Below are 57,671 nucleotides of genomic sequence, written 5' to 3' on the forward strand. Positions count from 1 at the left end.
GCGCCGGCGAACATGCTGAGGATCGAGACCATCCGGCGCCCCGAACGCCCGCCCGGTCCGCCGGCCCAGCGGCTTTCGGCCGCGATCGCGGTCAACGTCCTCGTCAGCACGGTCGTCGTCAGATCCGGTACGCCCAACGCCCGCACGGCGGCGTTCTGGAAGCCCAGCGCCGCAGCGAGCACGCCGATCAGCACGGCGGCGGGGACTCCGGTGTACGGGTGCGCCGCGGCGAGCCCGACGATCGCGGCGGCGACCGTCACCGGCACCTGAACCAGCATGGCGAGCAACGCCATGCGACCGCGATGCGGGGCGAATCGGCGCATCGTACGCGCGCTGAGTACCGCGCCGGCGGTGAACGCGGCCAACCCGAGCAATGACCGCCACACGTCGAACTCGCCGACGCCGGCCAGGGCGAAGCCGAGGAACAGGACATTGCCGGTCATGTTGGCCACGAAGACGTGCCCGAGGGCGAGATAGCTGAACGCGTCGACCAGTCCGGTGCCCACGGTCAGCAGCACCAGCATCGGGGGCAGCGGACCGTGGTCGCTGTCAGGCGGCGGCGAGATCGTGTGCCACGCCTCACGAAGGCTCATACCGCCATCGTCGGTCATTCTCGGGACGATGTACGGCATATCGGGCCGACGGCCGGGATCAGCCGGGCGTGAAGCTCTCGGCGATATCGTCGCGGACGGCGGCGACGGCATGTTTGAGGAACGCGTCGACCCGCTCGTGGTCACACTCGCCGAGCACCCCGACGTCCACCCGGCTCCGAGCGTCCGGCAGCGGCGTGATCACCAGGTTGGCGTACCAGGCGTCGCCGGACTCGGTGGCGACCGGCAGCACCCGCTGGTGCCGCAGTCCCGGGTCGCCGGTGCCGTCCACGTCCGGCGTGTGCAGGCGTACGCGCAGCAGGCCCGGCCCGTCCTCGTCGAGGCGCAACGGCTCGGGCAGCCAGCGGGCGACCCGGCCGGGATCGGTCAACGACTCGAAGACCAACTCGGGGACCACCCCGAACTCGACGACGGCGTGCGGACGCGTTTGGACAGCCAGATCCACGGGTGCGGGCATACCCTCAGGCTAAACCGGCTAAACCGGACCGAGCAGGCGTTCGATCAACCGCGGCTCGCCCGGCCAGGCCGCCAGCAGCACGTCACGGGGGACTTGGCGGCCGGCGTACCGCAGGCACAAGGCCACCACGATGATGTCGTCCAGCGGGCCGATGACCGGGATGAACTCGGGGATGAGATCGATCGGGCTGGCCACCCAGATCCCGGCGAACACGATCGCGATCTTCGCCTTGCGCGGCACCCGCGGGTCCTTGCGCAACCTGCGGACGGTCGTCACACAGTCGGGGATGAACGCCGCGAGATCGCGCAGCACGCCCGGCGGCAGCCGCTTGGCCAGCAAGATCAGGACGCCCCACGAAGCGATGACGACGGCGATCGCGACGCCGAGCCCGATCAGCCAGTCCCGCATGTGATCACATCCCTCCCAGGAAGAGTAATCCCGACACGATGAGACCAGCCTCGACGAGCAGCACGAACACCCGGTCGCTGACCCGGGTCAGGATCTTCTTGCCCGTCCACGCCCCGGCGAGCACCGCCGGAGTCAGCGCCAGCCCGTAGAGCAGCACGGTCCGGGTCAACAGGTCACCCGTCCCGTACGCGGTGAGCTTGGCCAGGTGCATGGTCAGCGCGCTGGCCGCCTCTGTCCCGATGTACGCCGCCCGAGCCAGCCCATAAGCGAGGAAGAACGGCGCGGTCAACGGGCCGACCGAGCCGAGCAGAGCGGAGCCGAACCCGGACGCGGCTCCGACCGCGGCGAAGACGGGGTCCTTCGGCTTGCCCGGCCGGGGGCGTACGCGCCGCCACCCGACCAGTCCGATGAGGAAACCGCCGAGGACCCGTTTGAGCGGGCTGAGCGGGGCGTGCGCGAGCAGGATGCCGCCCGCCACGGCGAACGGGACCGCCCCGAGGGCGAACCAGCCGATGAGCCGCCACCGAAGGTCGTGGCGGTTGAGCCAGACCCGGGCGCCGTTGCTCGACAGCTGCGTCAGGGTGAGCATCGGCACCGCCGTCCGCAGCCCGAACAAGGCGGTGAACACCGGAAGCAGCAATACGCCGCCGCCGAACCCGGCCACCGCAGAGAGCAGCGCGAGCGCGTACGCGGCGGCGGACGCGCCGAGCAGCACCGGCCAGTCGATCGGCATCCGGCCACAGTGCCACAGCGGCCGGATGCCGATCGACCCCTTTAGCTGGTGAAGCCGCCGTCGACGCTGATCGACGTGCCGGTGACGTAGCGGCTGTCGGCGCGGGCGAGGAACGCCACCGCCGCCGCGATGTCGGCCGGGTCGGCGTAGTGCCCCGTGGCGGTGAACCCGTTGACGACCGTCGCGTTCGGACCGTCCGCCGGGTTCAGCTCGGTGTCGGTCGCGCCCGGGTGCACCAGGTTCACCGTGATGCCGCGCGGGCCGAGTTCCCGGCCGAGCGCCTTGGTGAGACCGGTGAGCGCCGTCTTGCTCAGCGAGTACAGCGAGAAGCCGGGGAACACCACCCGCTCGGCCGCGTTGCTGCCGATCATGATGATGCGGCCCCCGCTGGTCAGGTGCCGCAGCGCCGCCTGGCTGGCGACGAACGGGGCCCGGACGTTGACGGCCACGGTCTGCTCGAAGTCGGCGAGGGTCAGCTCCTCGATCGGGCCGAGCCGGAACTCGCCCGCGTTGTTGACCAGGATGTCGAGCCGCCCGAACTCGGCTGCGGCGGCGTCGACCGCCGCGACGACCTCGGCCGGGTCCGCGCTGTCCGCGCGATGCGCGGCCGCGCGCCGGCCCAGCGCCACGATCTGCTTCACGACATTCTCGGCGGCCTGCGCGTCCCGCTGATAGGTGATCACCACGTCGGCGCCGTCCTGCGCCAGGCGCAGGGCCACGGCCGCGCCGATGCCCCGTCCGCCGCCGGTCACGAGGGCTACCTTGCTGTTCAGTGCGTTCATGATCACTAGACTGGTACGCCTGAAGCCGAGCGTCTGGCGAGGATCGGACGCGGCAGTTCAGCCGAGCCGCACCGGGAGCGACTCGACCCCGTACACAATGGACGCGGGACGGAAGCGCAGCTCGGCGGGCTCGACGGCCAGCCGCATGCCGGGGAAGCGCCGGACCAGCGCCGGGTACGCCGCCCGCAGCTCCATCTTCGCCAGCTCGGCGCCGATGCAGCGGTGCAGTCCGTGCCCGAAGGCCAGATGCGAGGTCGGCGTACGGGTGGGATCGGGGTGCTCCAGGTTCGGGCCGAGCACCGGATCGCGGTTGGCCCCCGACAACGAGACGATCACCACGTCGCCGCGGCTGATCTGCGTACCGGCGATCGTGAGGTCGTCGCGAGCGAAGCGGGGGAAGGCCACCTGGACGACGGCCAGATGCCGCAGCACCTCCTCGACGAAGGGCGCGGCGGCCTCGTCCGTTGTGCGTACCAGCTGAAAAGCCGCAGGATCCGAGAGCAGGACCAGGGCCCCCAGCGCGAGCATGCTCGCGGTCGTCTCGAAGCCCCCGGTCAGCACGCCGTCCGCGAGGCCCGCGAGCTCGTCGTCGGTGACCTCGTCGCCGTGCTCGCGGATGATCATGCCGATGAGCCCGTCGCCGGGTGCGCGGCGCTGAACCTCGACCACGGTACGCAGATAGTCGAGCGACTCGCTGATGGCCCCGAGGGACGCGCCCGCGCCCGCGAAGACGTCGAAGCGGGCCATGGCCAGGCGCTGGAAGTCGGCCCGGTCGGCGTAGGGCACGCCGAGCAGCTCGCAGATGACCAGCGACGGGATCGGCAGGGCGAACTCCGCGACCAGGTCCACCGGTCCGGGCGCGGCGGCCATCGCGTCGAGGCGATCCTCGACGATCTCGTGGATGCGCGGCGTCAGGCGAGCCAGCCGCCGCATGGTGAACTCCGGCGTGAGCAGCTTGCGCAACCGCGTGTGCTCAGGCGGATCGGCGAAGCCCAGCCCGCCCGGCCCGGCGACGCCCGGCGCGAGATTGGCGAAGTCGGTGGAGAATCCGTCGCCGTCGGCGAGCACCTGCTTGGCCGCGTCGTAGCCGGTGACCAGCCAGACCTTCAGCCCGAACGGCACCGGCAGCCGCGACACGGGAGCCTGGTCACGGATCGCGGCCAGCTCGGGCACCGGATCGATCCCGGCCCGCCGCAACGGCACCAGCGTGCGGTCGGGCAGCATGCCTACCTTGGCCAGGTCGAAGCCGCCCTTGCGGCCCAGATAGCGCCGGGCCGCCGCGGCGAGGATGCGCGACGTCAGCTGCCTCACCCGCGCGACGCTACTGGACATTCGCCCTGACGGGGAACCTGATCGTTGGATTGGCAATAGCCGGGAACTTTCCCACCGGACGGGACGACCGTCGTGGTCAAAGCCAATCGCGGCGACGGAACAGCAGGTAGAGGCTCACCGACAAGACGGCGATGATCGAGCTCGACAGGATGAAACCCCACAGGCTCCCGAAGCCGGGGTAGGGGACGTTCTGGCCGTAGAAGCCCGTCACCGCGGTCGGCACCGCGATGATGGCCGCCCAGCTCGTCACCTGCTTCATGATCACGTTGAGCCGGTTGCCCCGCAGGGTCAGCTGCGTCTCCAGAATCGTGCTGACCAGCTCCCGCAACGTGTCCGCCCGCTCGACCGCGCGCCGGGCATGGTCGTAGACGTCCTCGTAGTACGGCTCCATGGCGTCGTCGAAGGCACGGCCCTCCCGACGCAACCCGTCGACCAGCTCCTGCGTCGGCACCACCACGTGACGCAGCCGCACGAGGCTCTTACGCAGCTCATACGTACGCCGCTGCATGTCGCGGGACTGCGTCGGCCGGTCGTCGAACAGGGCGTCCTCGAGATCCTCGATCTGCTCGTCCAGCGCCTCGCTCGCGTCGCTGAGCGTGTCCACCACGTAGTCGATCAGCCCGTGCAGCAGGTACGCCACCCCGTGCTTGGCCAACGCCGGCAGCAGATCCCACCGGCTGGTGACCTCGTTGATGTCGAACGACTCGTCCGGCCGGATGGTCACCAGCGCGTTCGGCGTGACGAACGCGTTCACCGTCGTCTTCGTCAGCTCCCCGGTCTCCACGTCCAGCCTCACCGCGTACGCCGTGACGAACAGGTGGGAGGCGTACCGGTCGATCTTGGGCCGTTGATGCTCCGTGAGCGCGTCCTCCACCGCCAGCGGGTGCAGGCCCAACTCCTCGCTGACCGAGTGCAGGTCGTCGGGGGTGGGCCGCAGCAGATCGAACCACACCGTGCACGCCGGATCGGCCAGATGGTCGGAGACCTCGGCGATGGGGAAGCCCTGGGCGGCGATCTTGCCGTCGCGGTAGAGACGGGTCAGCGGCATGCCCTCACCTTCCCACAGGTTCAGACCTTCCGCTGCGCCCGTATTGTCCGTTTCTCGTCGTGTCAGGGCGATGACAGGGCCGTGACAGCCGCAGCCGACAAGGTTGCTCGCATACCGCCCGATGAACACAAGGAGCTTGGACGATGGAACAGAACAACCGAGGCTTCTCGGCAGCAGGACTGCGCCGGCTGAACGAGGTGCTGACCGGGCACGTCGAGTCCGGGCGGATCCCCGGCCTGGTCGCGCTGGTCAGCCGAGGCGGCCAGACCCATGTCGAGGCGCTCGGGACGATGCGGCACGACGGCGGTACGCCGATGCGCCGCGACACGATCTTCCGGATGGCGTCGACGTCGAAGCCGGTCACCGTCGCGGCCGCGATGATCCTGCTCGACGAGTGCCGGCTGCGGCTGGACGACCTCGTCCAGCAATGGCTGCCGGAGCTGGCCGACCGCCAGGTCCTCAAGCGGATCGACAGCCCGCTGGACGACACGGTGCCAGCGCGGCGGCCGATCACCGTGCGAGACGTGCTGACCTCCACCGTCGGCCTCGGCATGGACATGACGTCGCTGGGCACCCCCGTCATGAACGCCGTCTTCGAGCAAGGGCTCACGCCCGACCTCCCGACGCCGATGCCCGAGCCGGACGAGTGGATGCGCCGCCTCGGCACGCTTCCGCTGATGCACCAGCCCGGCGAGCGCTGGCAGTACCACATCGCCAGCGACCTGCTCGGCGTACTCGTCGCCCGGGTCACCGGCCAGTCGTTCGAGGAGTTCCTGCAGGAACGCCTCTTCGAGCCGTTGGGCATGAAGGACACCGGGTTCGACCTGTCCGCCGACAAGATCGACCGGCTCCCGCCGCTGTACGCGCCGGACCCGCAGTCCGGCGAGTTCCACGTGTGGGACCCGGCCGAAGGCGGCCGCCACAGCAAGCCGCCCGCGTTCCAGGGCGGCGGCGGTGGCCTCGTCTCCACGGCCGACGACTACCACGCGTACTTCCAGATGCTGCTGAACGACGGCATGCACCGGGGGCAGCGGATCCTGTCGCGACCGGCGGTCGAGTTGATGACGACCAACCGGCTGACGGCGGAGCAACTCGCGGCCCGCGAGGCGATGGGTCGCGACAACGTCCACATCTCGTTCGGCCAAGGGCAGCACGGCGGATGGGGCTTCGGCATGGCCGTCCGCACCTACCGGGGCGACTACGCGCCCGTCGGCCAGTTCGGCTGGGACGGCGGCAGCGGCGTCTCGACGTACGCCGACCCGGCCAACCAGCTCACCGGAATCCTGCTCACCCAGGTCGGGATGACCGTGCCGGACGCGGCGCGCGCCATCCACGACTTCTGGACGACGGTGTACCAAGCCCTCGCAGACTGATCCTCTTGTCGCCGGTCGCTCCGCGATCCTGCTGGTCGCCGGCGGCTTCGTGATCTTGGCGAGTTTCGGTTGCCATGACAGCCGAAACTCGCCAAGGTCGACTCTGCGCGCCCCGCGTGTCAGCCGGTGACGGACAGGCGCATCGCCGAGTAGTCGAAGGTCAGTGCGAACTGCTTGAGGGACTCGTGGGTGAAGTTCGCCTTGATGTCGTACCCGAGCAGATCCGCCAGCCCCGGTCCGGGCAGGCCGGGCCACACCGCGGAGACGGCGACGCCGCGGATGTCGCGCGCGACCGCGTGGCCCAGGCTCATCCGCCCGGCGACCGCCGGATACACCGGTACGCCGTTCTGCTGCTCCGGGTTCGAGTAATCGACGGTGAGCCCGGTCTGTTCGGCGTACTCGACGGTGGTCTCGAAGCCGTGGGCGATCCCACCGCTGTCGAGCGTGACGATGTGGGGATCGCCGCTGCCCAACCGGCCGACGGTGCACGCGAAGTGGTCGCCGGCCAGCCACAGCGGCAGATCGTTGCGCCCGGCCGGGTTCCGGCTGCCCTTGCGCCGCAGGACGAGCTCGCCGTTCGCATAGTCCATCGTGGACAAGAAGTGGTAGAGCAGCGTCGTTCCCAGCACCCCCGCCGGGGTGGAGCCGTCCGGCAGATCCAGCTGCTGCCCGTCCACCCAGGCCACCGGGATGTTCCGGATCTCGATGTCGCCCAACCGGAACGAGTCCAGTACGCCGAGGTAGAGCGTCACGGGCCGGTTGTTCGCCACGGCGACGACCGTCGAGACCGCCGTCAGCCCAGCGTCGGCGGCCGTCTCCGGCGTCAGCGTCAGCGTCCCGTAAGTGTCGACGATGAACGGCTTCGCCGGCCCGCCATTGATCGACGCCTCCAGATGCGGAAGCGGATCAAGCGCCAGGAACGGTACGCGAGTCCGCCGCGCTCCGGTGATCTGCCACGGCTTCGGGCCGAGGTGGACGTACTGGGTGGCGGTGGCGGCGTCGCCCGGCCGTCCGGTCGACTGAAGCACCGGAATCGCGCGGGCATGCTGATCCTGGCGCACGTAACAGTCGGCCAGGCGCTGCGCCGAACGGATGTCGGTGGCCGCCACGGGAGTCAGGAACCGTTCCGCGTCCGCGTACTTGTTGGACAGCAGCGCGAGGTAACCACGTTGGGCCAGCGCGTGGGCGTTGCCCGGATCGGCTCGCAACAGTCGTGCGTACGCGTGGTCGGCGGCGGCGAACCGGCCCGCCCGGAATAGCTGATCGGGGTCCGCTGCTGCTGCGGCGGTCGCCGGTTCCGTCCAGGCGGCTCCGGCGACCGCTGCCCCGGCGACCAGGCCGGCGCCCTTCAGGATCGAGCGGCGGTGGTATGTCATGGAAACGCTCCTCGGATGGGGGGATCTTGCGCCAGATCCAACCCGCGCGGGCGTTTCGTGAGCGTTTGCTGCGCCGATGTCGGGTGCTACCGGGTCGTCGGTCGTTTGGTCCGACCGGCGACTCGGTGCGGCTGGTCAGTCGGCTGCGGGAGCCGGTGCGGCCGGTTCGTCGGCTGCGGGCTCCGGCGTGGGCCCGGGCTCCGGGCCGCCCAGCGAAGCCAGGGCGCCGAAGCAGAGGAGGGCCACGATCGGACTCACCAGCACCAACCACCACGGCACCAGGCCGAAGAACGTCTCCGGGCGGACCTTGCCGTCACCGTCCGCGTACGCCGTGCCGTCCAGCAGGTGAGCAGGAAGCGTCCGGCCCGCGTGGGCGTCCTCGATGTTCTGGAGGCGAACCATCAACGGGCCCGTCTGGGTCGTGCCGTCGACTTGCCAGGTCACTTTCTCGCAGGTGATGTCGCTGTCCTCGGTCCGCAAGCTCTTGAAATAGCTGCAGTCGGCGTCGTCGTGGATGGTGGCCTGAACCGGCTGCCCATAAGCCTTGCCGTAGTCGTACTCGTTGAGGAAGTGCACACCCGAGCTGACCAATCCGGCCACGGTTCCGGCCGCGGCCGCACCGAGCAGCAGGGCCAGCGGTACGCCCACCGCGACGGCGAAAGCACGGCCCCGGTCGCGGGCCACTGTTCCCGCCCCGGTCAGTCCGAAGAGGAAACCAAGGACTCCGATCGCGACAGTCACGACGACGAGACCTTTTCCTGCCAAGCCATCCGTGCAACAGAACAGGGTCAGCCCCACCAGGACGGCCCCGGCCGCGAGCACTCCCGGAGCGGTGGCGAGCCCGCTGAAAAGGTTGCCCGCCTGGGGTTTGCCTTGCGTCGCAGTCATGGTCTTCTCCCCGTGGTCTGCGGAACTCTTGTTCGACCGCGGGAGTATTACATCGAAACGTTTTCGTGGATGACCGCTTTCCACCAGCTGGATGATCATCCCGGGTGAGGATCTGCCGCTGAGCGAGGGTGATCGGCGTCACGTGGGTCTGGTGGCGGAGCGGCCTGACAGTTCGGCGCGGTGGGTCGTCGGTGGAAATGACGATCCATAACGCAAGGGAGCACCACCATGGACATGCAGACCGTCGCCGACCGCGTCGAGATCGAGGCGCTGCGGGGCGAGTTCACCGACGCCGCGATGATGCGTGATCGGCCGCGGCTGGCGGCCCTGTTCACGCCGGACGGCGTACTGAGCATGCCGAACGTTCCGGTCGAGTTCATCGGGCCGGAGGCGATCCGGTCTGGGGGAGAGCGGCTGCAGGCGCAGTGGGACTTCTTCATCCAGAACTCCCACCCGGGCGGCATCCAGTTCGACAGCGCGGACGCGGACACCGCGACCGGCCGGACCTACATCCACGAGGTCGTGCGGACGCTCGACGGCCGCCACGAGGGCGTCAACTTCGCGATCTACCACGACCGCTACCAGCGCACCCCGGACGGCTGGAAGTTCGCGGAGCGGGTGTACGAGGTCCGCTACCTGGACACCTCGCCGCTGGCGGGCGGCGCGCCAGGTTCGGTCCGGGAGGCAGCGACGGCGGACGACGCGGCGAACGCCGGCGAGGTAGTGGGCGGCGGGTTCGCTGTCGCCGCGTCGGGTGAGGCACTGGAACGGGCAGCGGCCGCGCTGACGAAGAACGGGTTCACCGTCGAGATCCTCGACGACCTGGAAGCCGCGCGTACGCGGGTGGCGGAGTTGATCCCGGCCGGGGCCAGCGTCTACACCAGTGCCAGCGAGACCACGCGGCTGTCCGGCATCGCCGACGACATCAATGGCGGGGACAAGTACGACGCGCTCAAGCCGCGTCTGCTGGCGATGGACCGGGCCACGAGCGCGGACGAGATCCGGCGGCTGAGTGCCGCGCCTGACGTGGTCTTGGGCAGCGTCGCGGCGGTCACCGAGACGGGTTCGCTCGTCGTCGCCTCCGCGAGCGGCAGCCAGATCCCGGCGTACGCGGGTGGGGCGGGCAAGGCGATCTGGATCGTCGGGGCGCAGAAGGTGGTGCCCGACCTGGGCACCGCGCTGCGGCGGCTGGAGGAGCACGCGCTGCCGCTGGAGAGCGCCCGGGCACAGCAGGTCTACGGCCAGCCGAGCGCGATCAACCGGCTGCTGGTGCTCAACGCCGAGCTCCAGTCGGGCCGGGGCACCGTGCTGCTGATTCGCGGGGCGGTCGGCTTCTGAGCCCACCGATGGGCGGGCTCTCGGGCCGACGAATCGTCAGGCCGGCTGGACGAGGAGCCCGCCCATCGCCGGGGTCGAATCGGCGACGAGGTCCCACAGTTGCGGATCGTCGAGCGCGGCGAGCGCGACGACGGGATCGGTCTGCCGCAGGTACGCCAGATGCCGGCAGGCGTGCGCCGCCACGTCCGCCAGGTCGACGACCGCCGAGGCCGGGGCCAGCGGATCGGCGGCGTAGGGGAGTGGGCGCGACGGGTCGAGCGGCAGCGTATGGACCGGATCAGGATCGGGCAGGGCGGCGTACGTGAGGATGACGCGGCCGCCCTCGAAGCGCCAGGACGTCGAATGCAACAGCCCAGCGGCCAGACCGGTGAGGCTCCGGGCGAGGGCGTCGGGATGTGCGCCGTGCGGCAGGTCGGCTCGGCGCGTACGGAAGCGCAGCCGGCCGTCCAGGGCGCTGAACAGGACAGTCTCGACGACGGTCGAGGAGGTCATGGGGTTCCTTCGGGCGTGCGGCGGATCGAATGCGACGAGGGCGAAAGTCGATCAGCGACAACACAGGGCGGCGGCCACGCGCCCGAAGTCGACGTGGCCGCGCCGGGTCAACATGATCCGCACGGGCACGCCGAAACTCTATCCGACGAGCCGGGCGATCGGAAGCACCAGCGGTTGACAGCGCTCCCATAGCGCGGCATGATGCAAATCCGTCAATATCTGACGTGACGAATGCGTCAGATCCCGCGCGTTCCGGGTGCGCAGCGGATCCCTCAGCGCCGCGAAAGGAAGCCGCCCATGCCCGGAAGCCACCCTGTGCGCAACCGTGCGCTCATCGCCGCGTACGCCCTGATCCTGCTCGTCTTCGGCCTGCCGATGTCGGCCACCGCGCGTACCGCTCCGGAGAAGAGCTGTGACGCGGGCCTGCAAGCCGTCGTCACGACCCGGCACGTCGTGTGCACGCACGGACCGGACGCCACGCCGCCCGGCCTCGACATCCACCGCCCGGTGGCCCCGCTGGCCGCGTCCCTCACCGCCTCGGCCCTGCCGGTCTGCGAGGGCGACGGGGTCAGCGGCAAACGTGTCGAGGTCCTCTACATCCACGGCTCCACCAGCCGGTACGCGCAATACCTGGAGACGTTCCGCACGCTGGCCGAAGGCGTGGACGCGATCTACAACGCGAGCGCGGCCGAGACCGGCGGGGAACGCCACGTCCGCTAGGTCACCGAGACCGTCAACGGGCAGTGCCGCCCGGTGGTCCGCGACGTACAGATCGCCGACTCGGCGCTCAACGCCGACGACTGGGCCCCGCTGCTCAACGCCGTGCAGGCGGCCGGCTACACGCGTACGGACCGCAAGTATCTGCAGTTCGTCGACGCGACGATCTACTGCGGCATCGGCGGCTTCGCCGGGGACACCACCAAGAGCGACAGCAACCGGTCCAACGTCGGCCCCGAGTACGCCCGAGCCGACAGCGGCTGCTGGAACGCGGGTGTCGCCGCGCACGAACTCGGCCACACCCTCGGCGCGGTCAACAACAACGCCCCCAACGCGTCCGGCCACGCGCACTGCGTCGACGAGTACGACGTGATGTGCTACAAGGACGCCGACGACGTCACGCTGGTCTACCGCTGCACCGACCAGGCGCACGACAACCGGCTCGACTGCAACCACGACGACTACTACAACACCAACCCGCCGGCGGGCAGCTACCTGGCGAACAACTACAACGTCGCCGACAACCTGTTCCTGATCAAGGGCGGCGGTGGCACCACGCCGCCGCCCTCGACCACCTTCAAGCTGACGAACGGGGCGTCCGGCACCTGCCTCGACGACCCCAACGGCAGCACGACCAACGGCGTACAGCTGATCTTGTGGACGTGCAACGGCGGGACCAACCAGACCGTCACCCAGAGCGGGGCGGCGCTGCAGATCCTCGGCAAGTGCATCGACGCGTACGGCGCGGGGACGGCCAACGGCACGAAGATCATCCTGTGGACCTGCTCCGGCAGCACGAACCAGCAGTGGACGCTGCGTTCGGACGGCTCCATCGCCGGAGTGCAGTCCGGTCGGTGCGTCTCGCCGCTCAACGGCGCGACCGCCAACAACACCCAGCTCGTCCTGTTCGACTGCAACGGCCAGGCGTACCAGCGCTGGACCCGCAGCTGACGTGACCCGCAGCTGACGCAATCGGGAGCTGACGTGATCGGCCGCGCGCGGGGCTCACCGCGCGCGGCCACCTGCCGAGCCGACCGAGGACGTTCAGGCCTGGCCGGTGGCGATCGCGCCGATCTTGCCGTCGACGATCGTGAACCGCCACCGCGTACGCATCTCGCCCCAGGTGTCGTTGCGATACCGGGCGATCATCGACAGCCCGTCGTCGTCCTGCTCCTCGACGTCGAGGTGGCCGTTGACGGTGAAGATCTCGCGGTCGATCCACTCCTCGAGGTCCTGCTGGGTGTCGTCGTCGGACAGGATGGCGTCCGGCGTCAGCGCCGACAGGAACCGCGGCCGGTCGCCGGTGTTGATCGCCTCGACCAGCTCGCGGACGGCCGGGTGGACGACTGACTGGTTCACCACCGGATCGTATGCGGGCGGCCGTGGCCTGCGCCGGAGTATGCGCAGATCAGGCGGCGGGCGGCCGGTTGACGCGTACTTGGGCGGGACGGAAGACCCAGCCGCCGTAGTGGTATCCGCGCCGGAAATGCCCGGTGATCGCGCGATCGGGCTGGTCGGGGTCGGCACCGGTCTCGACCGCCTCGTGCCGGGCCGGATCGAAGCCGTCCGCGACTCCGATCTCCTGGACGCCCTGGGCCGAAAGGACGTCCAGCAGTTCGTCCCGAAGCGACTCGGCGAAGGCGGGATCGGGGCCGGCGTACTGGTCGAGCCGGTCGATGGCCCGTGCCACCTGCGTGACCATCGGCTGCAGCGCCTCCCGGAACAGGCCCGCCTCGGCGCGCCGCGCACGTTCGGTCAGCTCGGACAGCGCCTGCCGGGCCGTCTTGTCCTCCAGCAAACGGCGCTGGAACAGGTCGAGGAGGTGATCCAGCTTGGCCTGGATGGGGTCCGATGTCGGCTGGGTCACTGCAGGCCCAGCGTACGCAGGGCGGCGCGGCCGCGGTCCAGGTCGTCGGCGCTGAGGTTGTTCGGGCGGTCGAGTTCGATCTCGCCGAGCGAGCGGTTGTTGGTCACGTCGAACAGTTCGACGTGGACCACGCCGTCGACGTCGTAGGACATGACGGTGCGGATGGGCGCGCCCTTGGGCAGTCCGGGGGGCAAGGCCATGTGGGTGCTGTGCAGGACCGCGACGTACTCGGGATCCTCGTCCTCGCCTTCGGTGACCTGTATGTCGATGCGGCCCTGGTGGTGATAGATCGTGAAGGACAACGCCTCGTGCTGGCACGGGATGCGCGAATTGCGAGGGATGATCACCACGTTGACCCGGCGGCCCGTCTCCTCGTCGAGCAGGATCTCGCCGAGCGCCTGCGAGGTGACGTCCACGACGGTCACGGGGATGGCCGGCGCCTGCCCGGCCTGCTCCGCCTGGAGCTGACCGGCCAAGATCGCCGCGCCGATGGCGACCGCCTCGTCCGGGTTGACCCCCGGCTCGGGGTCCTTGCCGGACAGGTGTCGCACCAGCTGCCGGATCATCGGCATCCGGGTCGAGCCGCCGACAAGCAGTACCTTGTCGATCTCGGCCCAGGTGAGCCCGGCCTGGTCGAGCACGGATTCGGTCAGCATCTCGATCCGGTCCAGCAGGTCGGCCGTCATCGACTCGAAGCCGTCGCGGGTCACCGGGAACCGGTATGCCCGGCCGCCCGCGCTGAGGTGGATCGTCGACTCGGCGACGCTGGACATCCGAATCTTCGCTGCCTCGCACCGTTCCCGCAGGTCGACTGACAGCTGCGGGTCGTCGTCGAGGTCTGGGCCGCCCTGCTCGGTCAGCCGCCCTTGCACGTAGGCGATGAGTCGGTTGTCGAAGTCGAAGCCGCCCAGGTTGCGATCGCCGTCAGTGGCGACCACCTCGAACTCCGTGCCACCGGCGGCGCGCATGACGGTGACGTCGAACGTGCCGCCGCCGAGGTCGAAGACGAAACAGGTGCCGGTCGCGCCGGTCTTGAGCCCGTACGCCAGCGCGGCCGCGGTCGGTTCGTTGATCAGCCGCAGCACGTTCAGCCCAGCCAGCTCACCGGCGTCTCGGGTGGCTTTGCGGCGGGCGTCGTCGAAGTACGCCGGAACGGTGATGACCACGTCCCGGACCGGTGTTCCGAGCGTGGCTGCGGCGTCCTCAGCCAATCGGCGCAGGATGAGCGACGACACGTGCTCGGCCCGGTACTCCTTGCCTCGCTGATCGACGTAGACCGGGTTCGCCTCGCCCATCCGCCGCTTGACGAATTGGACGCAGTCCTCCGGCTGCATGGCCATCGAGTGCTGGGCGAGCTTGCCGACCAGGATCTGGTCCGGCGACTCGAACAGCACGATCGACGGCGTGAGCCGGTCGCCGTCGCGGTTGGTCAGCACCTCCGGCTGGGCGCCGCCGGGCACGGCTGCCGCGGCGGCGGAGAAGGTCGTGCCGAGGTCGATCCCGATCACCTGTGTCATCGCGTCACCTCCACGGTCCGAACTGGCCCTGCTCGAACTGCCAGGCCTTCAGGTTGGTCTTCCACTGTGGTTCCAGCGACACGGCGTACACCAACCCGAGCACGGCGAGATAGCCGACGAGGAGCAATCCGGCGATGACGGCCGGCCCCACCTCGTCCGTCGTGTTGCCGCACACACACAGCAGGGCCAGGGCCACGGCTATGACGCCGCTGACCTTGACGACGCCGAAGCTGCGGATCCAGGCGTCCGGCGGCAGCCGCCGCACCTCGCAGTCGCGCAGGTACTGCTCCATCTGGTCGATCTGCCCGTGCAGCTCCGGATCGGTCGAGACGTGGCGCGCCCGGGAGAGATATGCCCGCATCTGATGGATCTCGGCCGGGGCGGTGACGGTGTAGCCGTCGTGCTCGCGATAGGCCGGGACCATTTCGGCCGCGTTGGTCAGGGCGAATCCGAGGGCGTCGCCGACGAACTCGGGATCGGTGGCCGTGGCGTACAGCGTTTCGAGGAGTTGCAGTCCGGCCGCGCCGCGCCCGGAGCGCATGAGCACTTCGGCCGATTCGACGGTGGCGTATTCGGCCGTGGGATCGAGGCGGCGTACCGTCTCGAACGCCTGGAGGGCGGCGTCCCACTGTTCCAGCTCGGTGTGCGCCAACCCGACCAGGTAGTGGTGCTCGGGCTCGGCCGGATCGAGGGACACCGCGCGTCGCGCCTCGAACAACGCCTGGCGCGCGTTGCCGAGACTGCCGTTGGCCTGCGCCATCAGCCGCCACGCCGCGGCCACGCCGTCGCCGAGTACGCGACGAGCCTCGTTCGCGCAGTACAACGCGCCGTGGTAGTCGCCGGCCTCCATGCGTTGCGCGGCCTCAGCCAGCCAGTCGTTTGTGGACACCATGGCGGGACCAACGGTCGGCGCGGCGGACAGCCGCAGGTCGTGTGCCTGCCGCTGGGCCGGATCGAGCAGGACGCGTTTGGCTTCCATCAACTGCTCGGCGCGACGCTCGGCCGCTTGGCGCTTGGCCTGGTCGGCATGGTTCATCCGGCGCTGGTTCTTGCGGTACTCCTCTTTGATCTTCTGCTCGATCTCGGCAGGGGTGGCCGACGACGGCATGCCGAGCAGGTCGTAGTAGTTCATCGAGTCTGGAGCCCCGTCCTCGAGTCAGGTGTCTCGCGGGTGATGTCTCACGGAGGTACGGCGTAGCTCAATATAGACGACGACCGCACGCTGCCTCAGGCTCGAAAATGGACGGTCAGGCGGCGTCCCGTCGACGGGCGCGCAGGGCACGGACCACCCCGTCGCGGCCGTCCATGATGATGCGGCGCAGCGCGCCCGGCCGGTCCGGGTCGGCCAGCCATGCGTCGGACGCGTCGATCGTGGCCTGCGAGATCTGCAGGGCGGGATAGGTCGCCCGGGCGAACCACAGGCCCATCTGCGCGTCGAACGTCGCGTACGCCTCCTGCACCTCGGCGAAGTAGTGCCCGGCGTACGGCGCGGTCAGCTCTTCCTGGCCGGTGTGCTGGAACCCGCTGCCGAGCGCCATGACCTCCCAGTTGGCCCGGCCGGACTGGGTCAGCCGCCGCCAGGTGTCGGCCTTCGCCGCCGCGGTGGGCAGCAGTGCTCCGGCCTTCGCCGCGCGCTGGCGGCCCCCGGCGGTGGCGTCGCGCTCCAGTTCGGCGGCGATCTCGGCCGAATCGATCGCGCCGACGGCGGCCAGCGCCTCGACGAGGTGCCAGCGCAGGTCGACGCCCAGTTCCAGCCCGTCCGGTACGCCGTCCCCGCGCAGCCAGCCGAGCAGCACCGCCGTCTCGTCGAGCGTACGGGCCGAGTCGGCGTACGTGCGGGCCCAGACCTGCTGCAGATCGCTGCCCGGCTCCGCCTGCTCCAGCGCTGTCCGGGTCGCCGCGTGCAGCGTCGCCCAGCCGGTCGGCGCCCAGCCCGGATCGATGAACTGGGCGAGCGCCCGCTGCGCCTTGGTGAGCACCGCCGAGACCAGGTTGGCGTCGGTCTCGGCGGGCAGGTTCGCGGCGACCTGACCCACGTACGCCCGCCCCGGCAGCTCGGCGTCGCAGACCATGTCCCAGGCGGCCGACCAGGCCAGCGCCCGCTGCATCGGCTGCGGGAACGCCGACAGGTGCCGCAGCAGCGTCTGCGTCGACCGCTCGTCCAGGCGCACCTTGGCGTACGTGAGGTCGTCGTCGTTGAGCAGCAGCACATCCGGCTGCCGCTGGCCCCGCAGTTCGGCGAGGTCGGTCCGGTCGCCGGTGACGTCGGCCTCGATCCGGCTGCGCCGCACGAGCCGGCCGTCGATCAGGTCGTAGAGGCCGATCGCGATGCGATGGTCGCGAAGGGTCGGATGGCCCTCCGGAGCCTCCTGGCCGATGACGACCGAGCGATACGTCCCGTCGGCGTCCACCTCGATCTGCGGCCGCAGCGTGTTGACCTCGGCCGTACGCAGCCAGCGGCGCGCGTACTCGCCGAGGTCCCGGCCGCTGGCCTGTTCGAGGGCGCGCAGCAGGTCGGCGAAGGTGGCGTTGCCCCAGGCGTGTTCGGTGAGGTGGGACTGCACGGCCGTGCGGAAGGTCTGTTCGCCCACGTACGCCACGAGCTGCTTGAGGACGCTGGCGCCCTTCGAGTACGTGATCGCGTCGAAGTTGCTCTCGGTGGCCAGCGTGTCCGGCACCTCGGTGTAGATGGGGTGCGTCGAGGACAGCTGGTCCTGCCGGTACGCCTCGGCCTTGGCGGTGGCAAGGAAGGTGGCCCACGCGCCGGTGTGCCGGGTGACGCTGGTGGTGGCCCAGTAGCCGGCCCAGTCGGCGAACGACTCGTTCAGCCACAGGTCGTCCCACCAGCGCAGGGTGACGAGGTCCCCGAACCACATGTGGGCCATCTCGTGCATGATGACCATCGCCCGCCACTCGTGCTCGACGGCGGTGGCCTTCGACCGGAACAGGCACAGTTCCTCGGAGAACGTGATGCAGCCGAAGTTCTCCATCGCGCCCATGTTGTACTCGGGCAGCAGGATCTGGTCGTACTTCGGCAGGGGATAGCGGACGCCGAAGGACGACTGGAAGTGGTCCAGGCCCCGCTTGGTGACGTCGAGGAACTCGTCCGCGTCGAGGTGCTCGGCGACCGAGGCCCGGCAGAACAGGCCCAGGTCGATGCCGTCGTGGGTGTCGCGTACCTCGTGGAAGGGCCCGGCGCAGACGGCTCCCACGTAGCTGCTCATCTTCGGGGACCGCTGGAAGTGGACGACCTTGGCCCCGTTGGCCAGCGGCTCGACCCGGTCGACCGGCATCGTCGAGGTGACCAGCCAGTGGCCCGGAACGGTGACGTGCCAGGTGAACTCGGCCTTCAGATCGGGCTGGTCGAAGCAGGCGTACGCCCGCTGGCTGTCGGCGGGGCAGAACGAGGAGTAGACGTAGACCTCGCCGTCGACCGGGTCGACCGCCCGGTGCAGGCCCTGCCCGCTCGACGAGTACGCGAACTCGGCCTCCACGACGAGGAAGTTGCCGCCGAACTCGGTCGCGAGCGCGTACCCCTTGACGGGGTCGAATTCGAGCGACTGCGGCTGCCCGTTCAGGGTGACCTCGGTCAGCCGCTCGGCGGCGACCTCGATGACCGCCTCGGTGTCCCGGCAGTGGAAGGTGACCTCGGTCCGGGAGCGGAACGTCCCCTCGCCGGGTCCGCCTGCGCCGTCGGTCAGGTCGAGCTGGATGTCGTAGTGCCCCACCTCGAGCGCGGCGGCCCGCTCGATCGCCTCGGTCTGCGTGATGTTGCGAATCGCGGCCACGTCGCCTCCCCGTCCGGTTCCTGCAAACGTAGTTGATGCGGCGCTATCGCGGGAGCCCCACGATCCGGCGGACCGTGGGGCTCCCGGCTACCTCAGGAGGTGAAGACCTTCACCTCCAGCAGGCCGAGCGACGATGTCCCGGTCGCGGTCAGCACGACCCGCAACCGGGTGGTCGAGGTCGCGGTGAAGGTGACCGTGTTGTACGCGTTCTTCGTCAGCGTGTACGCGCCGGCGCCGGGCACGTCGGCGTACGCCGTGCCGTTCCAGTACTGGAGCTTCCACGACGACGGCATGTCGATGCCTTGGTCGTCGTCGAAGAAGTAGACCTGGGCGCGGCTGATCGACTGGGCCGTCGACCATTGCAGCTCGGCGGTCTGCGTACCGGTCTCCGGCCAGGTGCCCCACCGGTTGCCCTGGTTGGTGCCGCCCCAGTTGGAGCTGGTCGGTTCGTCGCCGTTGTTGATTGCGGCACAGCTCTCCCACGACGAGGTGTAACTGCACACCGGCGACGCCGACAGGGCCAGGTTCGTCACCGGCGGCGGCTGCGTACCGCCGCGGTTGAAGATCTTGACCTCGGTCAGGCCGGTCTTGGCGCCGGACGCGTTGGTCGCCAGTACGCGTACCCGTTGGGCACTGATGGCCGGGAAGGTCACCAGGTTGTAGTTGGCGCGGGGCGCGCCCGGCGACTTGGCCTGGCTGGGCACGCTGACCCAGGCGGACCCGTTGTAGTACTGGATGTCGTACGCGGACGGCGCCCGGTACGTGGTGCTGGCGGGCCGGCTGTCCTTGAAGTAGAGCCGGACCTCGTTGAGCGTGCGGGCCGTGCCGAAGTTGACCTCGTACCAGTCCTGGCTGTTCGGCGAGCCGCCCGCGCCCCAGTAGGGCTCGTTGATCGGGAAGCCGTCGACGGCGGCCGCGGTGCTGGTGCCTGAGCCGCTGTAGGAGGCGCTGACCGTCGCGCCGGTGGCGAGGTTGGTCAGGGCCGGCAGGGTGGTGTCGACGCCGGCCTTGGCCAGCTCGTCGAGGACCCGCGCATCGGACTGGACGACCTGGTTGGGTGCCTGGAGCGACGAGTAGGACGTGTTGTAGGAGACGGTGCCGGTGGTGGTGACCGCGCCGGTCGCCGGGTCCCAGGTGAACGGGACCAGCGAGTTGACGGTGGCGACCCGGGTGCCGTTGATGAAGATGGAGTAGCCCTCGGGCACGCCGGGGTAGCGCACGACGCCGTCGGCCGGGTCGTCCCAGACGATGCTCAGGTCGGCGTTGCGGTAGCGGATGTTGTTGACGGTGAAGTGGGTCCAGTCGATGTTGATCGGCGACAGCTCGACCTTGGCGTCGTTGCGCGGGCGCAGGCCCGCGACGTCCTCGATCATCGTCCAGTTCCCGCTGCCGAGGATGTTGTGGTGGATCCAGGAGCGGTAGGTGATCGACGAGCCGTTCCAGTTGGCCCAGAACTCGTTGGCGTCCGGGTACGCCATGTTGCCGTTGACGTACTGGGCGTAGGCGTTCCAGTAGAGCAGCTTCTTGTACCAGTCGGCGGTGATCCACGAGTTGGGGTAGTTGCGGATGACCGAGCTGATCAGCCGGAACTGGACGGTCGAGTTGATGGTGGAGAAGTTGTTGCTGCCCGTCCCGGCCGCGGCCTTGTCGGCCTGGTTCGCGGTGTAGAACGGGAAGATCGGGTACTGCGCCGGGTCGTCGAACAGGCGCAGCGCCTGCTTGTAGGTGGTGGTGTTCGGGATCGCGTTGACCGCGAACGGGTAGTAGATGTTGATCTCCTTCCAGGGGTTGAACGCCCCGTCGGAGACCATCCGGTTCTCGAACAGGTTGCGGCTGGGGTTCCACAACACGTTCACGATGGCGTTGCCGATGTCGGTGGCGAGCTGGCGCATCTCGGCCGCCTTGGCCGTGTTGCCCGCCGCCTCGTACGCTGCCGCCGCGGCGAGCGCGCCGCTGTACTGGTACGCCGACTCGCCCCGGTCCATCTTGCCGGCCCGCCAGTCGAAGGAGACCGCGTCGGCGTCGTTGCCGGTCAGCGCGCCCCAGTCGTACTCGATGAGCTTGTTGTTGTTGGTGTCGTAGTAGGCGAGCTGGCCCTTGACGTCGCCTTCGGCGTACTTGGCGAGGTTGGCCGCGATCGCCGGCTGGCCGCCGTGGATCTGGTAGCTCTTCCAGGCCGCCTCGGCGATGTACTGCGTGTAGCTGTTGGACCAGTTCTCCGGGTCGCCCGGGTTGTCCACGAATCGCGCGCCCTTGCTCACCTGCCCGGCAGACAGCCAGTCGCCGTAGGCGTACAGCGGTGTGCGCAGGTACTTCAGATCGTCGATGTGCATCGGCTGGGTCAGCACGATCGCGTTGTTGTAGCCGAGCGCGCCCTCGACGGAGATCGGGAACTGATAGGTCTGCCCCGGGATGTCGGCGTCGAGGTTGTTGAACCGCATGAGCCACCAGCGGTAGTAGTAGTTCTTCTTCAACGCCGGCTCGGGGGAGTCGAAGTAGGGGATGTTGTCCGCCCACCACTTGTTGTACGCCCGGACGTGGGTGGCGAACGCGGTGGCGTTGGAGTACCCGGCGTAGGCGCTGTACTCGGTGGCCGAGTCCGGGATCTCGCTCGCGATGAAGCCCATGACGACCTTCGCCGTGGCGGTGGCCCCGGCCGCCACCGTGATGGAGCGGTTCAGCCCGCCGCTGGAGACGGCGAAAGCGTCCCCGGTCAGCCGGGTCGTCAGCGTCGTCAGGCTGTTCTTCACCCCGGTCGAACCGGTCAGCTCGCTGCCGCTGCCGCTGGTGGCGTACGGGGAGACCGCGCGCAGGGTCAGCGTCGTCGACGCCGATCCGCTGTTGGTGATCGACAGGTTCGTCACCGCGACGTTGTTGTTCGTGATGAACTTCTGCTGGGTGATCGTGATCGATCCGCTGGTGAAGACGTTCTTCGAGGAGGACGGTGCCTGCCACCGCTGTGACGGCTGCTCCGAGAACGTCCCCGGGCTGGCCGTGATCGTGTACGCGTTGTTGTCGCTGATGCTCTCCCAGTACGCGACATGGCCGGCGAAGCCCATCGTGCCCGGGGTGTGGGTCTTCATGAACAGGGCCCGGCCCCGCGTCATGAGGATGGCCCCGTCGGCGTCGGCGGGATCACTGCCGCCGCTGCGGGACAGCAGCCGGTCCATCCAGAAGTCGGTGCCGCCGCTTTCGGCGTTGTACATCGCCTGCATCATGTTGCCGGTGGTGTAGCCGACCGGGGCGGCCGGGATCGCCGGTCCGGTGAAGGTCGGCAGCCCGATGGTCTGGGCGGCATAGCCGGGCGTCGGCTGCGCGGTCAGCAGAGCGGCGCCTAGCGTCGCTACCGTGAAAGCCGCGACGCGGCGCCGGAAGGTGGTGCCGGTGGAGCCCATGCGCGTCACCTCCTGATGACGTCGTTTTTCGGGGGGTTGAGGGGCGTGGATGACCGACGGGCGGCGGCGGGATGCCGGGTACATCCCGCCGCCGCCCGCCGGGGCTCAGGTGCCCGACGTGTACAGCGCGGCGATCTCGCTCGCGCTCAGGGCACGGCTGTAGAGGCGCAGGCCGTCGACCGCGCCGTCGAGGTACGGGTCGGCGTACTGCGAGCGGCCGATCCGGTTGGCGGTGGTGCTGCCCAGGCTGGCCGGGGTCAGGGTCAGCCCGGTGCTGCGGGCGACCTCCGCGCCGTTGACGTAGAGGACGCCGACCGCGCCGTTGAGGGTCACCGCGACGTGCGTCCACGCGCCGGTGGGTAGCGCCGCCGGGGCGTTGATCCGCTGCTCGCCGCCGGAGCCGCTGGTGGTGATGGCGAACCGGGCGGTGCCCGAGCTGCTGCGCGGGGTCAAGAACATGTTGGCCGTCGTGCTGCTGCCGAAGTCGAACACCCGCGACCAGCTCGTCAGGGTGTCGATGCGGACCCAGGTCGCCACGGTCGCGGCGGCCGCTCCGGCGAGGATCCCGGCCGGCAGGGTGACGTAGCCGGTCGAGCCGTTGAGGTCGACGGCGTTGCCGCCGCGCCCGGCCACCCACGCGGTGCCGCCGGCCAGCGTCGCGGTCTTGCCGTTGCCGGTCGCGTCCGCGGCCGTCGTGCCGCTGGTCTCGTCGAACTTGTACCAGGCCACGAACTCCGGCAGCGGCTGCGCCGAGGTGACGTTCCAGTACACCGTGTACCGCTGGTGGTGCATCTTGTAGAACGGCAGCAGCGTCACCGTGCCGGTGCTGGCGGTCGCCGTGTACTGCAACGGGGTCGAGGTCGCGGTGAGGGTCGCCGGGTTCAGCGTCGGCAGCGCGGACAGGTTCGTCGTCCCGTAGGCGCCCGCGAGCACGATCGGGCCGATCTTCACCGCCTGGGTGGTCGCGCTGTCGGGCGTGGCCGACCGGGTCAGCGCCATCGGCATCGTCATCGCCACGACGTCGCCGGTGGTCCAGCTCCGCGTGATGGTGACGTGGGCTCCGGGGGTGGCCGCGACCGCGGTCCCGTTCAGCGTCACCGTCGCTCCAGCCGCCCAGGAGGGTACGCGCAGCTTCAGCGTGAACGCGGCGTTCCCGGTGACGGTCAGGGTGGTGCTGTTGGTCTCCGGGAAGCTGGTGTCCTGCCGGATCGTCACGCCCTTCGCCGCCCAGTTCACTGTGGACGCGATGAACAGGTTGACGAAGATGGTGTTCGCGTTGTCGTGGAAGTAGACGGTGTCGGCGAACTTCGTGTGCGTCTCCATGCCGCTGCCGTGATCGCAGGTGAAGTCGTTGTAGTCGTTGCTGTAGGTCTTGATCCCGCCCGCCCGCAGCGGCGTGTAGTAGGTGACGAAACCGTGCGCGGAGTCGGGGTCCTGCTCGCCGAGCATCTGGTTCCAGAGGGTCCGCTCGTAGTACTCCAGGTAGTCCAGCCGGGCCGGGTTGGTGAAGAACAGCTGCCGGGTCAGCTTGAGCATGTTGTAGGAGTTGCAGACCTCGCAGGTGCTGTCCGACAACTGGCTGGCGATCCGGTCCGGCGCCTTGAAGTACTCCCCGTCGGAGTTCCCGCCGATGACGTACGTGTGGTGGCCGACGACGATGTCCCAGAAGTTGACGGCGATGTCGCGGTAACGGGTCGTGCCGGTCGCGTGGTACTCGCGGATCGCGCCGATCGCCTTCGGGATCTGGGTGTTGGCGTGGTAGCCGTTGAGGGCGTCGGTGTTGCTCGCGAGCGGGTCGAAGATCTCGGCGTGGTCGAAGTACTGCGCCGTGGTCAGATGGTTGGCGTCGGCGGTGACCTGATAGAGGTTGGCCAGCACTTCGTTCATTCCGCCGAACTCGGTGTCGAGCATGTTCTGCCGCTGGGTCTGGGTCAGCCGATCCATCCGGAACCTCACCCAGGCCGCCATCGCCGTCAGCACCGTCAGCGCCTGGGCGTTGCCGGCGAGCAGGTGCATGTCGAGCAGGCCGGCCATGATCTTGTGCAGCGTGTAGTACGGCGCCCACACCGACTGCCGGGCCTCGACGCGGTCGATGAAACTCTCCGGGAACGCCGACAGGAAGCCGGTGTTGAAGCCGACCGTGGCGGCCCGCGCCTGGCATTGCGCGAGTACGCCGACGATGTAGTCGCCCTTCGTCTTGTACGCGGTGTCGCCGGTGTTCGCGTACGACTGGGCCAGAGCGGTCAGCAGATGGCCGGTGGAGTGCCCGCGCAGTTCGGTCGTCGGCGACTCCCAGCCGCCGCACGCGGTCGCCGACGAGGACAGGCCGTAGTTGAGCCGGAAGGTGTGCAGCAGCCGATCGGCGTCGACGAACTTCAGATACGCCTGCGTACGCCCCTGGTTGGCCAGGAACGGACCGGTCAGCAGGGTGACGGCCGACAGCGGGAAGGGGTAGACGGAGACGCCGGTGTCGGGTCTGGCCACACCCGCCGGTTCCCCGGTCAGCAGGGGTGCGACTGACTGCGCTCCTGGCGCTTCACGCGAGCGTTCAGCGCGGGCGGCGACACCGGCCGCGACGCCGGTGGCCAGCAGGGTGCGCCGGGTGACACGTTCGTGTCGCATGTACCTCACCTTTCGTGTTTGTACGAAGTGGAGGGTGTATCGCGTCGCACCCGGAACGCCGCGATACCGGTGGGCCTACCCCTTGAGCGCTCCAGAGGCGAACCCACGGACGTAGCTGCGTTGCATGAACGCGAACAGCAGCAGGCACGGGACGGCCATGAAGACCACCCCCGCTTCCAGCGCCGCGTAGTCGATGGAGCCGTGGCCGGCGGTACGCATGTTGACCACCGCCAGCGTGGTGGTGAACTTGTCGGTCGAGTTGAGCAGGATCAGCGGGGCGAAGAACTCGTTCCACGAGGCGAGGAAGGCGAACAGGCCGACCGTGATCAGCCCCGGGCGTACCGCCGGGAGCATGATGCGCAGCAGCGTGGAGAAGCTGTTGCAGCCGTCGACCTGCGCGGACTCCTCGAGTTCGCGGGGCACCGCCTCGAACGAGTTGCGCATCATGAACAGCGAGAACGGCAGCTGGAACATGGTCAGCACCAGGCTCAGCCCGATCAGGCTGTCCTGCAGGCCCAGCCAGCCGAGCAGCACGTACAGCGCGATCAGGATCGTCGCGTACGGCACCATCAGGATCGCCAGCGTGATCAGGAACAGCGCGTCGCGGCCGGGGAAGCGGAACCGGCCGAAGGCGTACCCGCCCAGCGTGGAGACGATCAGCGTGCCCCCGACGGTCAGTGCGCTGACCGTGAAGCTGTTGACCACATGGTGCAGGCGGATGCCGTTGTCCGAGGTGAACAGCCGGTCGTAGTTCTCCAGCCCGAAGCCGCTGCCGGTACGCACGGACGCGTAACCGCTCCACAGCAGGGGGAACAGGAAGAGGATCGCGAGCGCCCCGCCTGTCACGCCGTAGCCTGCCTTGCCCCAGATTTTCATCGCGATTCCTAGTGAGACCGGCGGCGCAGGACGCCGAGCTGGACGACGTTGACGACGACGAGGACGGCGAGCAGGACCACCGACAGCGCGGCGGCCGACCCGAGATCGAGCCGGATGAAGGCCTCCCGGTAGATCACCATCACCAGCGAGGTGGTGCTGTTGTCGGGGCCGCCGCGGGTGAGGATCCAGAACTGGTCGAAGGCGAGGATCGAGCCGGTGATCATCATCGTCAGGACCAACGCGATCGTCGGACGCATGAGCGGCAGGGTGATCCGCCGGAAGGTCTGCCAGCGGCTCGCGCCGTCGATCCGCGCGGCCTCGTAGACCTCCAGCGGGATCGCCTGCAGCCCGGTCAGCATGATGAGCATGTTGAAGCCGGCGAACCGCCACAGCACCAGCACCACGGTCGAGCCGAGCGCGGAGGTCCCGCTGCCCGAGGTCCACGAGACGTAGCCGTCGACCAGGCCGATCGCCCGCAGGCCGTCGCTGACCGGGCCGATCTCGTCCGAGAGCAGCCCGAGGAACAGCAGTGAGGCGCTGGCGAACCCGACCGCCATCGGCAGGAAGAACGCCGTACGCAGGAAGCCCACGCCCCGGCGGCGGTTCTGCACGAGCAGGGCCAGCCCGAGGGCGAGCGAGAAGAGCAGCACCGTCATGATCACGGTGTATTTCACGGTGAACCAGACCGCCGAGCCGCCGAGCTGGTTGTCGCCGATGCCGGTGTAGTTGTCGGGCACGTTGAAGGTCGGCTGTCCCAGCAGCGGCCACTTGTGCAGCGACATCCACACCACCAGCAGCAGTGGGGTGACGAAGAACAGCCCGACCATGACCGCCGTGGGGGCGGCGTACGCGGCGCCCACCAGGCTCCGCCTTCTGGCCCGGCTCGCGCGTCGCGGCGGCGGGGTCGTCGCGGCCGCGTCGGCAGCCGGCGCCGGGCGCTGCATCGTCATCGGCATCGGTTCTCCGGAGTCGATTCGGGACCCGGCCGTCCGGTGTGGACGGCCGGGCCGGACGGGTCAGCCTTGCTGGAGGGACTTGGTGATCGCCGCGTTGCCGTCGGCGAGCGACTTGGCCGCGTCGCCGAACAGCGCTCCGCGGACGGTCTGCAGCCAGGGGCTCTGCGGGTCGTTGAACGAGGCGTTGAAGTTCTTCGCGTACGGCGTCTTGCCCTTCGCGACGAGGCTGTTGATCGTCACGATGCGCGGGTCGGCCGACGAGTACTTGTTCGAGGCCAGGTCGGTGCGGATCGGCACGCCCTTGTTCTTGGCGATGACCTCGACCTGGGCGGCTTCCGACATCGTCCAGTTCAGGAAGTCCCAGGCCTGCGCCTGCTTGGTGCTGGTCGCGCCGATGCCGATCGAGTCGCCGCCGATGAAGGTGGACTCCCCGCCGTCGAGGCCGGTGATCGGGGCGACGCCCATCTTCACGCCCTTCTCCTCGATCATGCCCAGCCACACCGACGGGCCGGGCGCGATGCCGATCTTCCCGCTCTGCAGCGCGCCGAGCCAGGTCGGACCGGCCTCGTCCTTGGCCGCGGGCGCGGCCACGCCCTCGTCGTAGAGCGAACGGTAGAGGGCGAAGACGTCCGCCATCTCCTTCGAGTCGATCTTCGCGGTGGTGCCCTTGTCGTCGAGCACGTTGCCGCCGGACGCCCAGACCGACGGCCAGAAGGTGAACTCGACGCACCCGCCGCAGTTGCCGCCGAAGTAGGTGCCGTTGACGTCCCCGCCCAGCTTGTCGATCTTGCGGGCCTGCTCGGCGAACTCCTTGAGAGTCGTCGGCGGCTTCTCCGGGTCCAGCCCGGCCTTGGTGTACAGATCCTTGTTGTAGAGCATCACCGACATGTCGACCGTGTGCGGCACAGCGAACGTCTTGCCGTCCCAGGTGCCGGCGCGGACGTGGCCGGGGGAGACCTTGTCCTTCACGCCGCTGGCGGCGAACCGGTCGGTGATGTCGGCCCACAGGCCCTGCGAGGCGTACTGCGGGGCGAAGACGACGTCGGTGGCGAACAGATCGGGCAGGGCCTTCGCCCCGGCCGCCGAGGCCAGCTTCGCCGGATACTCCTCATTCGGGTACGCCGTCACGGTCACCTTGTTCTTGTGACCGGCGTTGTACGCCTCGGCGTACGCCTTGGACACCGATTCGGTGGCGGCCCGCGTCCACAGGGTCAGCTGCGCGCCGTCGTCGACGCCGGCGGTGGAGTTCCCGCCGGGCGCCTCATCCTCACCGCACGCCCCGAGGACGGCGGTCAGCAGGACCGCGACCGCCACGGCGGCCGGGGTTCTCAACGATCTCACGATCTCTCCTTAGTTTTTGGAGGTTCGGCGGCTCAGGCGGCCGGGTCGGTCAGGTCTTGGGCAGCCAGATCCGCATCGTGGCCGGACCCTGACGGCCCCAGCGGTGATACGGGATCATTCGCAGGGAAGTCGGGGTCCGGGCTCCGCTCGCCGCCGCGTCGGCGTACGGCCACGCGGCGGCAGCGGTCTGTTCGAGCACGGCGGAGACGGAGACCGTGCTCTGCTCGGGGTTCTTCTCGTTCTCCGCCGCCACAGCGGCGGTGGCATAGTCGGCCGGGGGGACCGCGACGTCGACCCGCACGCGATCCAGGTCGATCGAGCCCTCCGGGGACTCCGCGCACAACACGATCGGGCCGCGCTCGACCGCGACGCAATCCCGGACGGCGTCGATGCGGGCGTCGGGATGGGTGAACCGGGGCCGCATCGGCAGCCAGAGGACGATCTCGTCACCGGCCCGGAACGGGCGGCGGATCACGACCCGATCGCCCGATGCGGGCTGCGGCTGGCCGTTGACCGTGACGGTCGCCCCGTCACTTGCCCAGTGGGGCAGGCGCAATGCGACGGCCCATTCGCCGCCGGACGTCTCGGTGACCCGGATCCGGACGCCCCCGCTGTCCGGGTACGCCGTGGTCATCGACAGCCCGACCGGCCGCCCGTCGGCCAGCCGCGTACGCACTTCGGCGTCGGCGTACTGGAAGACGTGCACCTCGTCGGCGTCGACCGCCGCGAAGTACGCCGACAAGCTGGCGAGCAGCCGAGCGGTGTTGCCCAGGCAGCAGGAGACCTCGAACCAGGGCGCGCGCGGACCGCCGCCGAAGCCGAGCTGCTCCTGATCCTCCGGCACGACCGCGGTCGGCGTACGCTGATGCAGCGTGTTGGCGTAGAAGAAGGACCGGCCGTCGTCGCCCAGCGAGGTCGCCACCACGTTGTACAGGACGCGCTCGATGACGTCGGCGTACCGGGGCCGGCCGGTGGCCAGCAGCAGCCGCCAGGCGAGCATGACCGTCGCGATGCCGGCGCAGGTCTCGGAATAGGCCCGGTCGGACGGCAGCACGAAGTCCTCGCCGAAGGCCTCGTCCTCGTGCCGGGAGCCCATGCCGCCCGTCAGATACGTACGCCGTGCCAGTGTGTGGTCAAACTGCTCGATGATCGCGCCGAGCAGTTCGTCGTCGCCGGTCTCGACGGCCACGTCCACCGCGCCCGCGGCCAGGTAGAGCGCGCGGACGGCGTGGCCGCGGAAGGTGTGCGCCGCCCGGATGGGCTGATCGTCGCTGAAGTACGACCAGCCGAACTGGTGCGGCGGCAGGCTGCGGTGCCCCCGGCGGCGCAGGAACAATGCGGCCTGGTCGAGGTAGCGCTGCTCGCCGGTGACCCGGGCCAGCTCGGCCAGGGCGGGCTCGATCTCCGGATGTCCACAGACGATGGCCGGACCGTCCGGGCCGAAGGTGTCGCAGACGTGGTCGGCGGCCCGCTGGGCGACCTCCAGCAGCTCGTCGCCGCCGGTCGTCCGCGCCCGCGCGACCGCCGCCTGAAGCAGGTGCCCGGTGCAGTACAGCTCGTGCCCCCAGGACAGGTCGCTGTACCGGGACCGCTGCCCGGGGCCGCCGAACGCCGTGTGCAGGTACCCGTCCTCGGCCTGCGCGCCGGCGAACAACGTGGTCAGCTCGGTGATCTCGCGATCGCGGGCCGGCGTCGGCAGCCGCCCGTTCTCCCAGGACATCGCCTCGACGAGCTTGTAGACCTCGGAGTCGGTGAACTCGCGCCCCCGGCGGTCGGCGTTGGCGTTGCCGTCCCGCAGGAACGACCCCGTCCAGCCGAGCTTGTCCATCCACAGCCGACCGTGGTCGAGCGTCGCGCTGCCGATCAGCTGCTGCCGCCGGGCCCAGAAGCCGCCGGTGATCCGCACCTCGGCCAGGCCGAGCGGGCGCAACGCGCCGCGCGACGGCACGACGGGCCGCCCTCCCGTGAGGTCGGCGGGGCGCGCCGTCACCGTCATCGTGGCCTCCTCCTCATGGATGTGTGAGGACACGATGCGCGCCGAAAACCTTTTCGGCAAGACGTCTTCTGTGGGACAAACTGATAACGGCACATCGATAGATCACGGGGATTGACAACGTCATTACGCTGTGGGCAGCTTCGAAATCGATTCGAAAGGCTTTCGATGGGCAGACGGCGGTCGCAACAGGTGACCCTCACCGACGTGGCGCAGCTGGCGGGCGTCTCGGTCGCCACCGCTTCGAAGGCCCTCAATGCCAAGGGGGAGGTCGCGCCGGACACGCGGCAACGCGTACTGCAGGCGGCCGAGCAGTTGGCGTTCCAGCCGAACGTGCTCGCCCGCGGCCTGATCTCCGGGCGTACGCGCACCATCGGGCTGCTCACCGACGAGCTGGCCGGCCGGTTCTCCATCCCCATCCTGCTCGGTGCGGAGAACGCGCTCGGCAACGAGCAGATGTCGGTGCTGCTCTGCGACGCCCGCGGCGACGCCATCCGCCGTCGGCACTACATCCGTACGCTCGTCGCCCGGCAGGTCGACGGGTTCATCGTGGTGGGGGACAGCAACGACGTCCGCCCGTCGCTGGGCCGGGAGATCCCGGTGCCGGTCGTCTACGTGTACGGCCAGTCCACCGATCCCGACGACCTGTCGCTGCTGGCCGACGACGAGGGCGGCGCCCGGCTCGTGATCGAGCACCTGATCGCGCAGCGCCGTCGCCGCATCGGGCACATCACGGGCCCGGAGCACTATCGAGCGGCCCGGGACCGCGTCACCGGCGCTCGCGCCGTCCTGGCCGAAAACGGCCTGACCCTCGTCGGCGGCGAACCGCTCTACGGCGAGTGGTCGCAGCGCTGGGGCCGCCACGCCACCCGGCAGCTGCTGACCGCCCACCCCGACACCGACGCGCTGTTCTGCGGCAACGACCAGATCGCCGTCGGGGCGCTGCAGGTGTTGCAGGAGATGGGCCGCCGGGTCCCCGACGACGTGGCCGTCGTCGGCTACGACAACTGGGAGGTGCTGGCGGCCGACTGCCGCCCCCCGCTGACCACTGTGGACCTCAACCTGGAGCAGCTCGGAGCGACGGCGGTGCTGCACCTGTTCGCCGCGCTCGACGGCAACCCGACCACGGGGGTGCTGCGGCAACCGTGTCGCCTGGTCGTCCGCGAGTCCACGGGCCTCGCCGCCTGACTCAGATCGTGTACAAGAGGACTTCGAATATGTCGCGTACCCAGCCCGGGGTGCCAGGCGACGTGATGATGTCGACCATGGCGACGTCCGCGGTCGTCCACACCGGATTGAGGGCGAGCGCCAGCGCGACGTTGAGCCGCTGATACACGGGATCCCTCTCGCCGTGCTCCTGCTGCCGTCGCGAGGTGACCCGGAAGAGCTGGACGAGACCGAGGACGGCGAGCAGCGCGAAGCAGCGCAGGTCCGGCTTGCCGAGCAGGTTCCAGACGGCGATGGGGAATCCCGCGAAGACCGCTACGAGCAGGAGGTAGGTGAGGCCACGGAGCCCTTGGAACAGCGCGAAGGTGACGATGTTGGCGCCGTAGAACTCGAACTCCTCAGCCACCTCCAGCAACAGGATCATCACCGGTGTCATCACGAACTGCATCGCCAGGAACGCCATCGCCGTGTCGATCCGCAGGAGGCCGAAGGCCGCCAGGGCGAGGGCGACGGCCGCCGCTGCGACCAGATTGGCCGCGAGTTCGACCGAGACGGTCCGGGCGAGAAGCGCGGCGCGATCCGTGTGCCGCCGGGCCGTCCGCACGTCGACCGCCACCATGATCATCAGCGCGGCCGCCGGGAGTAGTACGCCCGCCACGGCGGCGAGGGTGATCGGCAGGCTGCTCCGCACCGAGCCGTCGGCAGTCGCCAGCAGCCAGGAGCCGCTGAGCACCACTACGGTGCTGAGGAGATTGACCCCCACGTCCCGGGCGAACTTGAACCAGATCAGCAGGGGCAGTGCGACGAGCAGGGCCGCCGCGATCACCATCTCCGGACCGGGTCCTACCCGGCCGGTGACCAGCAGGAGTAGCCAGACGAGCGCGGCGGCGAACAGGTTCGCGACGACGTTGACGCCGAGGTCTCGAAGTTTGCCCAGCAGCGGGCTCTCTTCCCACCAGGTCAACAGGACGGCCGCCCCGGCGGCGCTGACCACCACGACCGTCACCGCGATCGCGGCGAAGCCCGTGGAGCGCGGAAGCTGCGCGACGCCGCGGTCGGCGGCGATCAGCCAGCCGCCGATGAGCATGGCGAGGGTGCCGGACGCGTTGAGGGCGACGTCGCGCGCCAAGGGCGCTCCGTCAGTGCGAAGCCGTTGCAGTACGCCGGATGCCACGCCATAACAGATGCCATGTCCGGGGGCGTCTCGTCCAGTCGATTCGCACGGTGGAGTGGCGGCGATATCGGTATCGACACCGATCTGTCGATAGCACTTGAAGTTGCCGGAGGCTTGTGGCAATGTCATCGAATATATCGAATGTGAACGTTAACATCCCTGGCCGTCGGCTACCCATGAAGTGGCCGACCGGCCTCGTCCTCTCCGCACGAACATCCACGGCAGGGACTGATCCACATCGACCGGTCCCGGGCGAGCGATCCGCCCAGATCATCGCCCGAACACTCAAGGAGCACGCATGGGACTCCACGCTGCCCGTCTATCGAAGAAGGCGCGGCTCGCCGCGATCACTGCCGCAGCCGTCGCCGCGACGGCGTCGACCACGGCGGTCGTCGCAGCCCTCCCCGCCGGCGCCGCGACCGCGGGCTGCTCGGTCGCGTACGCCGTCTCGTCGCAATGGCAAGGCGGATTCGGCGCCAACGTCACGATCACGAACCTCGGCGATCCGGTATCCAGCTGGACGTTGACCTGGTCCTTCGGCGCCGGTCAAACGGTGACCCAGTACTGGAACACCGCGCTGACTCAGAGCGGTGCGGCGGTGACCGCGAAGAATGTCAGCTACAACGGCTCGATCGCCACGAACGGCACGGCTTCGTTCGGCTTCAACGGTTCGTGGACCGGCAGCAACCCGGCCCCGGCGAGCTTCGCCATGAACGGCGTGACCTGCACCGGCAGTGCGTCGCCGACTGCTTCGCCAACCGCATCCGTGACCGCCTCCCCGACGCCGACGGCCAGCGTCACACCCACGAGTACGCCGCCGCCCAGCTGCGTACTGCCGTCGACCTATCGCTGGACCTCGACGGGTTCGCTGGCCACGCCGAAGGCCGGGTGGGTGTCGCTGAAGGACTTCACCACCGTGCCCTACAACGGCAGGCATCTCGTGTACGCGACGACCCACGACACCGGAACCACGTGGGGCTCGATGAACTTCGGCCTCTTCACCAACTGGTCGGACATGGCCTCGGCCAGCCAGAACACCATGTCGTCCAGCACGGTCGCGCCGACGCTGTTCTACTTCGCCCCGAAGAACGTCTGGGTGCTCGCGTACCAGTGGGGCGCGACCGCCTTCTCCTACCGGACGTCGACCGATCCCACCAACGCCAACGGCTGGTCGTCGGCGCAGCCGCTCTTCTCGGGGACCATCACCGGTTCCGGCACCGGACCCATCGACCAGACGCTCATCGGCGACGGCACCACGATGTACCTGTTCTTCGCCGGCGACAACGGCAAGATCTACCGGGCGAGCATGCCCATCGGCAACTTCCCGGGCAACTTCGGGACGACGTCGACGGTGATCATGAGTGACACGACGAACAACCTCTTCGAAGCGCCGCAGGTCTACAAGGTCCAGGGCCAGAACCAGTACCTCATGATCGTCGAGGCGATCGGCGCGAACGGACGCTACTTCCGCTCGTTCACCGCCACCAGCCTGGGCGGCACCTGGACGCCGCAAGCCGCCACGGAGGCCAATCCCTTCGCCGGCAAGGCGAACAGCGGCGCCACCTGGACCAACGACATCAGTCATGGCGAGCTGATCCGCAGCAGCGCCGATCAGACCATGACGATCGACCCCTGCAACCTTCAGCTGCTCTACCAGGGCCGCTCGCCCAGCTCCGGCGGCGACTACGGCCTGCTGCCGTACCGGCCCGGCGTACTGACGCGACAGAACTAAGGCGTGCGGAGGGATCATGCGGAAACACAGAACGCCTGCCGCGGTCGTGGCGTCGGTCGCAGCGGCATTGCTGACCTCCACCGCCGTCGCGGTGGCGCTGCCGGCTGGGGCGGCTGCGGCCGGCTGCTCGGTGAACTACGCCGTGTCGTCGCAGTGGACGGGCGGCTTCGGGGCCAACGTCACCATCACCAATCTCGGCGACCCGCTCACGAGCTGGACGTTGACCTGGTCCTTCGGTGCCGGTCAAACGGTGACCCAGTACTGGAACACCGCGCTGACTCAGAGCGGTGCGGCGGTGACCGCGAAGAATGTCAGCTACAACGGCTCGATCGCCACGAACGGCACGGCTTCGTTCGGCTTCAACGGTTCGTGGACCGGGAGCAACCCGGCCCCGACCAGTTTCGCGGTGAACGGCGTGGTCTGCACCGGTAGCCCCGGTTCCTCACCTAGCGCCTCGGCCAGTACATCGCCCAGCACGTCGCCCAGCGGTTCCGCGAGCGCGTCACCGAGCAGCGGACCGGTGGACATCACGGTGAACAGCGCCACCAAGTACCAGCTGATCGACGGGTTCGGGGCCGCGGTCTCGATCTGGGGCGGGGCCTGGTCGACGGCGGAGACTCAGACCCTGGTCGGGCTCGGCGCCAACCAGTTCGGCCTGTCGATCGTGCGTACCGGGATCTCGCCCGTCTCCAGCGAATGGCCGACGCAGGTGAGCGCCTTGCAGACGGCGAAGTCCTACGGATCGAACGTCAAGATCATGGCGTCACCGTGGACAGCCCCGGCGGCATGGAAGTCGAACAACAGCCGGACCAACGGCGGCAAGCTGTTGCCCGACTACTACGACGACTACGCGAACCATTTGAACAGCTACGTCCAGTACATGCGCGGGCAGGGCGTCGCGATCGACGTCACCTCGGTGCAGAACGAGCCGGACTGGCATCCGGACTACGACTCGATGGACTGGAGCGGCACAGAGCTGGCGAGCTGGGCGTGTGCTCAAGGCGCGAAGGTGCAGAACACCAAGTTGCTCGTCGCCGAGGCGGTGAACCTCAACTACGGGTACACCGATCCGGCTCTGAACGACGCGTGCGCTCGCGCCAACGTCGGCTACATCGGCGGTCACCTGTACGGCACCGAGTCGGCCGGGCGGCTGGGCCCGTACCCGCTGGCCGCCCAGTACAACAAGCCGGTCTGGATGACCGAGTGGAACCTGCACGCGGCTGACGGCAGCGGCGCGGCCATCTGGGGCGACCCCGCCAACCAGGCGGTCTGGAACGAGACGCTCGACGACATCATGCGTACGGTGCACCGGTCGATGGAAGCCAACTGGAGCGCCTACATCTGGTGGTACGGCAAGCGTTTCTACTCCTTCATCGGCGACGGTGAGGCCGCCTACGGCACCACCGCCGGGGCTCCGTTGAAGCGCGGGTACGCGTTCTCGCAGTACTCGAAGTACGTACGTCCGGGGTACCAGCGAATCGGCCTGACCAAGAGCACCAAGGCTTCACCGCTCGAGATCACGGCGTACGCCGGGGGCGGGAAGCTGACCCTGGTAATCCTCAACCGGTCGACGAGCGCGGTGAACAACGCCGTGATCCAGGCTCCGCAGACCATCACGAAGGCGGAGCACTACCTCACCTCGCAGACCCAGTCGGCGGCCGGTCAGCCGACCACAGTCAGCGGGTCGACGGTCAGCGTCAACGTCGCGGCCCGCAGCATCTCCACCGTCGTCCTGACGCTCTGAACAGGAATGGGGCCGCACACGCCCGGTGTGCGGCCCCATCTTCACGGCATCAGGACAGGGCGTACACCACCATTCCGTGCGGCTCGTTGCCGGCCTGGTAGAGGCCGCCGCCGGACATCTCGGTCACGCTGTCGAGCCCGATCATGTCCTGGTTCAGGCCGATGATCTCGTCGACACCGTCCCCGGTGAGGTCGGCGATGACGACGTTGCCCGTCATGTAGGTGCTGTCGCTCGCCAGCGTCGCCGGGTAGTTGGCCGGACCGGTGAGGACGGACGCGTCCCACACGGTCACGCCCGCCTCGTTGCCGGTGACCACGAGCGACTGCCCACCGACGCCCCGGGCGAACCCTCCCGAGTACGGCACCGGCAGCTGGTTGCGGTGGTACACCGTGCCGTCCGGCGTCACCAGGGTGAACGCCGCCGATCGGATCTGCAGCAACCCGGCCGGGCCGGAGGCGTACGCGTGATGGGTGAACGTGCCGCCGTCGGTGAACGTCTGGACCACGCTGCCGTTCCGGGCGTCCATCAGGTCGACCTGGGTCGGCCCCGTCACCGCTCCGGCCGGAGCCGTGAGCCAGGTGAACGCGACCGAACGCCCCTCGGACAGCGTCAGCGTCGGCGCGGCGGCGACGCCCTGCCACAGCTGAGCACCCCGGATCGTCCGTCCATCCACCGCGGACGGGGTCACCGTCCACCGCACGTTCCCGGAGTCGCCGTCGACGGCGATCCCGCCCACGGCCGGAGCGGAGAGGTCGATCCCGCCGACGGTGTTGTAGGAGGCCAGCACGGCCCCGTCGGCGACGACCGCGTTGGAAAGGCGTACGCCGTCGGCCGGGCGCTGGGTCCACAGCCGTTTGCCGCTGCTGGAATACGCCCGCAGCGCGTCGGTCGGCACGACCAGCTCGGCTCCGGCCTTGCCGTCGAGGTCGGCCGCCGTCACCGTCCAGACGTAGTCCCCGGCGATCGTCGTGCGTACCCTTCCGCTGCGCGGATCGAGCACCTGAGCGGCGTCGGTCGCGGCGACGACCACCTCCGGTACGCCGTCCCCGGTCACGTCGGCCAACTGCAGTTGGTGCACCGGACCGGCGGTGACCTGTCGCCACAAGACGACAGGGTTCTCGGCCGCTGCCGCCGACGTCCCGAGGGATGCGCCGTCGAGGGCGAAGACGCCACGCGATTCGCCGCCGACGACCAGGTCGGTCACCCCGTCGCCGTTGACGTCGGCGGGCACCGCCGTCACCAGGTCGCCCATCAGCGGCGTGGCCTGCGTGACCTGGCCGCCGCCGGCCGAGTACCGGTAGAGCGTCTGGTTCTGTGCGATCGCGACGACCTCACCGGCCTGCGCGGTCATCACCAGGGGCTGGCCGACGTCGCCGGTGGTGCTCCAGCGGACGGTGCCGTTGGGGCCGTCCATGGCCACGACCGAGGTCACCCGGTCGCCCGTGCGGTTGGCCGAGGTGCCGAGACCCCGCGGTTCCCACTGACCGGCGACGACGGTACGCCCCGAGGTCGTGAGGCCGAGCGAGATCGGGCCGTCGCCCGCCGAGCCCGTCCGCTTGACCGTACGCGCCCAGATCTCGCTGCTGCCGTCGGTGCCGTCGAGCGCACGGGTCTGGGTGGTGTTGACGAACATCGTGCCGTCGAAGAACGTCTCGTTGACGACGTACTCCGGCGCGGCCGACCCGGCGACGTCGGCGACGACGAGGTTGGTCGGCAGGGCGTTGACCCTGCTGCTGCGCAGCGTCCGCGCCCCGGTGGCCAGGTCGTAGGTGACCAGGTCGTAGCGGCCGCTCGCGACGGTCACGCCGTCGAGCCCGATCCGCTGCTCCAACGCCACCAGGCGGCTCCGCGACGGGTCGGCCCGCAGGAACCGGGCGTACGCCGGGTTGGTCACGTCCCAGCGCACCGCGCCGGAGACACTGTCGACCAGCAACGTGTGGCTGACCACGGTCGCGTTGCGGTACGACTCGATCCACCCGGCGGCGACCTGGCCCGGCCCGGCCGCGTCCAGCGTCGTGAAGACCGCCGTCCGGGAACCGGTCGAGACCGTCCACTCGCGATCGACGGTCATGCCCGGGGTGAACCGCCAGCCGTGCAGCTCCGTCTGCTGTGCAGCCGGCGTCTGCGTGTTCGATCCGGCGATCACCGTCGCCACCAGGGTGCCGTCGGCGATGGCCACCTGGTAGGCGGCAGGCAGCAGGGTGGACCACTGGGTCGCCCCGGTCTGTCCGTTCAGGACGGTCAGGAACGTGCCCGTGTTCAGGGCCGAACCCGGTTTCGTGAACGGCCGGTACGGGGAGGCCCCGACCTCGGCCAGGAACGCGACCTCGGGGATTCCGTCGCCGGTCACGTCGCCCACGGCGTACGACTGAGGTTCGAGGGTGCTCAGCGGGCCGTAACCGAGGTAGATCCGCGCGGAGTAGGGCTCGATCTGCCAGGGCCGCACGGGGCTGACCTGCCAGTCGGTGTGCAATGACGTGGTGCCGCGCCGCCACACGGTGTCGCCCGCCGCGGTCATCCGCGCGACCGACCCGCCGCTGTGCACGACGAGCAGATCGCCGCCGGGCAGCGCGCTGGTCGCGGTAACCCCGCGCACGGTCTCGACCAAGCCGGTGGCCTTCATCCCGGTGGTCGTGGCCGCCGCGGTGGCGTCGGTGTCCGCGGTGGTCTCGGCCGCGTCCAGCCGCCGCGCGGCCTGCGCTGTCTGCGCCTCGCTCGGCCCGGTCGGGTCCGTCGCGTCCTTCGCGCTGGTCACCCCGAGTGGGGCGGTGAAAGTGATCGCCTGGTCGCGCTCCAGCACGACCTCGTTGTACGCGTAACGCAGCCCGTCGGTGCCCGCGACGTTCTCCAGACCGATCGTCGCCCCACCGCCCCGGGCGGCGGCGTTGCCGCCGAGCTGGCGGTACTGGAGGGTGATGTCGCCGTTCTCGGCGAACACCGCCTCGGCGCTGATCCGGGTACGCCCGTCGGAGGCGAGCAGCGCGTCGTCCCACTCGACGACGAACCGGCGATCCCCGGTACGCCCGAGCAGTGCGGTCTGCACCTTCGCCCGATCGTCGATGATCAGGTCGTCCCAGAACGCGGCGACGACCCCGTTGGGGTTGCCCAGGCCGGGCAGGATCGTATTGGCGTAGTCGCCCAGCCGGGGCTCGGCGAAGTTGACCAGCCCGTTGGTCGTCACGTACGCCGTGGTCCGCTCGACGCCGTAAAAGGTCACCGGGAACGGCAGCGCGACGGTGGCGACGTCCTCGTCACCCTTCAACGGCAGCCGGTCGTGCGCGTCGACCCAGTCCACCCGGGACGGCGTGCAGGTGTAGCCATACCGGTCGGTGCGATTGGGCAGGGCGAAGTCCAGCGCCGCGTCGGCGTCCACGGTCAGCGACCGCGACATCGGCGCGTTGCACAGCACCGGTGCGGCCGGGCTCGCCACGACGTCGTACGCCCCCTCGGCCACCGCAGCGAAGCGGTAGCGGCCCTGGTCGTCGGTGGTCGCCTCGTCCAGCGGCGTACCGGAGACCCGGACGGCGGCCCCGGCCAGTGGGCGACCGAGGACGTCGTAGACGCGGCCGGACACCGCGTGCTGCGGTGCGGCGGCCAGCGCGAAGTCCCGGCGGCTCTGCGTGTTGGCGGTGACGGCGACGCCGGTCGCCTGCGCGTCGGCGCGGCCGTAGAGATGCGCGGTCACGGTGTACTCGCCGACCGGCAGGTAGATCTGATACGAGCCGTCGGCCAGTGTCCGCACCGAACGCGTGGTGTCGCTGGAGGTCGCGGTGACCGTGACGCCCGGCAGCGGATCGCCCGAAGCCGGGTCGGTGACCGTGCCGGTCGCCGAGCCGACCTCACCGCGCGGCGCGGCGCCGACCGCGGCGTACGCGTCGAGGCGGCCCTCGCCGAACACGTTGTTCTTGGCGGCGGTGCCGCCGCAGGTGAGGTTGGCCGTGTCGACTGCGGTCGAGTCGAGCAGTTCGGTGGTCCGCGTGAGGTCGCCGACCAGTGACGGCGCGGCCGACCACAACAGCGCGATCGTGCCAGCGACGTGGGGTGCGGCCATCGAGGTGCCGTTCATCGCGGTGTAGCCGTCACCCGGGTACGCCGAGCGGATGTTGGAACCTGGCGCGGCGATGTTCGGCTTGGCCAGCCCGGCGACCGACGGCCCCCGGCTGGAGAAGCTGGAGATCGTGTTGGCGGAGGTGAACGACCCGACGGCGTACGCGTCCGCGTTGTCGCCCGGCGAGTTCGCGGTGCCACAAGCCGGGCCACTGTTGCCGGCGGAGAAGACGGGAAAGATCCCGGCCGCCCGCCACGCGGCGATCATGTCGGCGTACCAGAGGTCGTTCTGCCCACCGCCCCACGAGTTGTTGACGATGTTCGGGGCGAGATCGGGCCGGGGGTTCGCCCCGGTGCTGTCGGTCGGCGCGAGGATCCACTGACCCGCCAGCAGCAGCGACGACTCCGAGCACGAGTCGGTCTCGCAGCCCTTCGCGGCGATCCACTTCGCACCGGGCGCGACGCCGATGCCGCCCGCGCCGACCATCGTGCCCATCGTGTGCGTACCGTGGCCGGCGTTGTCGCACGGCGCGGCGGTCGGGCAGATCCCGGCCGGGTCGTACCAGTTGTAGTCGTGCGAATAACGGCCCGCGCCCAGTGTTCCCCGGTACGCGGCCGCCAGCGCCGGGTGGTCGAACTGCACCCCGGAGTCGATGTTCGCCACGACCACGCCTTCGCCGGTCGTGCCGTACTCGCTCCACACCTGCGGGGCGCGGATGCGGTCGATGCCCCACTCCACGGCCTGCGTACTCGCGGTCGCGTCGACGGCGGCGGTGTCGGGAAGCTGGAACACCTTCTCGACGGTGATCGCCTCGACATCGGATCTAGCCGCGATCGCCGCCAGGACGGCCGCGTCGCCGGTGACCCGGACCTCGTCGGCGATCCAGAACGACGTGTACTTCGCCTTCGCCTTGTCCAACTGCTCACGCAGCCCGCGCTGGCTGTTTTCGGCGTGCTCCGTCAGCGCCCGGTACGCCGCCTTCGCCTTGCCGGCGTGCGTACGCTGCTTATTCGCGTCGGACAGATCAACGGAACCCTTGAGGCGTACCAAGAAGGTGGCCTGGCCGGCGGCGGCGAGATCGGCTCGGACGGCCGGGTCGACGGTGGCAGTCGAGGCGGCGGCGGTCGCGGCGACGGGCGCCGACGCTACGGCCCCGACCGTCGTCAGCAAGGCCACAGCGACCGGCAGACTCAGCCGCCGCAGAAGCTTTCGTGACATGAGGAGTGTCCCTTCCCGCCGCGGGGGGTTCGCGGCATGATGGGACTATTCGCCCTCGGCGGCAAGATCCGCTAGAGCTATGGATGGCCGATCCCCGTCAATGACCGGAGTCGGCCAGTTCCCTGATAGGACGGTCAGACCCAGCCCCGTCGACTGGCTTGAATGCCCGCCTGGAACCGGCTCGTCGCACCCAGCCGCTCCAGCAGGCGCGTGATCCGACGGCCGAGCGTACGCGCGCTGACGCCGAGCTGCCGGGCCATCGCCTCATCCTTGAGCCCCGAGCCGAGCAGCGTCAGCAGCGCGCGATCGACCTCGTCCAGATCGTCGGGCAGCCCCGGGGTGTCCGGCCGCAACGGCGCGGCCCGCTCCCACAGCGACTCGAACAACGCCGCCAACGCGGAGGAGAGCAGCGACGGATGCACCACGATGACGCTGCGGATCCGGCCCTCCCGCACCGACAACGGCAGCAACGCGCGTACGCCGTCGACCACGATCAGCTTCAACGGCACGTCGGCCAGCGTCCGCGCCTGCTCGCCCGACCGGATTGCCGCCATGATCACGTCATACCGTCCGGGCAACTCCAACGCGGCCGTCGCATAGATGGCCCGATTACGGATGTTGCGATCGAACAGCGACTGCTCCGCCTTCGCCGACGCGGAATGATCCACATACGGCGGCGCGTCCAGCACCGCGACCTCACGGGTCGCCGACCCCACCAACTCCATCATCATGTCGACGGCTGCCCGCTCGCCGTCCACCACCTCGGCCAGCCGGCTCGGCTCGCTGCGGGTGATGCCTTCGGCGTACTCGACGGCCAATGCGGACGCGGCCTGCAGCACCTGCTCCAGCGCCTCCTGCCGGCCCCGGACCAACGCCGCGATCCCGACCTTGGGATCCCGCGCCCGATGACCGCCCTCGCCCCGCTCGACCAGCTCGGCCTGAATCAGCTCACCCACCAGGTCGGCCAGCCGAGCCCCGGGCAGTCCGACCTCCTCGGCCAACCCGGTGTCCACCGGGCGACCCGGCGAGCGCAGCATCGCGCGATAGACGCGTACGGCGGCCGCGGAGACACCGACGGCGTCGAGGGGCCCGTCAGGGGTGATCATCGCGACAGGCTAGCGGCTGAGTGCCGTCCGCGTGGGCCGCGATCCTGCATACTGATGCACGTCGACCGGCGAGGAGAACGACCGATGCATGTGCTGTACGCCGAATCGACGGGCGAGATCGAGCTGTCCGGCACGGCCGCGGACCTGTCGCGGCTGGCGCGGCGACTGCGAGGGCGGGAGCCGATTCTTCTCGATCGGCGGGACGATCCGGCTCCGTATGACCGGGCGCTGTCGGTCGTGACCGTCACCTTGACCAGCGGGGCCGTCCATGTCTCGGTGGACGGTGACACTCTGCGGCTTGAGGGCGGCGGGCGGGCCTTGGAACTCCTGGCCGCGAACATCGAAAGCGTCGCCGATGCCGACGACTCGGCGTATCACCTGCACATCGAGTACCCCGGAGATGAGTATGTGGCACCTACGTCCCGGCCACTGGTGGTGGCGCTCAGGTCGTGACGTCGTGACCTGAGCGCCCTCGGGGCTGAACTCGGTTAGCGGGGGGCCCAGACGGTCGCGTCGATTTTCGCCTCGCCGCCCGTCACGCTGACGAACTTGATCAGCACGATGTACCCCGAGTCGCCGGTACGCATGCAGAACCGCGCGCCCTTGAAATAGGCCGGCGAATTGGCGGACACGCCTTTGCCCTCCCGGGTCACCAGGTCTGCGCAGTCGGCGGCCGACGGATCGGCGGAGCCGGCCCACTTCGCGATCATGGAACCGCCGGCGGAGGAGATCTTGCCCCCGGCGTCGTAGGTGTCCATGCCGCCGTATTCCGGCTTGATGACCGGTGGCTGCTCGTCGAAGTCGATCCCGTAGTTGGAGAACAGCAGCGTGTCGTGCCACAGCACATCGTCGGCGCCACCGGCCGGCGCGCTCGGGCTCGGCGCGGGCTTCGGCGACGTGGCCACCTGGTTCGCGGATGTCGAGGTATCGGCGGCGGCAGCGGGGGAGTCGTCCTTGTCGGACCCGGCGACCTGGTAAAGGAACGCGCCGACGGCGACGAGTGCGGTCAGCAGACCGGAGATTGCGGTGAGCAGGCCGGGCAGCGACGTCCAGAAGGACGAGCCTTTGGCCGACTCCGGCGACGACGTGGGTTCAACGCTCACGAGCTTCGGACTCCCAGGACACGGCGATGTGAAAGCGATACTGGTCTAGGCCGAATGCGGGCGGCCCCGGGTGATTCTGCCATGGTCGTCAATGACCGCGAGTCCGGGTCCGATCCGGACTTTCGCGGTCGCCAGAAGCCGTGCGGCGGGACCGCTCCCGGCCCCGCCGCGTACCCGGTCAGTATTCGATCGGGCAGATCCGCACACCCGGACACGGGTCGTTGGGATCCGGGTCGGGGTCGCTGACCGGCGGTGCGGTGTCGAAGAACAGCCGGAAGTGTGCCTGGCCGCGTACCTCACCGTCGTGGTTGCCCTTCACGTAGTTCGCCTTGTACGTGAAGACCTCACCGGGTCCGGCGGAGACGCTGAAGGACTTCTGGTTGGAGACACAGTTGCCGCTGGCCGTCGAGCTCTCATTGGAGCCGACGTAGCCGTTGTCCGGCCGGAAGGCCTCCCACCGGGGCGTGGTGCTGGGCTCTATGCCGTTGCCGCCGAGCTGGAAGGTGTAGCTCGTGTTGTAGTAGAGGTGGAAGTCGTAGGTTCCGCCATCCACCGGGTCGTACTCCGTCTTCACGTACAGCGAGCCGTAGTAGATGAAGTAGACGTGGGCGTCGGTCTGACAGGACGCGGCGTACGCGGCCGGCGGCGCGGCTACGAGACCGACGGTGGCGGCCGTCAGCCCCATGATGAGCGCCGCCACGCGGGCGACCAGTCGTCGGTGCAGCTTCATGGACCCTCCAGGTGGTCATGCCCCACCTTGTGCGGCGGGACTGGCCTCGACGCTAGGAGCGCCTCCGGAAGCGAGGTAGATGAATGCAGCTAACCGCCGGGCAGGCGATCTTTCGCCTTGCCGATGTCGAAATCGGCCCCTGACGACACCACCAGGGCGAAAGTCGCGCCGAGGCCACCGTGGATCAGCGAGGTCAGCGCAGCAGGCGGCGCAGGTCGGCGCGGCCGCGGATGCCGAGCTTCTGGTACGCCCGAGCCAGGTTGTTGTTCACCGTCGGCACCGCCAGCCCGAGCTGGGCGGCGATGGCGACGCTGGTGTGCTCGGCCGCGAGCAGCAGCACCTGCCGTTCGCGGAAGGTGAGCAGGGAAGTGTTCTCCCCGGCGCGCATGAGCGGCGTCTTCGCCTCCGCGAGGCCCGAACGCGCAGCCTCGAGCAGGCCGGATCCGGCGGCCTGGGCGAGGTCGGATTCGGCCCACCGCTGACGCCTCCGGTGCCGTCGAGCCGCCGTACGCCACAGCTCAGCGGCATGCAGGTCGTAGCCGCGTCGGGCCAGCGACCGCGCCGCCTGTTCGAGGCGGTCCGCCGCGTCGGGGTCGGCCAACGCGGCGGCAGCGCGATCCAACAAGCCCACCAACCCGCCAACAGGTGAGCCCCGGCCGGCGGGCGGCGGAGTGTGTACGCCGAGCCGAGCGAGGTCGTAGCGAGCGAGCGCGGCGACGATCGGCATACCGGCCCTGTCGGCGAGGTCGTGCGATCGCCGGGTGGCTTCGACGGCGGCGGCCAGGTCGCCGGTGGCGTACTCGACCCAGGCGCGCCAGCCTTCGATCCAGGGTTCGAAGACCTGATCGCTCGGGTGCGCCCGCTCGTCGGCGGCTGCCATGAGGTCCGCTGCCGCGGAGCGTCCGGCGAGGGCGGCGGCTGCGGCGCGGGCGGCCCGGATCGTGCGGCTCAGGCGGAAGGTGTCGTCGACGTCGAACCCGGCTTGCGCCTCGGCGAGCAGGCGTTCGGCCGTCTCGTGATGGCCGCGGGCGAGGGCGGCCAGGCCGGCGTACAAGGCCCAGCCGCAGACCATCATCGCGGCTCCGCCGTCGAGCGCGGTCCGGTAGCCCGCCAGGGCGAGCTTTTCGGCGGCGCGGGGCCGCCCACTGGCCAAGTACGCCAGGCACAGTCCGGTGTCGATCTCCACTTGCGCCCAGGGCAGTCGTCCGGTGTGGTCGGTGATCCGCTGGGCAGCCGTCGCGTACGCCTGTCGTGCGGTAGGCAGCCGCCCGAGGAATCCGTTGGCCGCCGTCGCCGCTGCTCCGGCCCAGGCCGTCGCCTTCGGCTCGGCGGCCGGGTCGCCGAGCACACCGGCCGCCCAGTACGCCGCCTCACCGCAGCGCCCATCGAAGAACAGCAGCCACGATCGGGAACCACGGGCGAGCGGCTCGCCGCCAGCAGAGTCCAAGGTATGCAGTGCCTGGGTCAGATCCCCGTCACCCCAATACATCGTCTCGGCTCGGGTGACCGTCCACTCCGTACGATCGCCGTCGGGCGGGTTGACCAGCAATGTCTTCGCCTCGTCGAGGCGACCCCGATAGACGGCGATCTCGGCGAGCAGGCGGTCGGCTTCGGCTCCCGGATCGACGTCCCGGACCGCGCGCGCCAGCCGCTCCGCGAGCTGCAGATCCGCATGCCCGATCGCCAGTCGCGCCCCTGTGCGTACCAGTTGGGGCTGGGTTATGTGTCCACCTTCGACCTGCCACAGGGCCGCGAGGAGCGCGTCGCCGTGCCGGCGCAGCGGCGAGGCCAGCAGCGCGCCCGCGAGCCGGCGGTAGGTCCGCGTCGCGCGCGACACTGTCTGGCCCGCACGCAGCACCTCGCCGTAGAGCGGGTGTCCAAGACGGACGACGCGCCGCGAGCCGGAGCGCTCCACAATGATCAGTCCACTGTCCTCGGCGTCGCTGATCGCGTCGACCCCCACCAACCGCTCCAGCAGGCCGAACGAGAGCGGCTCGCCACACGCCACGAACTCGATCGTGTTCCGTCCGGCCTCGCGCAGCCCAGCCAGCCGCGCGGTCACCAGGTCCGCGAGCCCGCCCGGCCGCGCACCGTGCAACAACTCCCGCAGGGCCAGCGGGTTTCCGCCGGCCAGTCGATGCAACCGGCGCCGCGTCTTCACTGGTACGCGGACAGCACTCGCATGATCGATCAGGTGGTCGACGGCGTCCTCCGGCAACGGCGGCAGCTCGACGACCTCGCCGATCAGCGGGGCGAGCGCGTCCGGGAGCGCCTCCCCGGACCGCGCGGTGAGCACGAGCCGAGCCAGCCCCGCCCGGCTCAGATGGGCCAGCAGCGCGGCCGACGCCTCGTCCAGCACGGGCGCGTCGTCGACGCCGATGACGGCCGATTCCCGCCGGAACCTTTGTTCCGCCGCACGCAGAACGTGCGTCCGATCAGCGAGTACGGCGTCGGGCGGGATGAGCGGCAACACCGCAGCCAGCGGAATCGCCGCCGCCGCTCTCGTCGCCGTCACCCAGTACGCCGCCCCGTCCACACCGGACACGCACTCCCAAGCAAGCCGGGACTTCCCCTGCCCGGGCGGTCCTGTGATCAATACCGTCACCCGTTGGCCGAGCGCCTGCCCGACGCTCACCACCTCGGCGTCCCGACCGTGAAACGGCCACATCCCGGCTCCTCCCGTCGTCAGGAGGAATTCGTCGCCCGGCGTACGCCGGATGGGACTGCCACCTGAGTGCTAGTCGGGCCGAAACAGCGCGCGTACGCCGACCAACCGCACCGGGCGCCGACGCTCGAACCGATCCAGGGCCGTCATCGCCGCCTCGACGATCGCCGCCTCGCCGGCCGGCTGCTCGGACAGGGTCCGCCCATGCGTCTCGGTGAGGAACGGGGCGTAGCGCACCTTCACCACGACCTGCTTGACGTCTCGGCCGTCGGCGAGTGCTGCTCGTCCGACGTCGGCCGCCATGCGGGCGACCTCGTCGCGTACGTCGGCCCAGTCGGTGAGATCTTCCTGAAAGGTGTGTTCCTGACCGGCCGACCGCGACACCCAGACCTCGCCGGTCACCGGCGAATCGTCGCCGCCGTTGGCCAACCGCCACAGCCACGGCGCGGTGGCCGGCCCGAAGGCCACGGTCAGCTCGGCGGGGTTCGTCGCGGCCAACTCGCGTACCGTGTGGACGCCAAGCTCCGCGAGCTTCCGAGCCGTCTTCGGGCCGATGCCCCACAGCACGTCCGTGCCCCGATCGCCGAGCACCCCGAACCAGTTCGCGGCGGTCAGCCGGAACACGCCGTGCGGCTTGCCGAAGCCGGTCGCGATCTTCGCCTGCAGCTTCGTCTGGCCGATGCCGATGCTGCAGTCCAGCCTGGTCGTCAGGCGTACGCGGCGCTGAATCTCGCGCGCGAACACCTCCGGGTCGGGTACTCGCCGGAGGGCCTCGTGGCTCAGGAACGCCTCATCCCAGCCCAGCGGCTCGACCACCGCGCCGGAGCCGCGCAGGGTCGCGAACACCGAAGCGGAGGCCACCTCGTACGCCTGCCGGTCAACCGGCAGGAAGACGGCGTCAGGGCAACGGCGCGCGGCGGTCCGCAGCGGTTGACCGGAATGTACGCCGAAAGCCCGAGCCTCGTAGGAGGCGGTGCTGACGACACCCCGCTTGGTCGGGTCTCCGTCCCCACCGACGACCAGCGGGCGCCCACGCAGTTCGGGCCGCCGAAGGAGTTCGACGGCGGCGATGAACTGGTCCATGTCGAGATGCAGGACCCACCCGGCCATACAGCCATTGTTCCCACTTGATCCGGCGGACACTTCGCGAATCGCGTGACGAGCGTGAACCCCGAACGGGGTGACCGTCTCCCGGGATCACGCGATCAGTCGCGTACGTAGTAGTGGCCGTTGGTGTCGTCATAGCGGCCGCCGGCCCGGCAGCACCGGCGGAAACCGCCGCCCGGAACCACACGGACAGGGGTCCTTGCCGCCGAGCTTCTCGACCAGCTCGGTGTCGTGCCCGACGACGCGTACACCCCGCTTGACCTGGGTTTCGCTAGAGGGTACCCCCGGCGGCGTTTGCTGGTCGGCTCAAAAGGACGGCTCGACGTTCTCATACTGGCGCATGGCGACCTCCCAAGATCTCGGCTGAGCTACGCACGATATGGCTTGCGGTGACGCCGAAGCCACCCGATTTCCAGGGCGCTCCGCCGACCTATTGAAGCTCCACGACAGCCCGGACGACGCCGAACGCCGTCAGGACGGCACCCACGAGGACGACGATCGCGCCGGAGAATCTCGTCGGTCCGGCGTCGCCGCGCCGATCGGCGAGTGAGCGCGCCCGCACAAGAATGATCCCGCCACAGACCAACGCGAGTACGCCGACCACGATGGGGCCTAGATTCTGTCGCGCCCCGTCAGCGAAGTATCCGACGCTCATCATTGCACTCCACGGCAATCCATGGCCGGAAGCCTAGAGCCTTGACCGGCAAGATCATGTGCCCGTGGTCACATGATCACGACGGCGGCTGATGAGACCTGGCAGCCCGATCGTGAACCCAGCCAGATCAAGGTTCTGGGTCGAATCATGGCGCAAGATTCGACCAGAACCCTGATCCAGCCCGAAAGGACGAGCGGGGAGGGGGAAGCGGGAGAGGGTCAGGAGGTGGGTTCACCTGAAGGGGCGGTGAGGCTCACCCCGAGTCCGACGGGCGTACCGAAATTCGGCGTCCCGTCGGCGTTCCACGAGATCTTCTGCGCCCGTGTCGACCGGTTCAGGTCGCAGTTGCCGGCGGACGAAGTGGTGGCGTGGTAGACGATCCAGTCTTCGGTGCCGTCGGGGGATTTGAAGAACCCGTTGTGGCCTGGTCCGTACACTCCGGCGGCGTTGTTGCGGGTGAAGATCGGGTTCGCGGACTTGACCCAGGACGACGAGTTGAGCGGGTCGCCTCCGTTCCAGGTGAGCAGGCCCAGTTTGTAGTCCGGGGTGGAGCAGTGGCTCGCGGAGTAGACGATGAACGTCTTGCCGCCGTGCTGGATGACTTCGGCGCCTTCGTTGACCGCGCCGCCGACCGTCTCCCAGCTGTAGGTGGGTGTGGACAGCAGTCGCCGTGTTCCGGCCGCGGTCCACGGGTTGCTCAGCTGGCGGATGAACATCGGCTGGGAACCGTTGTAGTAGGTGCCCAGCAGGTAGAGGTTGCCGTTGAGCTGCAGGATGCTCGGGTCCAGCTCCCAGGTGTTGTCCGAGGTCGGGTCGAGCAGGTCGGCCTTGAAGGCGTACGGGCCCATCGGGTCGAGGCCGGAGCTCTCCAAGACGTGGATGCGCTGGGTGCCGAGGTTGTAGGGCTCTACTCCGGCGACGTAATACAGGTACCAGCGCTGCCCGTTCGGGCCGTTGAGCAGATGGAACTCCGGCGCCCACATGGTGCCCGCGCCGTTGGGGTTGGTCAGGTTGAAGATCACCTGGTCGGTCGCGCTGGCCAGGCCGCGCAGCGTGGTCGCCTTGCGCATCGTGATGGTGCGGTTCCACGTGGTCGTGGCCAGGTAGTAGTAGCCGTTGTAATAGGTCAGCCAAGGGTCCGGGCCCTGCGCCTTCAGCGGATTCGTGAACGTGCCCGGTGTCGGCGTGGTGCCGCCGTTGAATCCGGGCAGTCGCCAGACCCGGCTGGTGGCGGTGCTACACGGCAGCTGCACCAGTCCGGTGTTCGACGCGGAGGAGCCGCCGTTCGGGACGATGCACTTGCCGGAGCTGGCCGAGACGACGTTGAACGTCTTGTCGGTGCCGCTGACGGTCACGGCGGTCAGCCGCCACTGCTGATTGGTACCGCCGTGGCAGCTCCACTGGATGATGGTGGCGTTGTCGGCGGTGGAGGCCCCGTAGACGTCGACGCACTTGCCGGCGTTGAGGGTGTTGATGGTGTAGAGATCCGTGGAGCCGGACACCGGGGTGAACGTGAAGGTCTGGTTCGTGCCGGAGTTGCAGCCGTACTGCAGCAGCTGCACTCCGTTGGTGGCGGAGCCGTTGGGCAGGTCCACGCAGTTGCCGCCGTTCTGATTCACGGCGGTGCTGCTGAACGTGACGATCGCCTGGGCGGGCGTCGGGAATCCGAGACTCGCCAGCACCATCAGCGGTACGGCGAGCAGGGACAGGCGGCGGGGACTTCGCATCGGTCCACATCCTTCGGCGGGTAGGCGGAAGCTGACAAGCCTCGCGGTGAAGGCCTCCAGAACCGGCTGCCTACCCGGACACCGCTGTGGTTGTCCCACTATATCAGTACATCAACTGATATCGAAATACTGCGGGGAGATCGTCGGGAGCCGACGATCAACACGTTAAACGGCCCACGAATGTCGGCTACCGACGATCATGGAGGTCGGAACCGCCACGAACGTCGGAGGCCGACGATCATGGGGGCGGAACCGCCATGAACGTCGGCAGCCGACGATCATGGCGGGGGGTTAGGTGGGGCGGCGGGCGGCGATGAGCCGCTGGAGCAGGATGAACACGAACAGCAGGATGCCGATGACCATCTTGGTCCACCACGACGAGAGGGTTCCCTCGAAGGTGATGATGGTCTGGATCAGGCCCAGCGCCAGTACGCCGAGCGCGGTGCCCCAGACGTAACCGGTGCCGCCGGTGAGCAGCGTACCGCCGATGACGACGGCGGCGATCACGGTCAGCTCCATGCCGATGGCGTGCAGGCTGTTGCCTGACGGCAGGTAGAAGGTGAACAGGACGCCGCCCAGCGCCGAGCACAGGCCGCTGATCGTGTAGACGGCGATGCGCGTACGCCCGACGGGTAGCCCCATGAGCAGCGCGGACTGCGGGTTGCCGCCGACAGCGTACGCGTCGCGCCCGAGTTTGGTGAACGCCAGCACGAGCGCTGCGATCACGACGACCGCGACGGCGATGAGCACGCTCCAGGTCACTTTCAGCGACCCGAATTTGAGCGACCTGCCCATGTAGGTCCAGAAGGGATCGTTGATCGGGATGGAGGAGGTGCTGATGGCGTAGCAGATGCCGCGGGCGAGGAACATCCCGGCGAGGGTGACGATGAACGGCTGGATCTCGAAGAAGTGGATGATGCAGCCCATGCCGAAGCCGAGTGCGGCGCCGACCGCCAGCCCGGCGAGGATCACCAGCGGCACCGGCCAGTGTGCCTGTTCCAGCAGCACCGCGGTCAGCATCGTCGTCAGGGCGACGACGGAGCCGACCGACAGGTCGATGCCGCCGGTCAGGATCACGAAGGTCATGCCGACCGCGACCACGAGGATGAACGCGTTGTCGATGAAGACGTTCAGGATTATCTGCGGGTCGTTGAAGCCGATGTAGCGCAGCGAGCCCAGCCCGTACATCAGGGCCAGCAGGCCCAGCGTCGCGAGCACCGGGATGTGCCGCTCCTGCGGCCGCCATCGCTGTCGGACGGGCACGGTGGTCATGCGGGCACCTCGATCTTGGCGGGCTCGGACGGCGTCGCCGGGGTGGATCGCGGGCGCCGCCCGAAGACCTTGGCCCGGAACGCGGGGGACTGGATCAGGCACACGATCGTCACGACGACCGCCTTGAACAGCATCGTCGTCTCCGGCGGGATGCCGACGGTGTAGACGGTCGTCGACAGCGCCTGGATGATGAGCGCGCCGAGGACGGTGCCGCCGAGCGAGAACCGCCCGCCGCCGAGCGACGTCCCGCCGATCACGACGGCCAGGATCGCGTCCAGCTCGTACCACAGGCCCGCGTTGTTGCCGTCGGCGCTGTGCACGTTCGAGCTGATCATCAGGCCCGCGATGCCCGCGCATAGGCCGCAGAACAGGTAGACCATGACCATGATCCCGCGGGCCCGGATGCCCGCGAGCCGGCTGGCCTCCGCGTTGCCTCCGGTCGCTTCGATGAGTACGCCCAACGCAGTGCGCCGGGCCAGGACAGCGGTGACGGCGATCATGACGACGGCCACGAGCACGGAGAAGGGGAGCGTCGCGAGGTATCCGCCGCCGATCAGCTCGTAGGGGTCGCTGTTGACGGTGATGATCTGCCCGTCGGTGATGAGCTGGGCGATGCCCCGGCCGCCGACCATGAGGATGAGCGTGGCGATGATGGGCTGGATGCCGATCCCGGCGACGAGGAAGCCGTTCCACAGGCCGAGCACCAGTGACAACGCCAGGGCCAGCCCGACGGCGACCAGTACGCCGCCGACCGAGTTCTGGTCGCCCTGGTCGCTGATCACCAGGCAGGCGAGCGCGCCGCTGATGGCGATGGTCGAGCCGACCGACAGGTCGATGCCCCGGGTGGCGATGACGACGGTCATCCCGAGGGACACGACGACCAGCGGCGCGCCCAGTCGCAGGATGTCGATCAGGCTGCCGTAGAGGTGGCCTGCGCGTACCTCGATGTGCAGGAAGTTGGGCGTGAACGCGACATTGCCCAGCACGAGGACGGCGAGTACCAGGGCCGGCCAGAACAGGCGGTGGGTCGCGGCGGTGCGGGCCGCCGTGGCTAGACGAGTCATGCTGCAGCTCCTGGTGAGACATCCGCTCCGTGCGCGATCGTCTGCAGGACGCGATCGGCGTCGAGGTCGTCGGTGTTGGCCAGCTGGGCGACGAGTTTGCGGTCCCGCAGTACGCCGACCTTGTGGCTCAGCCGCAGCACCTCTTCGAGTTCGGCCGAGATGAATAGCACCGCGAGGCCGTCGCGGGACAGTCCGGCGACCAGCTTCTGGATCTCGGCCTTGGCACCGACGTCGATGCCCCGGGTCGGCTCGTCGAGGATGAGCAGTTTCGGTTCGGTGATGAGCCAGCGGGCCAGCAGCACCTTCTGCTGATTGCCGCCGGACAGGTTGCGCACCGGCAGGTCCGGGTCGGAGGGACGGATCTGCAACGCCGAGATGTATTTGGCGACCAGTTCGTCCTGCGTGCGTCGCGGAATCGGGCGCGTCCATCCGCGTACCGCTTGAAGTGCGAGGACGATGTTCTCCCGGACCGTGAGCTCCTCGACGAGGCCCTCGGTGCGGCGGTTCTCGGAGCAGAACGCGATGGCGTGGGCCATCGCGGCGCGGGGGCTGCGCAGGGTGACCGGCGTGCCGTTGAGCTGGAGCCGGCCGTGGTCGGCGCGATCGGCGCCGAACAGCAGCCGCGCGACCTCGGTACGCCCGGAGCCGAGCAGGCCGGCCAGGCCGACCACCTCGCCGGGGTGGATGGTGAGGTCGAACGGTGCGATGGAGCCTTTGCGGCCCAGCTCCACCGTCTCGACCAGGGGGAAGCCGGACTCCAGCGCGGACAGTTCCGGCCGGGGCTGGTCTTCGAGCTGTTCCAGGGTGGTCAGCTCCTTGCCGATCATCGCGGTCACGAGGTCCACATGCGACAGCTCGGCGGTCGGGTACTCGCCGACGAGGCGGCCGTTGCGCAGCACCGTGATCCGGTCGGCGATCTCGTAGACCTGATCGAGGAAGTGCGTGACGAACAGGATCGCGACGCCTTCGTCCTTCAGCTCGCGCATCACCGCGAACAGCTGCTGGACCTCGGTCGTGTCGAGGCTGGAGGTGGGCTCGTCGAGGATGAGCACCTTGGCCTCGATGTCGATCGCGCGGGCGATCGCGACCATCTGCTGGACGGCCAACGAATAGGTGCCCAGCGCGACGGTCACGTCGATGTCGAGCCGCAGCCGCTGGAGCAGGTCGCGGGAGCGCCGCCGGATCGCCGTCCAGTCGATGCGGCCGAACTTTCGAGGCTGGCGGCCGATGAAGATGTTCTCGGCGACCGAGAGGTTGGCGCAGAGGTTGATCTCCTGGTAGACCGGGCTGACCCCGGCCTGCTGGGCCTGCAGCGGACTGCCGAACCGCACCGGACGCCCGGCGAGCGCGATGTCACCGGAGTCGATGCTGTACGCCCCGGTGAGCACCTTGATCAAGGTGGACTTGCCGGCGCCGTTCTCGCCCATGAGGGCGTGCACCTCACCGGGGAACAGCCGGAAGTCGACCCCGTCGAGCGCGCGTACGCCGGGGAACTGCTTGCTGATCCCGGTCATGGTGAGGACCGGTTGGCTCATGGCCGCTACTCCCAATCTCCGCCTACGCGGGCGGGGCGTCGCCACCCCGCCCGCGCTCGGGCCTAGTACTTGCGCTCCGGCAGGGCGGCCTTGGCCTGCTCCTGCGTGAAGGTGGTCTCGTTGGTGACGATGCGCTTCTCGACGCTCTCACCGTTCTTGACCTTCTTGACCAGCTCCATCAGCTGCGGGCCGAGCAGCGGGCTGCACTCCGCGATGAAGTTGATCTTTCCGTCGGCCAGCGCCTGCATGCCGTCGTGGACCGCGTCGATCGTGATGATCTTGATGTCGATGCCCGGCTTCTTGCCGGCCGCCTCGATCGCCTCGATCGCGCCCAGGCCCATGTCGTCGTTGTGCGCGAAGAGCACGTCGATGTCCTGGTGCGCCTTCAGGAAGGCCTCCATGACCTCCTTGCCCTTGGCCCGGGTGAAGTCACCGGTCTGCGACGCCACGACCTTGAACTTGGAGTCCTTGGCGATGATGTCGCCGAAGCCCTTCTTGCGGTCGTTGGCCGGCGCGGAACCGGTGGTGCCCTGCAGCTCGACGATGTTCACCGGGTCGGTCTTGCCCTCGTACTGCTTGACCAGCCACTCGCCGGCGAGGTTGCCCTCCTTGATGAAGTCCGAGCCCAGGAAGGTCTGGTAGAGCGAGGTGTCGGGCGAGTCGATCGCGCGGTCCGTGAGGATGACCGGGATCTTCGCCTCCTTCGCCTCGTTGAGCACCGCGTCCCAGCCCGACTCGACCACCGGCGAGAAGGCGATGACGTCGACCTTCTGGGCGATGAACGAGCGGATCGCCTGGATCTGGTTCTCCTGCTTCTGCTGGGCGTCGGAGAACTTCAGGTCGATGCCGGCGGCGGCCGCCGCTTCCTGGACCGACTTCGTGTTCGCCGTACGCCATCCGCTTTCGGCGCCCACCTGAGAGAAGCCGAGGGTGAGCTTGCCGTCGTCGCTGCTGCCGCCCGGCTCCTTCTTCGAGCAGGCGGCCAGCCCCGCAACCGCGATCACGGCGGCTAGCAGGACGGTTGTAGACTTCCTTAACACTGTTCACTCTCCTTCAAGGCTGGACCCGGTCGGCAAACCGGGCCGCCGAAAATGGGCTGACGCTTTGTCCCTTGTGGAGCTGTGTGCGGTGGTACGCGGCCGGCGGGTTCAGCGCCGGCCGCTTTCTGTTCTCGCCGCTCTGCTCAGCGGCGCGTCTTCGGCGGGATGGGGCGGTGAGCCGGTGGTCCGGGCCGCCGGAACGGTCAGGTGGGCGTCGACTCCCACGCCGACCGCCGTCCCCTCCGGCGGCCCGGGCCACACGGCGGCTGAACGCTGCCGGAACAGCGGTCCTCGATGTTAGCGCTCTCATTCATCGGGGCGAGTCTCCTGCGTCGGGCCGGTCACTGGGGAATCAGCGCAGGTCGCGCGTACTGTCGCGGACCTGCAGCGTGGGGGTGAGCAGGATCTGCCCGTGCGGGCGATCGCCGGTGGCGAGTTCCACCAGCAGTTGCATGCTGCGCCGGCCGACCTCGCCGAAGTCCTGCTGGACTGTGGTGAGCGGCGGGATCATGAACGGCGCTTCCGGAATGTCGTCGAAACCGACCACGCTGACGTCGTCGGGAACCCCGCGACCCGCTTCGTGCAGGGCGCGCAGCAGGCCGAGTGCCATGTGGTCGTTGGCGCAGAAGACCGCGGTCACCGACGGATCGGCGGCCAATCGCCGGCCGGCTTCGTACCCCGACCGGGAGCTCCAGTCGCCGTCGAGCGCCTCGGGTGCGGGCGCACCGGCTTCGGCCAGCGCCTCCCGCCAGCCCGCCTGGCGTTCGCGCGCCTCAGGCCAGCCGGCCGGACCGGCGATGTGATGCACGGTCGCGTGCCCCAGCGAGAGCAGATGCCGGGTCGCCGTCGCCGCCCCGGCGGTGTTGTCGACGCCGACCATCGGCACCCCGGAGGTGTGTCCGATGCCGACCCCGACCAGCGAGATGCCCGCCGGAACCGCGTCGAGCGCCTCGGCCGCCGAATCCTTCGGCACGATCGCGACGATGCCCTCGACGGTCTGCTCGCGCAGCCGGTTGATGGCGTCGAGCACCGCCCGCCGGCCGAGCGCGCTGATGCTGGCGATGCTGACGAAGTAGCCCGCCGCCCGCGCCGCCTGCTCGATGCCGTAGACCATCGAGGCCGGGCCGAACAGCGTGCTGTCGAAGGTGACGATGCCCAACGTGTTGGAACGCTTGGTCACCAGGGTCCGGGCGGCCGAGTTGGGCTGGTAGTCCAGCTGCCGCATCGCCTCGAGCACCCGCTCGCGGGTCTCGGGACGCACCTTGGTGTGGTCGTTGAGCACCCGGGAGACGGTCTGGTGGGACACCCCCGCCAGCCGCGCCACATCCGTCATCACCGCGGAACGCGGCTGACCGGAACGGGCGCGAGTCATGACATACCCCTCGGGTGAACGACGTGTTGCGGGGGTGTTGCGCAGATAGTGTTAACGCTCACATCGGCTGGCGTCAACCCAAGTCGATCTTCCGTTACCGTCCCGTTCCCCGCTTGGTCCACTCCGGTGGTGTCCGAAATGGGTAGATGACCAGACTGTCATCGGCTCACCTGCGAAAAGTTCGCCTGATCTTGGTGTTGACGTCAACCTCCGTTGCCACCGGAGGGCCAGATTGCCGAGACATGGGACTTGGACACCACCACCATCACCACGATCACTCGCACGACTTCGCGGTCAGCGGGTCGGACCTGCCGGCTGCGCTCGACCTGAGCGTGCCGGACACCGAACTGTCGCCGTCGGACAACTCGCGGCGTACGTTCCTGCGCGGGGCGGGTCTGCTCGGCGCGGGCGCCGCCGTCGGCGGCCTCATCGGCGCGCCGGCCTTCGCCGGTGACAAGCACGAGACGTCGGCCGAGGCGTACAACCAGCACGAGGGCGAGGCGGGCGACCTCGTCTGGCTGGCCGGCGACCATCACATCCACACCCAGCACAGCTCGGACGGACAGTACCGGGTCATCGACCACGTCAAGCACGCGCACGCGTACGGGCTGGGCTGGATGGTCATCACCGACCACGGCAGCGTCGCCCACGCGAAGATCGGCGTCGAGAAGGTCAACCCGGACATCCGCGCCGCCCGTGAGGAGATCGACGACATCCTCGTGTTCCAGGGTCTGGAGTGGAACATTCCGGCCGCCGAGCACGGCACGGTCTTCGTGCACCCCGGCCAGAACGAGGTCGCCGTCCTCAAGGAGTTCGAGAACGCCTTCGACGGCGTGGTCACCAACACCACCGGGTCGACCTCGGCCAACGAGGCCGTCGCCATCGCGGGGCTGAACTTCCTCAACGACGCGGTCACCAAGAAGCGCGTACAGGACGCGATGTTCTTCGCCAACCACCCAGCGCGCAAGGGCATCGACTCGCCGCACGAGATCCGGGGCTGGCGCGACGCCGCGCCGCGCATCGCGCTGGGCTTCGAGGGCGCGCCGGGCCACCAGGCCGCGGGCATCCCGTCGCCGCTCGGCCCGGGCTCGGGCCGGGGCTACTACGACAACTCGCCGTCGTCGGCGTCGTTCGCCGGCTACCCGCTGGAGAGCTACCGGACCTGGGGCGGGTTCGACTGGATGACCTCGACCGTCGGCGGCCTGTGGGACAGCCTGCTGGCCGAGGGCAAGCCGTGGTGGATCACGGCGAACTCCGACTCGCACTCGGTCTACGGCGACACCTCGGTCAACGGCGGCGGCG

45 protein-coding genes (2 of these 45 running past the window's edge) are annotated in these 57,671 nt (G+C 69.3%); 9 read left to right on the forward strand and 36 right to left on the reverse strand.

Going from position 1 to position 57,671, the window contains the following annotated elements:
• From HDA40_RS38385 to HDA40_RS38415, 7 genes are all read right to left on the reverse strand, one after another.
• Positions 1 to 593 carry the 5' portion of a YoaK family protein gene (locus tag HDA40_RS38385; RefSeq protein ID WP_253762974.1) on the reverse strand. 142 nt of this gene lie to the left of the window's left edge, so 593 of the gene's 735 nt are visible here — the first part of the coding sequence; the start codon lies at positions 591 to 593; its stop codon lies beyond the left edge, outside the window.
• Positions 594 to 651: 58 nt separating this feature from the next.
• A complete protein-coding gene (locus HDA40_RS38390) occupies positions 652 to 1,068 on the reverse strand; it encodes a hypothetical protein (protein ID WP_253762976.1) in 417 nt (138 codons plus the stop codon).
• 18 nt (positions 1,069 to 1,086) lie between these two features.
• A complete protein-coding gene (locus HDA40_RS38395) occupies positions 1,087 to 1,476 on the reverse strand; it encodes a YkvA family protein (RefSeq protein ID WP_253762978.1) in 390 nt (129 codons plus the stop codon).
• A 4-nt stretch (positions 1,477 to 1,480) separates the two neighbouring features.
• The gene (locus tag HDA40_RS38400) at positions 1,481 to 2,209 is read right to left on the reverse strand and encodes a sulfite exporter TauE/SafE family protein (protein ID WP_253762980.1); all 729 of its coding nucleotides are present in this window, start codon (positions 2,207 to 2,209) and stop codon (positions 1,481 to 1,483) included.
• A 41-nt stretch (positions 2,210 to 2,250) separates the two neighbouring features.
• A complete protein-coding gene (locus HDA40_RS38405) occupies positions 2,251 to 2,991 on the reverse strand; it encodes an SDR family NAD(P)-dependent oxidoreductase (protein ID WP_253762982.1) in 741 nt (246 codons plus the stop codon).
• A 57-nt stretch (positions 2,992 to 3,048) separates the two neighbouring features.
• On the reverse strand, positions 3,049 to 4,302 hold the full coding sequence (locus tag HDA40_RS38410) for a cytochrome P450 (protein ID WP_253762984.1): 1,254 nt from the start codon (positions 4,300 to 4,302) through the stop codon (positions 3,049 to 3,051).
• A 97-nt stretch (positions 4,303 to 4,399) separates the two neighbouring features.
• Positions 4,400 to 5,371 carry a magnesium transporter CorA family protein gene (locus tag HDA40_RS38415; protein ID WP_253762986.1) on the reverse strand — a complete coding sequence of 324 codons (972 nt, stop codon included), beginning with the start codon at positions 5,369 to 5,371 and terminating at the stop codon, positions 4,400 to 4,402.
• Between the two features lie 143 nt (positions 5,372 to 5,514).
• Between HDA40_RS38415 and HDA40_RS38420 the strand changes: the two genes are divergently transcribed.
• Entirely contained in the window at positions 5,515 to 6,744 is a 1,230-nt protein-coding gene (locus HDA40_RS38420; protein ID WP_253762988.1) for a serine hydrolase domain-containing protein, read from the forward strand.
• A 119-nt stretch (positions 6,745 to 6,863) separates the two neighbouring features.
• On the opposite strand, the gene HDA40_RS38425 is transcribed toward HDA40_RS38420, so the two are convergent.
• Positions 6,864 to 8,120 carry an aspartyl protease family protein gene (locus HDA40_RS38425; protein WP_253762989.1) on the reverse strand — a complete coding sequence of 419 codons (1,257 nt, stop codon included), beginning with the start codon at positions 8,118 to 8,120 and terminating at the stop codon, positions 6,864 to 6,866.
• 135 nt (positions 8,121 to 8,255) lie between these two features.
• Positions 8,256 to 9,008 (reverse strand): hypothetical protein, encoded by a 753-nt coding sequence (locus HDA40_RS38430; protein ID WP_253762990.1) that lies wholly within the window; start codon positions 9,006 to 9,008, stop codon positions 8,256 to 8,258.
• A gap of 228 nt (positions 9,009 to 9,236) precedes the next feature.
• Here HDA40_RS38430 and HDA40_RS38435 point away from each other — a divergent pair, with 228 nt between their 5' ends.
• Positions 9,237 to 10,346 carry an LUD domain-containing protein gene (locus tag HDA40_RS38435; RefSeq protein ID WP_253762991.1) on the forward strand — a complete coding sequence of 370 codons (1,110 nt, stop codon included), beginning with the start codon at positions 9,237 to 9,239 and terminating at the stop codon, positions 10,344 to 10,346.
• 36 nt (positions 10,347 to 10,382) lie between these two features.
• Here HDA40_RS38435 and HDA40_RS38440 read toward each other — a convergent pair whose 3' ends face one another.
• Positions 10,383 to 10,838: a hypothetical protein gene (locus tag HDA40_RS38440; RefSeq protein ID WP_253762992.1), complete on the reverse strand. Its 456-nt coding sequence runs from the start codon at positions 10,836 to 10,838 to the stop codon at positions 10,383 to 10,385.
• A 297-nt stretch (positions 10,839 to 11,135) separates the two neighbouring features.
• On the opposite strand from HDA40_RS38440, the gene HDA40_RS38445 reads away from it, so the two are divergent.
• Positions 11,136 to 11,558 (forward strand): hypothetical protein, encoded by a 423-nt coding sequence (locus HDA40_RS38445; protein WP_253762993.1) that lies wholly within the window; start codon positions 11,136 to 11,138, stop codon positions 11,556 to 11,558.
• Positions 11,559 to 11,591: 33 nt separating this feature from the next.
• Positions 11,592 to 12,506, forward strand: coding sequence for a ricin-type beta-trefoil lectin domain protein (locus tag HDA40_RS42385; protein WP_253762994.1), 915 nt, complete (start codon positions 11,592 to 11,594; stop codon positions 12,504 to 12,506).
• A 93-nt stretch (positions 12,507 to 12,599) separates the two neighbouring features.
• On the opposite strand, the gene HDA40_RS38455 is transcribed toward HDA40_RS42385, so the two are convergent.
• From HDA40_RS38455 to HDA40_RS38505, 11 genes are all read right to left on the reverse strand, one after another.
• Positions 12,600 to 12,914: a hypothetical protein gene (locus tag HDA40_RS38455; protein WP_253762995.1), complete on the reverse strand. Its 315-nt coding sequence runs from the start codon at positions 12,912 to 12,914 to the stop codon at positions 12,600 to 12,602.
• Positions 12,915 to 12,963: 49 nt separating this feature from the next.
• Positions 12,964 to 13,422, reverse strand: coding sequence for a nucleotide exchange factor GrpE (locus HDA40_RS38460; RefSeq protein WP_253762996.1), 459 nt, complete (start codon positions 13,420 to 13,422; stop codon positions 12,964 to 12,966).
• The gene (locus HDA40_RS38465; protein ID WP_253762997.1) at positions 13,419 to 14,939 is read right to left on the reverse strand and encodes an Hsp70 family protein; all 1,521 of its coding nucleotides are present in this window, start codon (positions 14,937 to 14,939) and stop codon (positions 13,419 to 13,421) included. Before HDA40_RS38465 ends, HDA40_RS38460 begins: the two co-directional genes overlap by 4 nt.
• A gap of 4 nt (positions 14,940 to 14,943) precedes the next feature.
• Positions 14,944 to 16,071 carry a DnaJ domain-containing protein gene (locus tag HDA40_RS38470; RefSeq protein ID WP_253762998.1) on the reverse strand — a complete coding sequence of 376 codons (1,128 nt, stop codon included), beginning with the start codon at positions 16,069 to 16,071 and terminating at the stop codon, positions 14,944 to 14,946.
• A 115-nt stretch (positions 16,072 to 16,186) separates the two neighbouring features.
• Positions 16,187 to 18,727 (reverse strand): aminopeptidase N, encoded by a 2,541-nt coding sequence (gene pepN / locus HDA40_RS38475; protein WP_253762999.1) that lies wholly within the window; start codon positions 18,725 to 18,727, stop codon positions 16,187 to 16,189.
• A gap of 92 nt (positions 18,728 to 18,819) precedes the next feature.
• The gene (locus HDA40_RS38480; RefSeq protein WP_253763000.1) at positions 18,820 to 22,122 is read right to left on the reverse strand and encodes a discoidin domain-containing protein; all 3,303 of its coding nucleotides are present in this window, start codon (positions 22,120 to 22,122) and stop codon (positions 18,820 to 18,822) included.
• Positions 22,123 to 22,227: 105 nt separating this feature from the next.
• Complete coding sequence (locus HDA40_RS38485; RefSeq protein ID WP_253763001.1) at positions 22,228 to 24,744, reverse strand: glycoside hydrolase family 127 protein; 2,517 nt, start codon at positions 24,742 to 24,744, stop codon at positions 22,228 to 22,230.
• A gap of 75 nt (positions 24,745 to 24,819) precedes the next feature.
• Positions 24,820 to 25,620, reverse strand: a complete 801-nt coding sequence (locus HDA40_RS38490; RefSeq protein WP_253763002.1) for a carbohydrate ABC transporter permease — start codon at positions 25,618 to 25,620, stop codon at positions 24,820 to 24,822.
• Positions 25,621 to 25,628: 8 nt separating this feature from the next.
• On the reverse strand, positions 25,629 to 26,570 hold the full coding sequence (locus HDA40_RS38495; RefSeq protein ID WP_253763003.1) for a carbohydrate ABC transporter permease: 942 nt from the start codon (positions 26,568 to 26,570) through the stop codon (positions 25,629 to 25,631).
• A gap of 66 nt (positions 26,571 to 26,636) precedes the next feature.
• Positions 26,637 to 27,917, reverse strand: a complete 1,281-nt coding sequence (locus HDA40_RS38500; protein WP_253763004.1) for an ABC transporter substrate-binding protein — start codon at positions 27,915 to 27,917, stop codon at positions 26,637 to 26,639.
• Between the two features lie 49 nt (positions 27,918 to 27,966).
• On the reverse strand, positions 27,967 to 29,913 hold the full coding sequence (locus tag HDA40_RS38505; RefSeq protein WP_253763005.1) for a glycoside hydrolase family 127 protein: 1,947 nt from the start codon (positions 29,911 to 29,913) through the stop codon (positions 27,967 to 27,969).
• 165 nt (positions 29,914 to 30,078) lie between these two features.
• Between HDA40_RS38505 and HDA40_RS38510 the strand changes: the two genes are divergently transcribed.
• On the forward strand, positions 30,079 to 31,098 hold the full coding sequence (locus HDA40_RS38510) for a LacI family DNA-binding transcriptional regulator (RefSeq protein ID WP_253763006.1): 1,020 nt from the start codon (positions 30,079 to 30,081) through the stop codon (positions 31,096 to 31,098).
• 1 nt (position 31,099) lies between these two features.
• On the opposite strand, the gene HDA40_RS38515 is transcribed toward HDA40_RS38510, so the two are convergent.
• Complete coding sequence (locus tag HDA40_RS38515; protein WP_253763007.1) at positions 31,100 to 32,206, reverse strand: hypothetical protein; 1,107 nt, start codon at positions 32,204 to 32,206, stop codon at positions 31,100 to 31,102.
• Between the two features lie 343 nt (positions 32,207 to 32,549).
• On the opposite strand from HDA40_RS38515, the gene HDA40_RS38520 reads away from it, so the two are divergent.
• A complete protein-coding gene (locus tag HDA40_RS38520; RefSeq protein ID WP_253763008.1) occupies positions 32,550 to 33,983 on the forward strand; it encodes a glycoside hydrolase family 62 protein in 1,434 nt (477 codons plus the stop codon).
• 16 nt (positions 33,984 to 33,999) lie between these two features.
• A complete protein-coding gene (locus HDA40_RS38525) occupies positions 34,000 to 35,727 on the forward strand; it encodes a cellulose binding domain-containing protein (protein WP_253763010.1) in 1,728 nt (575 codons plus the stop codon).
• A gap of 49 nt (positions 35,728 to 35,776) precedes the next feature.
• On the opposite strand, the gene HDA40_RS38530 is transcribed toward HDA40_RS38525, so the two are convergent.
• Positions 35,777 to 40,993 carry a S8 family serine peptidase gene (locus HDA40_RS38530; RefSeq protein WP_253763011.1) on the reverse strand — a complete coding sequence of 1,739 codons (5,217 nt, stop codon included), beginning with the start codon at positions 40,991 to 40,993 and terminating at the stop codon, positions 35,777 to 35,779.
• A gap of 134 nt (positions 40,994 to 41,127) precedes the next feature.
• The gene (locus tag HDA40_RS38535) at positions 41,128 to 42,099 is read right to left on the reverse strand and encodes a helix-turn-helix domain-containing protein (protein ID WP_253763012.1); all 972 of its coding nucleotides are present in this window, start codon (positions 42,097 to 42,099) and stop codon (positions 41,128 to 41,130) included.
• An 84-nt stretch (positions 42,100 to 42,183) separates the two neighbouring features.
• On the opposite strand from HDA40_RS38535, the gene HDA40_RS38540 reads away from it, so the two are divergent.
• Positions 42,184 to 42,552 (forward strand): Imm32 family immunity protein, encoded by a 369-nt coding sequence (locus HDA40_RS38540; protein WP_253763013.1) that lies wholly within the window; start codon positions 42,184 to 42,186, stop codon positions 42,550 to 42,552.
• Between the two features lie 35 nt (positions 42,553 to 42,587).
• Here the strand turns inward: HDA40_RS38540 and HDA40_RS38545 are convergent, their stop codons facing one another.
• From HDA40_RS38545 to HDA40_RS38595, 12 genes are all read right to left on the reverse strand, one after another.
• On the reverse strand, positions 42,588 to 43,202 hold the full coding sequence (locus HDA40_RS38545; RefSeq protein WP_253763014.1) for a hypothetical protein: 615 nt from the start codon (positions 43,200 to 43,202) through the stop codon (positions 42,588 to 42,590).
• 178 nt (positions 43,203 to 43,380) lie between these two features.
• A complete protein-coding gene (locus tag HDA40_RS38550) occupies positions 43,381 to 43,932 on the reverse strand; it encodes a hypothetical protein (RefSeq protein ID WP_253763015.1) in 552 nt (183 codons plus the stop codon).
• Positions 43,933 to 44,125: 193 nt separating this feature from the next.
• Positions 44,126 to 46,600, reverse strand: a complete 2,475-nt coding sequence (locus tag HDA40_RS38555; protein WP_253763016.1) for a LuxR C-terminal-related transcriptional regulator — start codon at positions 46,598 to 46,600, stop codon at positions 44,126 to 44,128.
• Between the two features lie 69 nt (positions 46,601 to 46,669).
• Positions 46,670 to 47,707: a DNA polymerase IV gene (locus HDA40_RS38560; RefSeq protein ID WP_253763017.1), complete on the reverse strand. Its 1,038-nt coding sequence runs from the start codon at positions 47,705 to 47,707 to the stop codon at positions 46,670 to 46,672.
• Between the two features lie 129 nt (positions 47,708 to 47,836).
• Positions 47,837 to 47,926 carry an SEC-C metal-binding domain-containing protein gene (locus tag HDA40_RS42665; protein WP_372503212.1) on the reverse strand — a complete coding sequence of 30 codons (90 nt, stop codon included), beginning with the start codon at positions 47,924 to 47,926 and terminating at the stop codon, positions 47,837 to 47,839.
• A 208-nt stretch (positions 47,927 to 48,134) separates the two neighbouring features.
• Positions 48,135 to 48,359 (reverse strand): hypothetical protein, encoded by a 225-nt coding sequence (locus HDA40_RS38565; protein ID WP_253763018.1) that lies wholly within the window; start codon positions 48,357 to 48,359, stop codon positions 48,135 to 48,137.
• A gap of 218 nt (positions 48,360 to 48,577) precedes the next feature.
• A complete protein-coding gene (locus tag HDA40_RS38570; RefSeq protein ID WP_253763019.1) occupies positions 48,578 to 50,086 on the reverse strand; it encodes a family 43 glycosylhydrolase in 1,509 nt (502 codons plus the stop codon).
• A 291-nt stretch (positions 50,087 to 50,377) separates the two neighbouring features.
• A complete protein-coding gene (gene yjfF, locus HDA40_RS38575; RefSeq protein WP_253763020.1) occupies positions 50,378 to 51,358 on the reverse strand; it encodes a galactofuranose ABC transporter, permease protein YjfF in 981 nt (326 codons plus the stop codon).
• Positions 51,355 to 52,422 carry an ABC transporter permease gene (locus tag HDA40_RS38580; protein WP_253763021.1) on the reverse strand — a complete coding sequence of 356 codons (1,068 nt, stop codon included), beginning with the start codon at positions 52,420 to 52,422 and terminating at the stop codon, positions 51,355 to 51,357. Before HDA40_RS38580 ends, yjfF begins: the two co-directional genes overlap by 4 nt.
• Positions 52,419 to 53,957 carry a sugar ABC transporter ATP-binding protein gene (locus tag HDA40_RS38585; protein WP_253763022.1) on the reverse strand — a complete coding sequence of 513 codons (1,539 nt, stop codon included), beginning with the start codon at positions 53,955 to 53,957 and terminating at the stop codon, positions 52,419 to 52,421. Before HDA40_RS38585 ends, HDA40_RS38580 begins: the two co-directional genes overlap by 4 nt.
• A 62-nt stretch (positions 53,958 to 54,019) precedes the next feature.
• Entirely contained in the window at positions 54,020 to 54,961 is a 942-nt protein-coding gene (locus HDA40_RS38590) for an ABC transporter substrate-binding protein (RefSeq protein ID WP_372503213.1), read from the reverse strand.
• A gap of 388 nt (positions 54,962 to 55,349) precedes the next feature.
• Positions 55,350 to 56,369 (reverse strand): LacI family DNA-binding transcriptional regulator, encoded by a 1,020-nt coding sequence (locus HDA40_RS38595; protein WP_253763024.1) that lies wholly within the window; start codon positions 56,367 to 56,369, stop codon positions 55,350 to 55,352.
• A 242-nt stretch (positions 56,370 to 56,611) separates the two neighbouring features.
• Between HDA40_RS38595 and HDA40_RS38600 the strand changes: the two genes are divergently transcribed.
• Positions 56,612 to 57,671 carry the 5' portion of a PHP domain-containing protein gene (locus HDA40_RS38600; protein WP_253763025.1) on the forward strand. 641 nt of this gene lie beyond the right edge of the window, so only the first 1,060 of its 1,701 coding nucleotides appear in the window; its start codon is at positions 56,612 to 56,614; its stop codon lies off the right edge, out of view.

The organism is Hamadaea flava, assembly GCF_024172085.1.
In the GTDB taxonomy this organism is placed as follows: Bacteria; Actinomycetota; Actinomycetes; order Mycobacteriales; family Micromonosporaceae; genus Hamadaea; species Hamadaea flava.

What these genes read in the sequence shown, in the direction of transcription:
- HDA40_RS38390 (WP_253762976.1), bottom strand. Translation starts at nt 1,068, where the DNA reads ATGCCCGCACCCGTGGATCTGGCTGTCCAAACGCGTCCGCACGCCGTC.
- HDA40_RS38395 (WP_253762978.1), bottom strand. Translation starts at nt 1,476, where the DNA reads ATGCGGGACTGGCTGATCGGGCTCGGCGTCGCGATCGCCGTCGTCATC.
- HDA40_RS38400 (WP_253762980.1), bottom strand. Translation starts at nt 2,209, where the DNA reads ATGCCGATCGACTGGCCGGTGCTGCTCGGCGCGTCCGCCGCCGCGTAC.
- HDA40_RS38405 (WP_253762982.1), bottom strand. Translation starts at nt 2,991, where the DNA reads ATGAACGCACTGAACAGCAAGGTAGCCCTCGTGACCGGCGGCGGACGG.
- HDA40_RS38415 (WP_253762986.1), bottom strand. Translation starts at nt 5,371, where the DNA reads ATGCCGCTGACCCGTCTCTACCGCGACGGCAAGATCGCCGCCCAGGGC.
- HDA40_RS38420 (WP_253762988.1), top strand. Translation starts at nt 5,515, where the DNA reads ATGGAACAGAACAACCGAGGCTTCTCGGCAGCAGGACTGCGCCGGCTG.
- HDA40_RS38425 (WP_253762989.1), bottom strand. Translation starts at nt 8,120, where the DNA reads ATGACATACCACCGCCGCTCGATCCTGAAGGGCGCCGGCCTGGTCGCC.
- HDA40_RS38430 (WP_253762990.1), bottom strand. Translation starts at nt 9,008, where the DNA reads ATGACTGCGACGCAAGGCAAACCCCAGGCGGGCAACCTTTTCAGCGGG.
- HDA40_RS38435 (WP_253762991.1), top strand. Translation starts at nt 9,237, where the DNA reads ATGGACATGCAGACCGTCGCCGACCGCGTCGAGATCGAGGCGCTGCGG.
- HDA40_RS38440 (WP_253762992.1), bottom strand. Translation starts at nt 10,838, where the DNA reads ATGACCTCCTCGACCGTCGTCGAGACTGTCCTGTTCAGCGCCCTGGAC.
- HDA40_RS38445 (WP_253762993.1), top strand. Translation starts at nt 11,136, where the DNA reads ATGCCCGGAAGCCACCCTGTGCGCAACCGTGCGCTCATCGCCGCGTAC.
- HDA40_RS38465 (WP_253762997.1), bottom strand. Translation starts at nt 14,939, where the DNA reads ATGACACAGGTGATCGGGATCGACCTCGGCACGACCTTCTCCGCCGCC.
- HDA40_RS38470 (WP_253762998.1), bottom strand. Translation starts at nt 16,071, where the DNA reads ATGAACTACTACGACCTGCTCGGCATGCCGTCGTCGGCCACCCCTGCC.
- HDA40_RS38480 (WP_253763000.1), bottom strand. Translation starts at nt 22,122, where the DNA reads ATGGGCTCCACCGGCACCACCTTCCGGCGCCGCGTCGCGGCTTTCACG.
- HDA40_RS38485 (WP_253763001.1), bottom strand. Translation starts at nt 24,744, where the DNA reads ATGCGACACGAACGTGTCACCCGGCGCACCCTGCTGGCCACCGGCGTC.
- HDA40_RS38490 (WP_253763002.1), bottom strand. Translation starts at nt 25,620, where the DNA reads ATGAAAATCTGGGGCAAGGCAGGCTACGGCGTGACAGGCGGGGCGCTC.
- HDA40_RS38495 (WP_253763003.1), bottom strand. Translation starts at nt 26,570, where the DNA reads ATGACGATGCAGCGCCCGGCGCCGGCTGCCGACGCGGCCGCGACGACC.
- HDA40_RS38505 (WP_253763005.1), bottom strand. Translation starts at nt 29,913, where the DNA reads ATGACGGTGACGGCGCGCCCCGCCGACCTCACGGGAGGGCGGCCCGTC.
- HDA40_RS38510 (WP_253763006.1), top strand. Translation starts at nt 30,079, where the DNA reads ATGGGCAGACGGCGGTCGCAACAGGTGACCCTCACCGACGTGGCGCAG.
- HDA40_RS38520 (WP_253763008.1), top strand. Translation starts at nt 32,550, where the DNA reads ATGGGACTCCACGCTGCCCGTCTATCGAAGAAGGCGCGGCTCGCCGCG.
- HDA40_RS38525 (WP_253763010.1), top strand. Translation starts at nt 34,000, where the DNA reads ATGCGGAAACACAGAACGCCTGCCGCGGTCGTGGCGTCGGTCGCAGCG.
- HDA40_RS38530 (WP_253763011.1), bottom strand. Translation starts at nt 40,993, where the DNA reads ATGTCACGAAAGCTTCTGCGGCGGCTGAGTCTGCCGGTCGCTGTGGCC.
- HDA40_RS38535 (WP_253763012.1), bottom strand. Translation starts at nt 42,099, where the DNA reads ATGATCACCCCTGACGGGCCCCTCGACGCCGTCGGTGTCTCCGCGGCC.
- HDA40_RS38540 (WP_253763013.1), top strand. Translation starts at nt 42,184, where the DNA reads ATGCATGTGCTGTACGCCGAATCGACGGGCGAGATCGAGCTGTCCGGC.
- HDA40_RS38550 (WP_253763015.1), bottom strand. Translation starts at nt 43,932, where the DNA reads ATGAAGCTGCACCGACGACTGGTCGCCCGCGTGGCGGCGCTCATCATG.
- HDA40_RS38555 (WP_253763016.1), bottom strand. Translation starts at nt 46,600, where the DNA reads ATGTGGCCGTTTCACGGTCGGGACGCCGAGGTGGTGAGCGTCGGGCAG.
- HDA40_RS38560 (WP_253763017.1), bottom strand. Translation starts at nt 47,707, where the DNA reads ATGGCCGGGTGGGTCCTGCATCTCGACATGGACCAGTTCATCGCCGCC.
- HDA40_RS38565 (WP_253763018.1), bottom strand. Translation starts at nt 48,359, where the DNA reads ATGAGCGTCGGATACTTCGCTGACGGGGCGCGACAGAATCTAGGCCCC.
- HDA40_RS38570 (WP_253763019.1), bottom strand. Translation starts at nt 50,086, where the DNA reads ATGCGAAGTCCCCGCCGCCTGTCCCTGCTCGCCGTACCGCTGATGGTG.
- yjfF (WP_253763020.1), bottom strand. Translation starts at nt 51,358, where the DNA reads ATGACCACCGTGCCCGTCCGACAGCGATGGCGGCCGCAGGAGCGGCAC.
- HDA40_RS38580 (WP_253763021.1), bottom strand. Translation starts at nt 52,422, where the DNA reads ATGACTCGTCTAGCCACGGCGGCCCGCACCGCCGCGACCCACCGCCTG.
- HDA40_RS38585 (WP_253763022.1), bottom strand. Translation starts at nt 53,957, where the DNA reads ATGAGCCAACCGGTCCTCACCATGACCGGGATCAGCAAGCAGTTCCCC.
- HDA40_RS38595 (WP_253763024.1), bottom strand. Translation starts at nt 56,369, where the DNA reads ATGACTCGCGCCCGTTCCGGTCAGCCGCGTTCCGCGGTGATGACGGAT.